This is a genomic window from Anaerobacillus sp. ABA4_114 (genome assembly GCF_056159065.1).
Window position 1 is genome coordinate 3,905,809 of sequence record NZ_JBSWUM010000001.1, and the last position, 57,671, is coordinate 3,963,479.

The window sequence follows — 57,671 nt, forward strand, 5'->3', positions numbered from 1 at the left end:
TTAAGAGACCGCCTGCGCGCGCTTTACGCCCAATAATTCCGGACAACGCTTGCCACCTACGTATTACCGCGGCTGCTGGCACGTAGTTAGCCGTGGCTTTCTGGTTAGGTACCGTCAAGGTACCGCCCTATTCGAACGGTACTTGTTCTTCCCTAACAACAGAGCTTTACGACCCGAAGGCCTTCGTCACTCACGCGGCGTTGCTCCGTCAGACTTTCGTCCATTGCGGAAGATTCCCTACTGCTGCCTCCCGTAGGAGTCTGGGCCGTGTCTCAGTCCCAGTGTGGCCGATCACCCTCTCAGGTCGGCTACGCATCGTGGCCTTGGTAAGCCGTTACCTTACCAACTAGCTAATGCGCCGCGGGCCCATCCTACAGTGTTAGCCAGAGGCCAACTTTCAACGTTGCATCATGCGATGCTACGTATTACCCGGTATTAGCTCCGGTTTCCCGGAGTTATCCCAGTCTGTAGGGCAGGTTGCCCACGTGTTACTCACCCGTCCGCCGCTGAGAAATGGGAGCAAGCTCCCATTTCTCCGCTCGACTTGCATGTATTAGGCACGCCGCCAGCGTTCGTCCTGAGCCAGGATCAAACTCTCCGATAGAAAAGTTCAATCTAGCTTTAAAACAATGTTGTTTCCGTAGAAACAATTTCTTGCATGGCGTTTCGTTCAGTTTTCAAAGATCAATTGTTTCTTTCGTTTGTCGTTTTCAGCGACTCAACTAATATAACATTTCGTCTAAGTCATTGTCAACAACTTTTTTGAGATTGTTATTACAATCTGTTTGCTCCGTTAGAAGCAACGTGATTAATAATACATGACTACCGGAGTAGTGTCAATCCCTTTTTTTAATTAAGTGATGTTGTCTTTGCAACAACGTTTACTACTATATCAGCTAAAATAGAGTGGGTCAATACATAGATTGATATTCTTTTTAAAAAAAAGAGCCAGAGCAAATCGGCTCTGGCTTGTACGGTCTCTCTTATTCAATCAAACGTTTGTTTAACTCGCTGTTTTCTCGTCGATCTTATCGAACATTTTCTCTTTCTCTACCTTTATTGACTCACTCAACTCATCATGCTTTTTCTCGCTATAGTCGAGAAGCGTATCTGAACGCTGAGTAATTTTCTCTTTGAGGAGCTCTACTTCTTCCTTTGTAATCTTTTCTTCAAAGTACAACTCTTGAGCTGCTTTATATAATAGGTCTTCTTCCGTTTGAACGATATCATTAAAGGTTGCTCTGATTTCGTCTACCTCTTTATTCTTTTGAAGATGCTCTTTGTTTACTGCAATATCAGCCTTCGCTGATGCAAGGTCTGCTTGAATTGATTTATGGGCATCGTTCAATAATTGATTGAGAGTGTTATTTAGCTCAACTTTTGAATTAACAGTCTTGTAAACTCCACCGCCTGCTTCTGCCGCATCTTCAAGCTGTCTACGACCTTCAGTATCTACATTGAATCCGATGATGTTTACCGTTACCTCTAAATCAGATTGATGAAGCTTTTCCGCTTCACTCACAGGGTCTCCATCACAGGTTTCCACACCATCACTCACTATATAAACTGTGTTTTTCACACGTTCTCCAGTTTTCCCTTTTAAATCAGACTGAACAGAGCTAATCGCATCCCCTAGTGGAGTCCATCCTGTAGGTTTGAATTGACCCAAAGCTTCGTTGAACGTGTTTTCATCATATGTATCCAAATCATAAAAGACTTCATTACTACTACAAGAGAGTTCCTTATCGCTATCATCATTACTCCCTTTGTGACCGTAAGCTCTCAAGAGTATATTCGCGTCTTCCGGTAAGTTACTAGAAAATCGCTTTAAAGCATCCTTTGCGAGATCCATCTTCGTTCCTCCGCTTACTTGCCCTGCCATACTCCCACTAGAATCCAATAAAATCACAACATTCTCTTCATCAATCTTTTCTTCCTCAGATGTAAGACTTGCAAATTCAGGATTATAATCCTCATACGCCGCGTGAACCTCACTGTAATCGGCATGAAGCATAGAGACTAACCCGTTATATGCCGTCTCCGCATCAGCAGAAGAAGGGATTTCCTTTAAAATGTCATCGGGATTAATGGATTGTTTACCACTACCACTTTTGATTAATGATCCTGGACTTCCTTTTACAATACTCTGTGCATCTGTTGCAGCTTCAGGAAAGTCTGCTTTCTCTTCCTGCTGCTGTTCCTCTTGTTTATTATCTTTATTATTTTGACTAGCACTTTCTTCGTTATTAGAGCAAGCTGCTAGTAGTAGACAAACTAACCCAATTAGAAAAACAGAATATATCTTCAAATGTAAGCACCTCCTATAATGTTAATAAACGAGCTATCTTTAAAAATAACTTTTACCTAAACATACTTAACACGGTGACAATACCTGCAAGGAAAATTGATTTGATGTGACCAACTGCTATTTCTTATAAAAACTCTACAGCTAATCTAAAAACCTTCCACACTCTTCCTCTTATCACCTAAACGTATTAACAAGAGCTATTGCACCAGCAAAAAATAAAACAAGCAATGCAGTTTGAAGTATGCGCACTTTCATACTAACGCCCTCGGCTCTTCTACTAATATGGGCAAAGACACCAACAACTATTGTTGTTCCAAGACCAATTACAGCATATATCAACCAAGGCGGACGTTCCGTCATTTTATAGACACCGCCACCCTGTGATTCTCCCAATGAAAATACTAGTCCAGCTGTGATTCCCAAGATGATTATTACACACACTGACTCAATGACACCCCACACCTTATTCAATTAACATTCACCTATATTCTATTTAAGGGTTTATCTATAACTGCACTGACATTCGGTATAAGGTGAAAAAAATCAAAAAGATTATTGCTGCAATCACACTCTTCTTTGTTATCTTCTTACCTCCGTCACTAGTTAGGTTTATACTAGAAACAACACCTACAAATGCCATAATAATTAAAACAATGATGAAGACCTTCCTATCATTTGAGTCGACAATACCATCCTTCATAAACATCAGTGGATATACAAAAATAAATATCATAGAAATAATCCAGAGTACATTAGAAAGTTTAGATGCTTTTTTCCACTTCAGTTCAAAAACCTCCAACTTGCCGTTGTGCTATTCAAATCACCCATCTCTTAGAATGAAAACTTGAGAATTTCATAATTTAATATTATTTACTACTTCTATAAAACCCCACACCTTATTCATTTAACTTCAACCTTAGTATAAATAACCAAATATCCTAAGGAATTATATATAACTAGAATTCTACTATGACCCTATAAACTTGGAAGGTTACGAGCAATATTATTGCACTTACTACAGATTTGGATTTTATCTTTTTCCCATTTTCACTTGTTAAATTAATTCCAGAAATGACAGACTTCTCACTCCATAATTAAAGATGATTGGGAGATCAGCAAAGATTTATCGGCTTAACTGTGAAGTTGTTGAGATCAATCGATCAGCATAATCTTATTTATAAAAACTCCACTGCTGCTCGATACATAATGAAGAGCAAAAATATTACAATACCGCTGATAACAGTACGAAAAGTGATATTTCTTCCATGGTGTGAAGTGAGGTTAATACTTGATATAACTCCTACAAAAACAAATACACCAATCACCATCAGCAAAAAGATTCTATCATTAAAGTCTAACTTCCCATTTTTTATAAACAATTGAGAGTATATATAAACTATTACCAGCATCACTATGAACAGAACTTTAGAAGCTATGGATAGTTTTTCCACTTCTCAAATTTTCACTCCTATAACCTCAATATCACTTGTATGATAGTTACTCTTTTGAAATCTATCTAATCATATTAAATAATGCTAAGACGCCTACGAAGAAAAGGACCATTAAAATAGTTTTTATAAGACGTACTGAAATATTATCATCTGAATTTTTTCTACTCACATGAGCAAAAACACCTAATAATGCTAAACACCCCACACTAACCACTGCATAAATTAACCACGGCGGGCGTTCATCCAAAGTGTAAACACCCCCACCTTGTGGTTCACCTATTGAGAATACTATTCCTAGTGTACTGCTAAGAACAATAATTGCTGCAATTGCTTCAATATAACCCCATACTTTTTTCATATACCTTTCACCTAAGACCCCAATAACTATTTTTGTACCAAGACTCCTTGCAGTATAGATTAACCAATGAACATTTCATTGTATAACTATAATTGAACTGACATTCGATATAAGGTAAAAATAATCAAAAAGATTATTGCTGCAATCACACTCTTCTTTGTTATCTTCTTACCACCATCACTAGTAAGGTTTATACTAGATACTACCACCACAAAAAACATAACTGCCACTACACCAATCATTACCGTTTTGTCAGTCGCATCTACCTTTCCATCCTCTATAAATACGGCTCCATAAATGAACATAAATAAGATGCCGCCTATCCATAAAAACTTGGAAAGCTTTGAAATCGTGTTCCACTTCATTATTCCCATCTCCTTAGCTATTTGTTTATTTTATTGATTGACGAGTTGGGATTTCAGATTCTTTTTGATTAATATCATTCAATTCTCCATAGTTCTCAAGATAGTGATTGTTATTTTTTGATTGTGTATCAATAGTATCTTTAGATTCTGGGGATAAAACATCTTCTAGGTTGTTTATTTTATTTACGTCAAAATTATTCTTTTGAGGTGTATTAATCTCAGTACTCTTTGGAGCGTGATCCTTTCCAACCCTATCTGTTTCAAATAGATCTTTAAAGAATTTTTTCACTTCGCTTTCACCATACTTGGTTGTAAACTCTTCGTAAAAGCTAGTTGATGATGGGTTGTCTAATAATTCCCTCGCAATATTACTACTAAATATTTTCTTTGAAACTTGTGAAAGAATGCTATATCCAACACCTGTAGCCATTACGCCAGCAGTAAAATTATCTACAAAGGACCAATCCCCTTTTATTCCTTCCACTACATAATTCTCCAAACCGCCTATCCCGGATAAAGGTATACCCAATCCTATAAACTGACCATACTTTCCAGCACTAATTAATCCTCCAGCAAGAATTCCTGCAGGTGCCAATACTCCTCCCATTATGCCACCCGAAATTGTGTCTACTATTAAGCTTTGGATGGAGAATTCTCCAGATATTATGCTATCTACAACTGAGAGAGAAAGACTCACACCAGAACCAATTGCAGCCCCTTCATATACCCTTGCGAGTGTACCAGTTGCACTATATGCTGTTCTAACAGTAGACCAAGCTGCTCCAGACCACGAAACAATATTACTCTTTAACACAGACAGTTTCCCTTTAGACCAAGACCATCCAGCTCTACCTAAACTCAACAACCCTCTCCCAGCAGCAGCCAACGCCCCAGTAGCCTGTCCAATCCCACCAAGCAGGGCACCTCCAGCTGTCCAGCCAAGTGAGCCTAGAAAACTATAGTCGCTGTTTCGATTCATAAGATAATACGCGCCACCGGCGATGCCCGCTCCAATTCCAGCTGCGATCGCAACTGGTGCGCTGATTACGCCAAGAGCGACAGCACCCACGATTCCGGCGCCAACGCCTACAAAGCTCAAGGTTGATTTTACCCAGTTTGGCGTCGCATCCCAGACATTCGATGTGAAGTTTGTAAAAGCGTTCCATGTATTGACCGTGCCATCGACGAAAGCGTCCCACGTGTTCGCTGACCAGTCCGTAAATGAATCCCATGTGTTCGCCGACCAATCTGTGAAGGACGACCACGTGTCTTGTGACCAGTTACTGAAGTCATTCCACGTATCACTCGACCAATCAGTGAACCTATCCCAGCCGCCAGCAATGACATCCCCCATATCCCTGACCGTATCGATAAGTGGGGCTAGAAACTCTCTTCCTTTATTAAAAGCGTCTCCGATACCGTTCCCGATTTCTTCCCACCAATGACTATCTTTCTTACCATCATTACCAGTGGCATCTCCATCACTTTCCGTTTTGTTGAGGTTATCATTGTTATAGTCGAGTTCCCCAACCTCGGCTAAAGCGACGGGAGATACACTCGTAGCAAGCATGAAGAGAAGAATTACGAACGATATCAGTCGTTTAAACGCCACTCTGCACCCTCTCCCCTCAACTTATTTACATGTTATATCGATCCCCACCGGTGTACCGATTCCAGCAGAGGCATCTGCTTTGATGCCGTCGAACTGCGAATCTTCGACCGTCACGTATGAACCTTTGCGTTCTGATTCTACAAAAATGCTGAACGTTTCCTCATCAAATTCAACCCTGACATTTCGATCAGCACCGTTTTTCTTCGCATAGCGATTGGCGGCGTCTTTGATATCAGACATGTTTCCTCTTACAGCGTCGCATGCGATCTCGCTAATTTCGTCTTCTTCATATAAAAAGAGCAGCAGTTCATTCGCATCCAGGTCAACACTGTCACCTTCTTTAAGCCATTTTTCAACTGTTGACCGATACGAATCATCGCTGCCTTCAATTTCATCTTCAAGCCAGTTCCCAATCTCGTCATCTGTTAATTCTTCACTTGAGAAACGTTCTTCAAGTTCTTCTAACCGCTCTTCGAGTTCCTCACGAAGTTCTTTGTCATAAGAGTTCTTCGCCTCTTTTGCTGCGGCTAGTACCGCCGAGTCCGCACTCGTTTGGCTGACGCGTTTTGAGATGAACACATTAAAGAAATCAAAGAAAGCGAAGCTGATAAAAATGGAAACGACGAGTAAGCCTACCATGATCAGCAGCATGCTGTTGCCTTGTTCATTTTTCAGGTAAGAACGTAATGTTGTCATGGCAAACTTCCTTCGTCGTCATCCTCTTCCATCGGCATCGTCGCATCTGCATCAAAATCCAGTTCAATCTGACCAACGAGAGGGATCGAAACGGTCGGTATTCTTGAAACGACCGTTACGGTAACGTCCTCTCCCGATTCAACTGAACTGACGGATTGAATCTGTAAACCGCCTGCTGATCGTTCCGCTACTTGTTGTGCATTCCCACCTACCGATGCCGCTCTCGCACCATCTCTGGCAGCTGACTCTGTGACAACAACCGCATAAGCAACGAGCGCCATCTGCCAGATGATCATAAATGCTACGATCACAAGCGGGAATACAGCTAAAAATTCAATCGTTTGTGACCCTTTCTCATTTTTTAGGTAAGAAGTAAGCTTTCTCATCGCGAATTAAATGTCACTGATCATTTGAGCGATACGATCAACGATAGCAGATGCAATTCCATCTCCATTACCATCTACAGCTGTAGCAACAGCTGCCATTACTGCTAACACGACTAGTCCTAGTGCTACCCACTCAAGAGCCTGTGCACCTTCTTCATTGTTTACGTACTGATTCATCGTTTCCTTAGACTTTATTACGAGTTTGTTTAACATCATAATCTCTCCTTTTAGGTAATTAGTTTTTATTTGAACCTTCTAATTGAAGAAGGTATCAAGACCAAATGCGCCAGGGTTGTAAATCACGTTCAGAGCAAGCAATCCAATGATCAAGATGAACACACCCGGCAATACGAAAAATGTTGTGACTAACGTAATTTGAGGACTTGCCTTCGCTGCTTTTTCCTTCGCTTTAAAGCTTCTGGTCGCGCGAAGGTCATCCGCTTGAATGGCAAATGTTTTAGAAACAGGGACACCTAGAGTAGATCCCTGGATAAGAGAGTTCACAAGCATCTCTAGCTCTCTAGATGAATTTCGATTGATTAGATTTTCATAAGCTGTTTTCCTCGGAACACCGAGATCAATTTCTCGATTAAATCGTTCGATCTCTTCGCTCAGCGGTCCATCGAACTGCCTTGTCACTTGATGGAGCGCGCCATCTAACCCAACACCTGCCTGAAGCGTAACGCTGACGGTATCGAGAAAGTCCGGCATCATCATACTGATCGTTTCTTGTCGCTCACGAGCTTTTAATAATAGCCATAGATTCGGCCCTAAATAGCCCCCGAGCGGCAAAAGTAGAAACATCGCAAAAGCAAGCGGCAGTCCTAGAAGAAGGTAAAGCATTCCAGCGACGATCCCGCACAGTCCTAGGAAAAACCTGAGACCATAAAAGCTCTCTAGCCGGAGCCCCATCGGGTTCCCTGCCTGGATCAGCTGGTTTTCATCCTTCTCTCGATCTGAGAAAAACGCGTATTTAACACCTGTAGGTCCTGCATATTCAGCTGCTTTTATGAGGCGGTCACTCATTTTTCGCCTGAAACTCACTCGCCTCTGTCGAACAGATTCCTCTACCTTCAGTTGATCAACTAGCTTATGTTTCTTGCTGATATACAAATAGATATAAATAAATCCGATGAGTAAAATGAATAGAATGGCAGTAAATAAGAAGCCGGCATATACACTTAGTAATGAACTCATAGGTTACACCCTTATCCTTGAAATCCGTTTAATCAGAATGAAAGCCGCGAACATAATGAGTGAAAATATCGCGAAAAGAAGCAGCCCCCATGTGGTGAATAGAACGTTTAGAAAGCCTTCGATGAACAAGTTCATCATGATCGCCATCATGAAAGGCATGATCACAAGGATGTACGCAATCGAACGCGACTCCGCTGTTGCGGTTTGGATTTCTTTTTGTACGCGTCCTCTTTCTTCGATCGTTCCAGCCATTAAATCTAGCACTTCAGCGAGGTTCCCCCCAACGCGTCGTTGAATCAAGATCGTACTAACGAAGATTGAGATTTCTTTACTTGAATACCTCTCACGAAAACGTCCCATCACTTCTTCAACGTCGTCTCCAAGCTTTATTTGCTGATCCATTATTCTAAACTGAGGACCCGCTGGTTCTGACACCTCTGAACCTACCATTTCGATCCCTTGAGGAATCGTTTGACCAGCTTTAATCGAATTTGACATCATCCTGCATATTTCAGGAAGCTGCTTGTTGAAGCTTTCGTTCAATTTATCTTGCCTCGCGTTTAATAAGAGTCTCGACCCGATCCATACCGAGAAGTAGGCGATCAACAGCGCGATAAGCGGAAGTAAACCTAGTAAGAAAAACCCCACGAACCATATCACGGCAAGAGTAAGTAAATAGATCCCCATATACTCCGACGGCTTCAAGCGAATATTCGCTTGAACAAGCTTCTTTTCCAAATCTCGAGACAATTCCGATTCATCATATTTATCACCGATTAGAATTACGAAACTCTTTCTGTTCTGTTCACCTGTTTCAAACCATTCATCGATCTTCTTTACTGACTGCTTCGCTCGGCGGCTTTCCATCACGTAATAGATAAATAGGAAGAATGAAAGAAACGCAGCGGTAAGCGCTAGGAGAGCGATTGTCATACGATCGCCCCCTCAAGGAACAGCGAATCGGATAGTTCAACACCATATGCTCTAAAACGATTGACTAGTTTTGGTTTATATCCAGTCGCTTCAAAGTGCCCTTTCACCTTGCCATCTGCAGTAACGCCTTCGCGTACGTAGCGGAAGATGTCATGTATTTCGATCTCTCCATCACCTTCAGTAATTTCTGCGATACTCACAACCTTACGTCCACCATCGGGCTGTCTTGACGTTTGCACGATCAAGTCGAGAGCACCAACGAAATAACCACGAATGATCTCAACAGTTATCGGTAGACCAGACATGACAACCATAGCCTCCAAACGACCAAGTGCATCTTTAGGCGAGTTCGCGTGGACGGTTGTAAGAGATCCTTCGTGTCCGGTATTCATAGCCTGAAGCATATCGATCGCTTCAGAACCACGAACCTCCCCAACGATAATGCGATCAGGACGCATGCGCAGAGCATTCTTTACAAGCTGGCGGATGGTGACTTCACCCTTGCCTTCCATGTTAGGAGGCCTCGCCTCTAGCCGAACAAGGTTTTCATACGAAAAGCGAAGTTCTGCCATATCCTCGATCGTTACGACTCGTTCCCCGAGCGGGATCGAATCAGAGAGAACGTTGAGTAACGTCGTCTTCCCGCTGCCTGTTCCTCCTGATACGAGGATGTTCGTCTTTGCCTGTACCGCCGCTTGAAGAAATCGCCCCATTTCATCCGTAAACGTCCCAAAACTCTGAAGGTCTTCAAGAGTGAACGGCGTTTTGTTAAATTTACGAATCGAAATCGATGGACCATCAAGTGAAATGGGCGGGATGACCGCGTTCACACGGCTTCCATCTGGAAGTCTCGCATCTACCATCGGGGAACTTTCATCGATCCGTCTTCCGAGCGGGGCAATGATACGGTCAATGATATGGCGGATATGCTGATCATCTTTAAACTGAATATCTGTCTCCTGCATTTTTCCGCCGCGTTCGATGTACACTTCGTTCGCACCGTTCACCATGATCTCGGTTATGCCATCATCCTGAAGCAATGCTTCTAGAGGTCCATACCCTACGGATTCGTTGATGATCTGTTGAATGATCCTCTCCATTTCCTGACTAGGAATGATTACTTTCTCTTCATCGATCATCTGCTTTACGAGTCGCTCGATCGTTTGTTTTCGTTCAGTTGGGGGAAGGGTCGTAATACTTTCAAGATTCGCTTCCTTGATCAAACGATTTTTGTAGTGCCTCACCCATTTTTCTTCAGGGCTGTTCGTCACTTCCCACTCTTTCGACCGAGGCGTACTTTGATTCGATGCTCGTTGTAACCAAGACATACACTCACCTCCTCTACATCAGCACTTTGTCAACAAAGAGCTTCATATCCTTCGTTGCTTTCGACTGCCCTCGATCATTTTTCTTTTTATAAAATGGCTCTCCCATATTCAGAACCGGTTGTAAGCCGAAGTAATCTGAACGAACCGAAGCAGTCACTTCTTTTGAAAGAAGCCTCGCGATATCTTTTTCCGCTAGCTCACCTTTTGGATGCGTTCGATTTAAAAGCAATGACACAGGATGATTGCGTCCACTCAATTGGAAACGCTCGAATAGATCCATCGCATTTTTAAAAGCCCGAAGCCCCAGGCTATCCGGGGTCAGAATATAATGGATCGCCGTCGACTCTGATAACCCTGTAAAACTAATCGTGCTGATCGCTGAAGGCACATCTAGAATCACATGATCATAGTGAGCTCGGCACGTTCGAATCACCTTCGTGATTAACTCTTCGTTAATCTCTTCTGCCTTAGCTGGATTTGCGGGCCCTGTTAACACATCGATACCCGTCCGTTCATCTCTGATTGATACGTTCTCGATGTGGTGTAACGAGAGCTCTTGAAGGACAGGCTGTAAATCATAATACGACCTTGAAAATTCAAGCCCAAGTGCTGGTTCAACTCCGCCAAACTGCGCGTTTAAATCGATGAGAATAACGCGCTTATCATGGTGAATGCGAAGTGACTGAGCAGTTAAGATCGATAGTAACGTCGTGCCGCTGCCACCCTTTGCACTATAAAAGGCATGAACGATGCCGTTCCCAGAATCGCGATTGAACGATTGCTCCGTTAATTCAAGGCTTTGCTGAATATCGACAATTAGTTGACTCAAACGATCGATCTCATCAGGGAAGACCATTACGTCATAGGCACCAGCCTTCACCCACCGTCTACCTTCATCAAATGAACGATCTTCTGTAATTCCGATTACAAAACTTGAAGTAGGGACCGTAATGGCTTGTAGAGCCTCAAGCTCATCACTATCTACAAAGTAAAATTGAAAGGTTTCAGAGAAAGAAGGTTTCCATTCTTCCTGAGTCACAACATCGACTCCGCTTTCTAAAAGCTCTCTTTTCACCGATTCAATAACATCTTCTTTCTTAGATAAAATTAATGACTTATACGACGAACTCATCTCATCCACCCCGCTTTACTCCTCATCAGCATCATCCTCGGCTGCTTTTTTCTCAGCTTCTTTTTTCTTTTCAGCAGCTTCTTTTGCTTTCGCTTCTTCTTCCTTCTTCTTCTCAGCCGCCGCTTTCTTTGCTTCAGCTTCCTTCTTCGCTTGTTCAGCTTCAGCTGCAATTTGATTCACACGAAGAATACGGATCTGTTTGGCAGCATTTTGAGCATGTATCAGCTTTTCAGCCTGTTCTAGGTCCAGCGATACTCTGATTGCAGGACCAAACGATTCATCATCGTTATCCGTCTGAAGCTCTTCTTGTTGAACGACTGGAACCGTTTCAAGCAAGCGCTCAGTTGTTACACCGCTTTTTGTTTCCATAACGGAATACACATCAACAAGATCACCTTCTGTGATCGCTTGGTCGATCACGACATTAGACGTTGGATTCAACCACACTACCCGATTCTCAGCAGGGATATCCAGCTTCTTCCTCACGACGTTTTTTGTAAGGATATCGCCATCGTTTAAGTTCACGACCGCAATGGCTTCTTCTAGGTCCTTCTCATCCTGTATGAATGAGGATACCTGACTGCTTCTCGGCATCTCGACCCACTCGATATCACTTTCCTCAAGAGAGGTATAGGAACGGATATCAGATCCTGCCGCTGCGACTTTCACCGTTTCACCGAGCGACTCTTGAGCCATTCGAATTTGGTTTAAAATAAAGCCAGCCGCGACGACGGCAAGTATAAAAGCAAGTGTAAGAAAGATAAGTGCTTTTCTTTTTGCATCAATCATTTGATTCACCCCAACGATTCGTAATAGGAATACGAGCGATATGAATAAATGGAATGTTAACTGGAAGATGGGGCTTCGCGATCTCGATCTCATGGTCTGCTCTCAGTGAGTCAGACACTCCTTTTTTCACAACCCAATACTCTGAGTCAGCCGAAGTAGAGGCGGCTTCTAATAATCCTGATAGACTCCCAGATTCTTCTACAGTTAGTGCTTCGTTTTTCCAAACAGCTCGTTTGTAGATGTCTTTCTTCGGTGCTCGATATGTACGAAGCATCCTTCCATTCGAGAAAACGGCTGGTTTTTGAGAGATGACCGTTCCCGATACAGATCGAACCTGCCACTCAACCCAACGCAGAACTTCCTGTTTCGTTGGATTGGTTAAAGCTTGCACCTTTTCAACGAGCATGTAGAGCAGCGCTCGGTTATCGGGAGCTGGAATCGTGATCACAGACCTTTCATTCATGAGCCAGTTTGATAACTTACTAAGTTCATCCGCTGGTTGGACATGAGGATCATAGAAATAAATGATCCGACTACCTGATGGGAATCGATCGATGAAGTAAGAAATCTCTTCTTCTAGCTGCCAATTGGCAATCGGAACCTTCTTTGATCGTAGGAATTTTGCATCATCCTTTTCGAGAAAGTTTTCTAAACCATCAGCACCCTTAATATTGATCGGTTTCATACGTATGTTATCGCTTTGGAGTGATTGAAGCCCTAGTGATTCATCAAGTACGATTTTCATATAATCTCCCTACTCCTAATTTTTTTCACATTGCTATATTCGCATAAAAGTGTAAAATTTTGTGTGCGAATCGACCATAAAATGGATTTTCCAGAAAAAGACGAAAAAAGTCACCGATAATGCTCTGATCGATCCAAAGTTTTTATAACTTTATACCCAAGAGAAAGAACACCTTAACCCTAAATATTGGAAAATAAATATAAAAAAAAACAGACAGCGGTTTGCTGTCTGTTTTCTATTAAACTCTTAATCTATGCTAAGAATGCAAAATACGCAACGAACACAAAGAACAACACATACATGATCGGATGGATGTTCTTTCCTTCACCTTTTACTAGCATGGTGATTGGATACATAACGAATCCGAGTGCAATTCCAGTTGCGATACTGTACGTCAACGGCATTGCGATGATCGTTAAGAATGCTGGCACAGCGATTTCAAAACGATTCCACTCGATTTTACCAAGAACACTGACCATTAGAACCCCTACGATAATTAGAACAGGAGCCGTAACGGCGGGTGTTACAACAGCTAATAATGGTGAGAAGAATAATGCGAGAAGAAACAGTCCAGCCGTTACGACCGAAGTGAAACCAGTTCGTCCACCTGCTGCTACACCTGATGAAGACTCGATGTATGCTGTTGTCGTTGATGTTCCTAGTACAGCACCAAGTACCGTTGCAGATGAATCAGCGAACAACGCTTTTCCTGCACGAGGAAGCTTATTGTCTTTCATAATTCCTGCTTGCGTCGCAACTGCGATCAATGTTCCAGCTGTATCGAAAAAATCGACGAACAAGAATGTAAGAACAACAACTAGCATGTCGATCGATACCAAGTCACCAAGATGACCAAGTGCTACACCAAACGTTGGCTCAAGACTCGGAATACTTCCTACGACACTATCCGGAACTGGTACCTGATTAAAGATCATTCCTACGATCGCTGTGATCACCATTCCGTAAAAGATTCCGCCGTTTACGTTTCGAACCATGAGGATGACCGTGATGATAAGGCCGAATACCGCTAGTAGCGTTGAACCAGATAACAGATTTCCTAACTGAACGAGCGTTGAATCGTTATTCTCAACGATTCCTGCACTCTTCAGTCCGATAAACGCGATAAATAGTCCGATCCCGCTCGCTGCTGCGTATTTTAATTCCATCGGGATAGCGTTGATAATCATTTCTCGAATTTTAAAAATCGTAATGATGATAAAAATAAGTCCTGAAACTAAAACACCTGCAAGTGCCGTTTCCCAAGGTACTCCCATTACCGTTACAACGGAATAGGTGAAGAATGCGTTCAATCCCATTCCAGGTGCTAATGCAATTGGATAGCCAGCGAGGAGACCCATGATCAGCGTACCGAGTGAAGCAGCTAACGCCGTCGCTGCGAAAACGGCTCCTTGATCCATTCCAGCATCCGCTAGGATAGATGGGTTAACAAACAGAATGTATGCCATCGAAAGAAAGGTTGTTAAACCGGCAATCGATTCCTTTTTGTACGTTGTGTTGTGCTCTTGAAAGCGAAAAAATCGCTCCATCTTACTTCCCCCTTATTTCAACATCCGTCGTAAAAATAAAAAAAGCTCCGGGTTCTCTACCCGGAGCGGACTAATAGGAAAAGAAAGATCGCAAACCGTTATGCTTCAAGAGCCAAACGGTTCACTTCTCTCACTGTTTCCTTCGTAGTCAGGTTATTTACGGTAACCTGGTAGAGACTTTCGGGCCTTATTCCCGATGTTATACGATGGATTGTCGTTCTTTTATTTACTTTTGCAGTATATCAATTACAACTTTACGCGTCAACAGTAAATACGAACATTTTCAATATTTATTTATCTTTCGTTCGTGTTTACTCCCACTCGATTGTAGCAGGCGGCTTGGACGTAATATCATACACTACGCGGTTTACGTGGTCGACTTCATTCACAATACGAGTTGAAATGATTTCAAGAACCTCGAACGGAATGCGCGCCCAATCGGATGTCATGCCATCGATCGATGTTACGGCACGTACGCCAACTGTGTAGTCATATGTTCTCGCATCACCCATGACGCCGACACTACGGAAGTCAGGAAGCGCGGTGAAGTACTGCCAGATTTCACGATCAAGGCCGGCTTTTTTGATTTCTTCACGAAGAATCGCATCAGATTCACGGACGACCTTCAGCTTTTCTTCTGTTACTTCACCGATTACGCGGATACCAAGACCTGGTCCTGGGAACGGCTGTCTCCACACGATTTCATCCGGCAGGCCAAGCTCTGTACCCACTTTACGAACTTCATCCTTAAATAGCATGTTTAACGGTTCGATCAAGTCGAGCTTCATATCTTCTGGGAGACCACCTACGTTATGGTGGGATTTAATCGTCTGTGCCGTTGCTGTTCCACTTTCAACGATATCCGTGTATAGCGTACCTTGTGCAAGGAAAGACATATTCTCAAGCTTCTCAGATTCTTCTTCAAACACGTAAATAAATTCGTTCCCGATGATCTTACGCTTCTTCTCTGGATCTGTTACGCCCTTAAGCTTAGATAGGAAGCGGTCAGAAGCATCGATCTTGATCAGATTCATTTCGAATCCTTCTCCGAACGTCTTCATCACACTATCCGCTTCGTTTTTACGAAGAAGACCATGATCGACGAACATACACGTTAGCTGGTCACCGATCGCTTTATGAACGAGGGCCGCAACGACTGAAGAATCTACGCCACCACTTAGTGCGCAAAGAACTTTTTTGTCGCCAACAGATTCGCGGATCGTCTCGATCTGTTCATCGATGAAGTTTTCCATCGACCAGTTTCCTTCACATTCACACACTTTGTAAACAAAGTTCTTCAATAGTTCGTTCCCATGCTCCGTGTGACGAACTTCTGGATGGAACTGTACCCCATAAAGGTGACGAGAAGAATCGCTCATTGCAGCGACAGGACAAGATGGGTTCGTTGCTGCGACATCGAATCCTTCTGGTGGTGCTTTTACAAGATCACCATGACTCATCCATACGGATTGCTTTTCTGGAAGGCCATCATATAAAGGCGATTGGTGCGTGATGTCGAGCATCGCTTTCCCGTATTCACGGTGTTTCGCTGCTTCTACGCTTCCACCAAAATGGTGCGTCATAAGCTGCATACCATAACAAATGCCAAGAACCGGAATGCCAAGCTCAAAAATTTCTTCATCACAGCGAGGTGCTCCTTCACCATACACACTGTTTGGACCGCCGGAGAAAATGATCCCTTTTGGATTGATCTTCTTTACCTCTTCAGCAGTAATGGTGTTTGGATGTAATTCACTGAATACACCGAGGTCACGAATACGTCTTGCGATTAGCTGATTGTACTGTCCTCCAAAGTCGAGTACAATAATGGATTCCTGTTCTTCTAACATCTAATTCCCTCACTTCTATTTAGTCTTCAGTAGTTTTGTCTCGTCTAGCTTTAACTACTCTAATAAAAAAATTGCCCTGTACTATAAAAAAAGCCAGAACTCTGCCATGGTACAAAGGCAGAATCCTGGCTTTAACTAGGAATATCTGCCTTCATAGTCAGATCATTTACGGTGATCCGGTAGAGACTTCTGGGCCATATTCCCAGGGATATACGAAGGTGACTCTTATTCTCGCTAAAACTATGGATTCATTCTATCAACCGTCTATCAAGCGGTCAAGATTGCATCTTTTTAATTAAATTTTCCCATAATTCCTTCATTTCGTTCCAACTAGATTCTGAAGGTTTCCCGCGATAATGACTTTCCTCATAACGTCTCGTTAAAACCTTCATGTCTTGTGTGCCGAGTTGATGGTCGACTTTCACAGCATACTCGCGTAACGTCTGATCTTCTCCGCGTTTAATTCCATGAAGTTCGAGTAACCATAGAAGCCTAAAGTACGCTTCAGAGAGCGCTTTGTTATCATGACGCTTATGGTATTTACGAAGGAAAAAGCGTTTGATCCACTTCTTGTAATTTTTAAACGCATAGACTATGAACGCTGCAAGCACCATGACTAAGCCGATCGTATGCCAGATCGTCCAGTTCCATGATAATGAGAAACCTTCTGAAGATGATTGCTGTTCATTTTGCTCTGTTTGGTTCTGAGTTTCCTCTTCTTCTGGTGTAGTCGGTTCAGGAGCTTCTGCTTCAGCACCGCCTTCAGCATCATAATCAGAAACAAAGTCAGCTAAGCTTGTAAAACCACGGGTTGGTTCGAACGGTACCCAGCCTACACCTGGAAAGTACGCTTCTACCCAAGAGTGCGCGTTATTATTTGTGACCTGATACTCGCCGTAATCGCCATCTGTGCTCACGTACTCACCTTCAGTGAAACCTTTTACCCAGCGTGCCGGAATATCAAGACTTCTCAACAGGACTGCCATGGAACTTGAGAAATTATCGCAGTAACCTTGTTTACTTTCAAAAAGAAATTGATCAACATAGTCTTCATCTTGATCAGGAATCGATACATCTCTCGTTTCATAAACAAATCCATTACCAACAAAGTAATTCTCGATCGCTCTCGCTTTATCGTATGGATTATCTTCTTCTGCTACGATCTGTTCAGCAAGTTCCGAAACACGCTCTGGCAGTGATTCAGGTAACTGAAGATACTGATTTTGAACCGATTCTGGATACTCTTCAGGTGCTTCTCTAAGCAACTTCTCTGAAAAGGTCGGACTTTCATAGGACATTGCGTAGTTATCGAGCACGAAAGGCTCTGCCAGTTTTTGAGTGAACACTTTTCCTGAAACGACGTTCGTTAATAGCTGCACATCATCGGGTACGTCGATATCAGTTACTTGTCCAGGGTGAATGATGAAGTCATACTCCTCTTCCCCACTCATCGATAGCCTTGCATCTAAGGCTTCAACTTCAACGCTTTCTTCGTACAAAAGGTCAGTTCGCCCTTCAAAAATTCTTCGATCAGGGAGAGAAACGTCCCAACCTTTCCCCGTATACACGTCTTTCGTCTCTACTCGATAGTAGCCTCTTTCCTCTGTTTTTGCAGTGAAAACCGGCGTATCATCTTCAATAAACGGACCGCCAAGTCTCGAATCATCTTCATCGTAGCCAATCTTACTAATGCCATTTCCTTTCGCATCGCTACCCTCTTCATAAGACGTTGTCTTCTTAATGAACGGTACAGGGTCTGGCCACTGTGGTTCAGCCTTCGGTGCTAGATAGCCAAACACGGAAGAAAACGCAATGATTACAACAAGAGGCATAAGCCAGAACACTGGAAATCTGCCTTTAGAAAACGTCACGCCCTCTTGCTCTTGAATTCGTAGAATCTGGAGCAAGCCTAATAATACAAAACCAATGATCAAGATGCGAATGATCGCAACATCAGCGTTATAAGCCGTGAACGTATCGATCACAGATATATAAACAATTGTAACGACGAGGAAGAGAAAGATTCTCCTCGTTTGAATCAGCCAGTACTGCATGAGGTAGCTGATCAGCCATAACAAAATAAAAAACAACAGTGTCCTGAACAGGTTGGATAATTCACCCCAACTTGCATCGAACATTAAACCGATATTTTTGCCAAGGTCTGAGAGTAAGTAGTCAAACCACATCATCTCAAAAAAGCTTCCAGGGAAGAAAAGCGAATGAAGCGCATAGATCATCGCGACTCCCTTAATCGGAAACGATAGCCAAAATGGTATTTGAAAATAGGACATCAAAAACAAAAAGGCTGTGAATAGGATAAATACTTCCGTTTCCCCGGTATCTGAAATGACAGAAAGAGGCCTCAGCCACTCCCAGAATAAGAGGAAACCTAGACCGTAAAGGAGAAGGGAATAAATCCAGTCTAATTTCTGATCAGTTTGTTGCACGTTTCCCACCTACCTTTAGTTCCTCATTGAAAACCTCGCCTGATATCGCATGAACTTTTACTCCGAATTGAATGAGCTTGTTCAGTTCTGCTTGCTCAGCGAGTTTGATATTTTCTGTCACATAAAAGAATTCCACCTGTACTTTTCTTGATACAAGCTCTTTTAACGTAGAAAGAAAGACGGCATCAAGAGAAGGACTCACGATAAAAACACCCGTTCCTGCCGGGAAATGGTGCGCTTCTCTTTTAATAACGGTATCGAAGGAAGACGTTCCGTTCGGACTTACTCTAGCAAGATGGTGAAAGATTCTTCTACGCTGGGCCTTGCCCCCATTCACACTCAAGACGGTGTGATCTCTTCCTGAGGAAACGACGCCTATCATCGCATTCTGCTTTAACGCAGCATGCGTGATCGAAGCAGCAAGTCGAACCCCCTTCTCAAAAAGGGGCGAATAATCACGTCCGTAGTGTTTTTCCTCGCGATCTAGAAACAGCATGAAGTCACGACTCACCTGTTGTTCGAACTGTTTTGTCAATAACTTCGTGCTTTTCGCAGTTGACTTCCAATCGATCCATGACAACTTGTCACCTGGCACATAATCTCGTACGCTTACCGCTGTTGAATAATCAAAGTCTGCTTTTCTAGGAGATGGCCTCGTCCCAGAAAGCTGCTGGCGATAAGGCGTCCATGTAATAGATTGATAGCTTGGAAGAACATATACAGATTGCTCGACTTTCAGCTTCTTTTCATGCTGAACAAAACCGAACATATCGCCCGCCTTACACCGCAACGAGTGAAAGTGATATTCACCTCTTGGGATCGGATTAATGTGATAAGAATACGTCAATTCTTTTTTAAACATAGGGAAAAGAAGCACTAATGAACCTCTTTGATACCGAGACGACTGTTCTGAAGCAAGCGGGAATAAACGCTCAGGCAAGAGATCCTCTACGATCAAATAAAAGAGAGGAAAACGATTGGCGCGCGTGACGTTAATCGTCACTTTCAGCTCCTGCCCATCTACCAATTCCATCTTATTAATCTCTCTCGTCATCTTGATTCCATCCAGTGGATAGAAAAGCAGTGCGAGAGAATAAATGACGAAAGGGACAAACGCATAAAAGAGAAACCAGCTAACAAACCCGCCCTGGAACATCGCATATGAAAAGGTGATCAGTAAGAGGAGAAGTAAAAAGAAGAATTTCAATACCCGATTTTGTGAAAGCTTCTCTCTCATTTCACTTTCTCTTCTCGGATGAGAGGTACTTTTACTCGTTGAACGATCTCTCGTATAATTTGCTCAGACTCCTGCCCTTCAAACGCTGCTTCTGATTTTAACAGCACACGGTGTGACAAAACGTAAGGTGCTAAGTATTTGATATCGTCTGGAACCACATAATCACGATTCCGCATGAACGCATACGCCTGCGCCGCTTTCATCAATGATAGGGACCCTCGAGGGCTCGCTCCTAAATAAATGGATGTATTATGCCTCGTGCGGCTCACAATGTCGATGATGTACTGTTTAACAGATTGCTCGACGAACACTTCTCTCACTTTCTTCTGCATGTCGATCAACTCAGCGATCTCAAGAGCTGATTCGATCATATCGATCGGATGACCGTGCTCCGTTCTGTTCAGCACCTCGAGCTCTTCTTCAGGCGTTGGATAGCCCATCTTCAATTTTAATAAGAAACGATCGAGCTGAGCTTCAGGTAGTGGATACGTGCCTTCATACTCGATTGGATTTTGTGTTGCCATAACGAAGAATGGCTGCGGAAGAATGTGCGTTTCTCCATCGACCGTTACACTCCCTTCTTCCATTCCTTCTAACAGCGCAGACTGTGTCTTAGGAGAGGTACGGTTGATTTCATCCGCTAGAATAATGTTTCCTAGAAGTGGTCCTTTTCGAAATTCGAACATCATTTCTCTTTGATTAAAGACGGAGACTCCCGTTAGATCAGATGGCAGTAGATCCGGGGTGAACTGAATACGATTAAAACCCGCCCCCACCGACTTCGCGAGTGCTCGCACCATCATCGTCTTTCCTACACCTGGAACATCTTCAAGAAGGACATGGCTGCCTGCTAGTAGTGCAACAAGACTTAGTTCCGTAACCTCCCTTTTTCCTACCATGACATTTTCGATATTTTCTATGACTTTTTTCACAGATGGTTGGTACGTATCGTACTGGTACTCTGAGCTCATGAACGATTCCTCCATTAACCTTTTACAAGGTAGTTGTATTCGATATAGGTATCTTTACCTATTAAACATAATGTCTAAGTACTCATATCCTTATTGTAACAAAAATAGGAAACAACACGTTAGTAAGTTACTATGTTTTCACACAATTACAAAAAATAAAGGGGGTACTCATTTCATAGTGCATTCGTTTCACTTAACTTGTGAAAGGGAATTCTAATAAAGGTAAATCTACACTGTGAAGGGGGATGTTTATGTCTGTTGTACTGAAAAGAATCTATGAAGAAGACCAGCCAGGCGGCTATCGTGTATTGGTCGATCGAGTCTGGCCGAGAGGGATATCGAAAGAAGATGCGAACCTCGATGAGTGGATGAAGGATATCGCACCTAGCTCTTCACTACGGAAGTGGTTCAACCATGACCCTAATAAGTTCGAATCGTTCAAAGCATCCTACCGGAAAGAAATAACGGAAAGCTCAGAAGCTACATCTAACCTTTCTAATTTGAAAGAATTAGCTTCTGACAGAAGAGTAGTATTGCTTTATGGTGCAAAAGACAAAGAGAACAACCATGCCGTTGTGTTGAAGGACATGATTGAAGAGTAGCTCCCGGAAGCTAAAGCAAAATGCGAAAAGGCTACGGTCATTCCGTAGCCTTCAGTCCTTTCTTATTCTACCTACGTTTTAATCAGTCTTTTTTAAACCACTCAGGCTGATGAAAGCCCTGAAACTCTTCTTCTATGACTTTTCGAAATTCATCAGATTTTACTGCTTCTTCAATATCCTTCACATACTGCGCATCTTTATCTGCCGTATTCACAACGACCTGATTGATGATGTTCTCAGGCAGCTTATCTTTTACAATCGCATCGTTTAGATCCATTCCTGCCGCGATTGCAAAGTTACCGTTCACTGCAGATACATCGACTGAATCGAGCGTTCTTGGAAGCTGTGCTGCTTCAACAGGCTTAAAGACAAGGTCTTTCGGGTTCTTCGTGATGTCTTTTACTGAAGCTTTTAGAGGATCAACATCGTCATCAAATTCGATGACGCCATTATCACGTAGAACTGTTAGACCACGTGCAAGGTTCGTTGGATCATTAGCGATTGCTACCGTACTCCCCTTTTCGATCTCATCTAGTGAATCATACTTGTTCGAGTAGATTCCGATCGGAGCAGTGGGCACTCTGATCACACCGCTTAAGTCCATATTGTTTTCTTTCGCAAATGCCTTCATATATACTTCATGCTGATACAAGTTGGCATCGATCGACCCGCTTTTTAAGGCTAGGTTCGGCTGAACATAATCATTAAATTCCTTGATCGTAACCGAGTACCCTTTTTCCTCAAGATAAGGTTTCACACCCTTTTCTAGCATATCGCTATACGGAATCGTTCCTCCGAGTATCAATTCTTTCTTTTCTAACTTGCTCGCTTCACTACTCTTGTCCCCACATGCCGATAAAACCCCGACTACTAGTAAGAGAATGATCATCAAGACCGTATTTTTCTTCATATAAAAGCCTCCATCCATTATTTCTTATCTACTGTTTTCGCAATAAAATCACCAAAGTACTGTACGAGCTGAACGATGACGATCAATAGAATGACGGTCGTGAACATGACCGTATCATCATAACGGTAGTATCCGTAGCGAATCGCAAGATCCCCGATTCCTCCACCGCCGATCGTTCCCGCCATCGCCGAGTAGCCGATCAAACTGATCGCCGTTATTGTGAGCCCTGTGATCAATCCAGGCTTCGCCTCTGGCAGGACGATGTGTTTAATAATCATCCACGGTGAAGCACCCGCGGCTACGGCTGCTTCAATCACACCTTTGTCGATCTCACGAGCAGCCGATTCTACGATTCTTGCATAAAACGGAATCGCAGCAACGGAGAGGGAAACAGAAGCTGCCATAGGTCCAATCGTTGTTCCCAACAAAAGGCTCGTTACCGGAAGCAAGAATACGAGCAAGATGATGAAGGGAACGGAACGAATCAAGTTGATAATGATGCCGACCGCTTGCTTCACATATTTATTTTCTAAAAACAACCCTCGATCTGTGATAAATAGGATGACCCCTAACGGGAGACCAATGAAAACGGCAAACAACAAAGCGATTCCAACCATAATCAACGTTTCAAAAAATGCGACGTTCAGTTCAGGCAAGAGCTCGATAATGTGGTCCATCGTTGATCACCTCCACGTTGTTTACTCGCTTCTCTAAGTAAGCGATCGCTCGAGACACTTCAGCATCCTCTCCACTCACATCCATGATGAACACACCGAGCGGCGTTTCCTGGATGTATTCGACTTTTCCATGCAAAATGTTGCCTTTCACATTAAACCTCTGCAGCATATCGGAAACGACCGAATCCGTTGCTAGATCGCGGAGAAACATGAGCTTCACTAGCTTCCCTTGTACATGTTCGATCAACGAATCAGGAAGATGGAACTCTAGTACGTTCTGAATGAACGTTTTTGTTAATGCATCTTTCGGATTTGAAAAAATATCGAACGTCGTGCCCGACTCCACGACTCTTCCCTCACGCATGACCGCACAGCGATGACAGATCTCCTTCACCACTTCCATTTCATGCGTGATAATGACGATCGTAATCCCAAGTTTTTGATTGATGTCTTTCAGCAATGAAAGAATGGATTTTGTCGTGTTAGGATCTAGCGCTGACGTCGCCTCGTCACACAGCAACACCTTCGGATCATTTGCTAAAGCCCGCGCGATACTCACCCTTTGCTTCTGACCACCGCTCAACTGTGACGGGTATTTCCCCTTCTGATCAGAAAGGTCGACTACGCTCAATAAATGATCGACCTTTTCACCGATCTGCTTTTTACTAACTCCGGCAGCGAGAAGGGCAAATGCGACGTTCTCATAGACTGTTTTTGAAGCAACCAAATAGAATCCTTGAAAAATCATTCCGATCGATTGCCTTGCTTTTCGAAGCTCTTTATTCGATAGCGATAGCAAGTCGATTCCGTCAACGTGAACGGACCCTGTCGTTGGCCTTTCCAAAGCATTAATAAACCGTAAGAGCGTACTTTTACCCGCTCCGCTATACCCAACGATTCCGTAGATCTCTCCCTTTTCTACACGAAGAGAAACGTTATCGACAGCAACGATCTTGTCCTTCTTTCCATACTCTTTCGTAATCTCTCTTAGTTCGATCATTGCACGACTTCCTTACGATAAGCATAGTTTTTTCCTGGATGGTCGTCTGGCAGTCTTGCGTCTTTGTTGAAGAGCTTTTCACGCAGCGTACCTTCTTGATAATCCTTTTTATAAAGACCACGCTTCTGTAGTTCTGGTACGACTAATTCTACGAAAGCTTCCAAGTCTCCAGGCGTTACGAGGTGGTTCAAATTAAATCCGTCTACTCCTGAAGCTTCGAATTGAAATTGAATCGCATCCGCTACATCAGAAGGGTTACCAACGATCACGCTGTTGCGGTCGATCGATTCAAAGCGATTCAACACCTCTCTTACCGTCAGCTTTTTCGGCGCATCCTTCGTCAACGTTGCCGCTTTATACTGTCCACCTTCTGTTGATTTCTTATATTCAAACGGCTCATCAAGGTCCATCTCTTCAAACTCTGCTACATCATAGCCACTCGCACCGTATTGAGCCTTTGCTGCATCAGCACTCCATAGCTTGTTGTACGCCTCAAACTTCGCCTCCGCTTCCTCTGTCGTTTCACCTACGATCACACTTAAAAACGAGAAAATTTTCACGTGATCCGGATTTCTTCCATGCTTGACGGCACGCTCACGAATATCATCGGCATAGTAGTGGATTCGCTCAGGAGTCGGTCCTCCGACAAACACGCACTCCGCATGCTTTGATGCGAATTCTCGCCCTTTCTCTGATGTCCCAGCTTGATAGATCACAGGCGTTCGCTGTGGAGACGGTTCACTAAGATGCGGTCCTTCAACACTGAAATAGTGACCTTCATGATTGATTTCATGAACTTTGTCGGGCTCAACAAGCGTATCAGCTACTCGATCTTCAACCACAGCACCATCCTCCCAGCTGCTTTCCCACAATTTGTAGGACACGTCCATATACTCATGAGCGATATCATAACGCTCATCATGACGAATCATCTTCTCAAGTCCGAAGTTGCGTGCCGCATTCGGTAAATAAGAGGTAACGACGTTCCAGGCAACTCGCCCTTTTGTTAGATGATCGAGCGTCGAAAATCTGCGCGCATTTCCAAAAGGTGCTTCGTACGTCGTGCTGACCGTAACAGCGAAGGAAAGGTGCTCGGTCACACTCGCCATCGCAGGGACAAGAAGTGCGGGATCATTGATTGGCACTTGCAATCCATCACGGATTGAAGGATCCTTACTCTTTTGGTACACATCATAAACACCAAGAACATCTGCAAAGAAGACCGCATCGAACTTCCCTTTCTCTAATGTCTTAGCAAGGTCGATCCAGTAGTCTAAGTCTTTGTATCTCTGATGACGCTGACTTTCTGGATGCTTCCATAGCCCATGTGAATTGTGCATCGAACTGTTCATGTCGAACGCATTCAAAATGATTTGTTTACTCATCTCTTTGAACCTCCACTCTTTTTTGAAACATAAAAAGGCCTCTTCATAAGAAAAGAAGAGGCCGTGAAAAAGCAACTGTCTTTTCTTATCCTTCAAGCATCGCTTGCTGGAATTGGCACAGTACTCAACCGAGTCTGTTGCCGAGGCTTCAAAGGGCCAGTCCCTCCACCTCTCTTGATAAGAAAGTTTGTTTTATTGAATTTAACGATGAATATACAGCACCGATCGATTCCCTGTCAACAAAAAAATCAAAAAATTATTTCTTTTCTAATTACTTGTTGACATTGCGTTTATTTGTCCGTATTCTATTCTTTAACGCACTACCGCATGCATTTATCTAGAGTCAGGGGAGGAATCTGGTCCAACGATCCTGCAGCAACCGCTTATCTTAAGCAAGGTGCTCATTCCAGCAGACTTTTTGTCTGAAAGATGAAGCTTGTATGGTTCGAATGTTAATGAGCCTAAGTCTACTTTCAGCTGAAAGTAGACTTTTTTTGTATAGAGAAAAAGGAGGATACCGATGCCATTTGCAACTGAAAAGCAGCCTGATTTGAAGGAAGAACTCACTGAACTCGTTGAACTTTTTAAAAGTAGATCTGCAAAATATGATGAAGAAGAAAGGTTTCCTTACGAGAACTTCGAAGATTTAAAGGCGAGGAACTTTTTATCACTCACTGTACCAAAAGAATATGGAGGCTCCGGTCTTAACTTGTACGAGTTCTTGAAAGTTCAAGAACAGCTCGCATCAGGTGATGGTCCGACGGCACTGTCCCTCGGCTGGCAGCTTGGAGTCATCTTAGAAATCGCTGAATCGCGAGCCTGGGATGAAGCGGTTTTCGAAAAAGTGTGCCACTTGATCGTAAACGAAAAAGCACTACTCAACCTTGCGCAAACTGAAAAAGCAACCGGCAGCCCTTCACGCGGCGGGATTCCTCAAACGACTGCTACAAAAACGCCGGAGGGCTGGATCATCAATGGACGAAAATCCTTTACGTCGATGGCCGTGGCGCTTGATTACTCCATCGTCACAGCTGACGTTGATCAAACCGGTAAGAAAGGGTTTGTCCTGATTGATCATAAGCTTGAAGGCGTACAAATTGAGGAAACGTGGGACAGTATCTCCATGAAAGGGACAAAGAGTGATGATCTCGTGCTACATAACGTCCACGTTAAACCTGAGGATCTATTGGTAATTGAGGAGAACCACAAAGCCTCTCCGAAAGGATGGTACCTGCAGATTCCAGCCGTTTACCTTGGCATCGCCTCTTCAGCCATGGACTACACGGTCGAATTCGCCTCCTCCTTCTCCCCTTCAACACTTCCTGGTCCGATCAAAGACGTGCCAGAAGTAAGGAGAAAGATCGGCGAGATGCAGTTAGAGCTATTCAACGCGCGAGAAGTTCTTTATGCTGTCGCAAAGAGATGGAGTGAAAACCCTGAAGAGCGTCCGCATATGGGAGCGGACTTAGCAGCAGTGAAGCATATCGTAACAAATAGTGCGAACCGAGTCGTAGATTTAGCGATGCGCGTGGTCGGTGCTAGAAGCCTGTCTGCCAGCAACCCATTACAGCGCCATTTCCGAAACGTACGAGCAGGGCTTCATAACCCGCCGACAGACGATGCAATCGTGTATAGTCTTGCGAAAAGCGTGTTTGCTGACTGAGTATGTGTAAGAAAATTGTGATGACACTAGTTTAGGAGAGTGAAAACAATGAGCAATGTTGTACTTATTTACGGAGGAAACTCCCTTCAATCGAGACTAAAAGGAATCAAGGACTATGCAGAAAGTTATTTAAAGGAGCAGTCGATCTCCTATGAATCAATCAATGTAATCGACTTACCCGCTACCGATTTAATTACCGCTAACTTTAGCAGCGCTGCGATTTTGGAAGCGAATGAAAAAGTAGAAAAAGCAGATGCCGTTATTATTTTATCGCCTGTTTATAAAGCTGCTTATACAGGGATATTGAAGACGTACCTCGATCTTCTTCCTCAAAAAGGATTGAAAGGAAAAGCCGTTCTTCCATTGATGATCGGTGGATCGTTCGGGCATCTCCTTGCGATCGATTATGCGCTTAAGCCTGTACTCTCTTCTCTTGGAGCGACGAATCTCCTTAGCGGTGCGTATGTGATCGACCAGCATGTTCAGCGTGGTGAGGGGAATGAGTTTATTTTGGATGAAGAGGCGAAGGAGCGGTTGAAGGGGAATTTGGAGACGTTGGTGGAGGAGTTGGCATAATAGGTAAGAAGCCTCAAATATTGAAAAAGCCCTCTCTCTGAGCAGGGCTTTTTCAATCTAGCTATTAACGTTTAACTATTCAGATTGGTAAACGACATTTCCTGTACTTCTCTCAACAACTTTGGTATTAGCCCATTTTTTTGCACTCTCAATTGCTGCTTGTTTACCCCAGAAATTTTCTAAATGTCCTTTACTAGAATGAATAACATCATAACGAGGCGCCCCGTGTTCAAAGTTCCATACTTCGTTATCATAAGTAGTAGAATCATCTACAATACTGGTATTCGCCCAGCGTTCAGCATAATCGATAGCTGCATTTAAAATTGCAAATTCCTCGAGTACACCCATTGAGTTATGATAAACCTTGTAACGATTTGAATCTAAATCTGGAAATGACCAATGTTGTACCCCATCATTATCAACAACAACTGTGTTCTTCCATTTTTCTGCATAGTCGATTGCTACACTCTTAACAGCAAACACTTCCAAAACATTCTTTTGTGAATGATAGACTTTATACTTCGGATTTAACCCTTCAAAGCGCCATACTTCTTCATCCGTATCACTGTTTACCACTACTGTATTCTTCCATTTCTCAGCGTAATTAATCGCATCTGTTTTATTCACAAAGCTCTTAAGCACTCCTTGAGAAGTATGAACGACATCATATTTGTATTCGAAAGAAACGCCAAGGTAATCACGCGGATCTTTCGCATTTGTTCTAGATCCGTTCCAAGTTCCTTCATGAATTTCAAAATGCAAATGCTGACCAGTCGAATTCCCAGTGTTACCCATATACCCTATGAGCTCATTTTGTGTTACTGACTCTCCAACAGAAAACTTTCTTGAACTTAAATGCGCATAAAGTGTTTCATAGGTTTGTCCATTAATATTGTGGCGAATAATTATGTAGTTTCCATATGAGCCACGATATACAGATTCTACTACTGTTCCAGAAGCAGAGGCTAGAATCGGTATTGTCCCCGCTTTAGCAATATCCATTCCTGAATGATATGACCCATTGCGATCACCAAAATTTGATGTGATATAGTTTTCCGGATTTGCAAAATCAACTGGCCAAGCAAAGGTTGCGCTAGCATTCGTTTTACTTGGTGTAAGGGAAAAGACACTAAAAGTTAACACCAAAATCAATGAAAAACTTAATAACTTTTTCATTTTACTCCTCCTTTTACAATTTAGGTTTGTAAAACATTCCTTTCTATTTTGAAATATCTTACAACTAAACTTTATCATGAGTACAAAGGAAGGAGTATTGGGAAATACACTGTTCTTATGCTTAGATCCGCTCTAATAATTTCTTTAAATTTCCCAACTTATAATCAATAGGATTCGACTGTAAAGTAGCGAATAAAAATATAAATCCAACTTATGTTTTTAATATAAAACAAAAAGAACCCTCTTTCAGTAGAGGGTCTAGCTTAATATGGCTATACTTTTTTGATTCCATTAGCTCGTGTCCAATTGCTTGCTCGATTTCTTCACTGAACTGTTGAAGTTCCTTTCGGATGCTTTCTCGACCTAAATTTGAAAGGTCCATATGACTCTCCGAGTGATTACCAATTTCATGCCCTTCTTCCGCAACCCGGCGAGCGATCTTTGGATAATAATCCCCTGACTACCAAGCATAAAGAAGGTGGCTTTGGCGCCGTGTTTTTCAAGGATATCCAGTACTTTTGGCGTTACGGTTTGGTGTGGTCCATCATCAAAAGTTAATGCAATGTATTTTCCATCCTCATCTAATTGGACCTGATCAGGTTACGTGCCCTTTTCTTGAAGTCCCTTTCTTCCATCGTGCTATAAAATGATCCTTTCTTCTCCTTAATCCATTGGTGGATCGATTGATTGACCTTTTGACTATTGGTTTGCAAGTCACTGATTGACGTTGTATAAGTTTCTGATTCTGTCGTACGTGTTTGGAGGTTAAGACCTGGGTATTTACTCATGTCTTCTTGATCGACTTCTACTTTTACTTCTGCCTTGCTCGGAAAGAATTGTGTTACGCCTCCCCATACAGCTGCAATGAGCAAAAGAAAGAGAAGAACCCAAGCTGGCCACTTCAAACGTCTACGATGTTTCATATATCATTTCCGCCTTTTATTAGAAATTTAAACACTAGTTAGTATAACTTGTATTTAATCCATAAAAAAAATGATTGAATCTTTACGCAAATGAAAGTCTTAACCGGTTAAATCTTTTTCGAAGAAATGTTTTTTAATAAAAGAAAGAGTCTCCCAGAAGTATAAAACTAATGAGAGACTCTCTTATCTCGACACGAATTTTGAGTAATCCAATCAAAATCCAGTCAATATTCAGTTTCAAATCCCATTGGTGGATTTGAGGACAGCTTACATCATGCCGCCCATTCCACCCATACCGCCCATGCCGCTCATGTCAGGCATGCCGCCGCCTTCGTTTTCCTCAGGCTTGTCAGCGATAACTGCTTCAGTTGTAAGAAGCATAGCAGATACAGATGCAGCGTTTTGTAGAGCTGAACGTGTAACTTTTGTAGGGTCAACGATACCAGCGTCTACCATGTTTACCCACTCACCAGTAAGAGCGTTGAAGCCGATACCGATCTTCTCGCCTTTCAGGCGCTCAACAACAACGGATCCTTCAAGACCAGCGTTGTGAGAGATCTGACGGATTGGCTCTTCTAGTGCGCGAAGAACGATCTTCACACCAGTTGCTTCGTCACCAGTTGCTTCAACAGCTTGAACTGCCTTCACAACGTTAACGAGCGCAGTACCACCACCGGATACGATACCTTCTTCAACTGCTGCGCGAGTTGAGTTAAGAGCATCCTCGATGCGTAGTTTACGTTCTTTCAATTCTGTTTCAGTTGCAGCACCAACTTTGATGACAGCTACGCCGCCAGCAAGTTTAGCAAGACGCTCCTGAAGTTTTTCTTTATCGAACTCAGAAGTTGTTTCTTCTAGCTGAGCTTTGATTTGGTTAACGCGAGCAGCGATCTTATCAGTTTCGCCAGAGCCTTCAACGATTGTTGTGTTTTCTTTCGTTACAACAACTTTAGAAGCGCGGCCAAGCTGCGTGATGTTTGCTTGCTTAAGATCTAGACCAAGATCTTCAGTGATCACTTCAGCACCAGTTAGTGTACCGATGTCTTCAAGCATAGCTTTACGACGGTCACCGAAACCAGGAGCTTTAACAGCTACTGCGTTGAACGTTCCGCGAAGCTTGTTCACAACAAGCGTTGCAAGAGCTTCACCTTCAACGTCTTCAGCGATCATAAGGAGTGGTTTACCTTGTTGTACGACTTGCTCAAGCACTGGAAGTACGTCTTGGATGCTTGCGATCTTCTTATCAGTGATAAGGATATATGGATCTTCTAGAACAGCTTCCATTTTATCGGAGTCTGTTACCATGTAAGGAGATGCATATCCGCGGTCGAACTGCATACCTTCTACTACTTCAAGCTCAGTAGCGAATCCTTTTGATTCTTCAACAGTGATAACGCCGTCGTTTCCAACGCGCTCCATTGCTTCAGCGATCAATTGACCTACTTCTTCGTCAGCAGCAGAGATAGACGCAACTTGTGCGATTGACTCTTTACCTTCGATTGGCTTAGAAATTTTCTTAAGCTCATCAACAGCAGCTTTTGTTGCTTTTTCGATTCCTTTACGGATAACCATTGGGTTAGCACCAGAAGCAACGTTTTTAAGTCCTTCACGAACCATTGCTTGTGCAAGAACCGTTGCAGTTGTTGTACCGTCACCAGCAACGTCATTCGTCTTGCTTGCTACTTCTGCTACAAGCTTAGCACCCATGTTTTCGAATGCATCTTCAAGTTCAATTTCTTTCGCGATCGTTACACCGTCATTTGTGATAAGAGGAGAACCGAACTTCTTCTCTAGTACCACGTTACGTCCTTTTGGACCGAGTGTAACTTTTACTGCGTTTGCAAGAGAATCAACACCGCGAAGCATTGAGCGACGGGCTTCTTCACTAAACTTAATATCTTTAGCCATTTGTTACCCTCCAATTTATGTAGTTCTTATTTTATTTGAGTGGTTGTATTACTTGCTTACAACTGCAAGAATATCGTTTTCACGAAGAATTAAATATTCTTTACCGTCATATTTCACTTCAGTACCAGCATACTTACTGTAAATAACTGCATCGCCTTCTGAAACTTCAAGAGCTACACGCTCGCCAGAATCAGTTAACACACCGCTACCTACAGATACAATGCGACCTTCTTGAGGCTTTTCTTTTGCAGAATCAGGAAGTACGATTCCACTAGACGTTTTTTCTTCTAATTGAATTGGTTCTACTACTACGCGATCACCTAAAGGCTTTAACAACTCAAACACCCTCCTCAGTGGATATTAATGGTTTGTATTGTTTCTGTTAGCACTCAACATAGGCGAGTGCTAACACATGTATATAATAAAATATTTCGCTATTCTTTTGCAAGTAGTAAAGTTGATTTTTTTAACAGAAAATTTGCATTCCTTTATTTATCAACTTCTTCCAAATAAAAGATAAGACTTACGTACTAGTTATCAGAACATTCCCTCTTCAGATTCGTCACTGTTTCGAAACTCTTCTAAAGGGCATTCCCATTCCTAAATGTGTTAAACTAATACAAGTATGCAAAATGCCTTTATCTAGGCATGCAAACCACTAAAAGGAGTTATGCTTCTTGGCAAAACACTATTGGACTATCTTAATTACTTATATTGTTATGCAGCTTTCCGGATATCCGGGTGCAAAACTATTTCAATCCCTAGATGTTCCGAACCCAGTCGTAAGCTACTCGGTTGTGAGCTTTTTTACAGCACTCATCATCATGCTGTTTCTACTCCGCTCAACTCCTGACGAGCCGTTTGAACGTTCTACCCGCGTATCAGCAGGGAAAGCGGTAAGCTGGAGCATTCTTGGTATCTTCATGGCTTACTTTGCTCAAATTATCGCAGCGATGATCGAAGTCAATTTATTCGGAATCGAACCTGGATCAGAAAATACAGAGATGCTGATGGATGTTGCGAAGGCATCACCGATCTTCATCCTTGTAATAGCGATCATTGGCCCAATTCTTGAAGAGATCGTCTTTAGAAAAGTGATTTTCGGGGCACTCTATACACGGTTTAACTTTTGGATCGCTGGAATCGCGAGTTCGGTTATCTTTGCAGCCATCCATTTGGATTTCGACCACATCCTTGTTTATACTGCGATGGGACTTACGTTCGCGTTTCTATATGTAAAAACGAAGCGGTTGATCGTACCGATTGTCGCTCATATGACGATGAATACGATTGTTGTCTTAATTAACATCTTCTTTGCAGATGATCTAGCAGAACTACAGAAGAAAGCGGAACAAATGCAATCATTTATTGGAGGAGTACTTACATGAGATTTTCACCAACTCTAATGGGGTTTTTCTACGCAGGGCTCGGTTCGATCTTCACGTACCTTGCGATTCAAAGCGCCCGTTCTGATGCAGATATGTGGAGCCTTTGGACGATACTACTGATGGTGCTCGCCACAGTTGATTTCGCTTACTCCATTCGCTTCTTTTTACTTAAAAAGAAAATCAATCAACTGAAGAAAAAAGATCAAAACAAAAAGCGATAGGGCTATCCTATCGCTTTTGTTATGCTTCCTGTTCCGAATCCTGCTCTTCCAATTGACGCTTCGCCTCTGCTTGTAGTCTCTTTCTATAACCATAGCGAGACACAAGAATGCTGAATTCATATAGTAAAAACAGTGGTACCGAAACCATGAGGTGTGAAATAATTTCAGGCGGTGTGATCATTCCCGCTATGACGAGGAGTCCAAAATACGCGTATCTCCTAATCTGTACAAGCATGGCAGGATTTAAAATTCCGAGTCTTGTAAAGAAAAGAACGATCACAGGCAGCTGAAACACAAAGCCAAATGGTAACGTTAACTGAAACAAGAAAGTGAAGTATTGATTTGCGCCGTACATTTCCTGAATGTTGAGGCTTTCTGCCAAATTCCCGACAAAGTCGATGACAAAAGGAAACAGGACGAAATATGAAAATGAAACTCCTCCAAGAAAGAGGAGAAAGACTGCTGGGATATACGATAACGTTACTTTCCGTTCATTATCATAAAGTCCTGGCGAAACAAAAGCCCATAGCTGATAGAGAGCGATGGGCGATGTCATAATGAAAGCAACCAGGAACGCAAAGCTGAAATAAACCTTTAACGGGTCTGTTAATGTAAAAGCGTTCATCGGAATCCCCTGTGCTTCAGGAGCATTCTGGAGAAAGACGATGACCGGCTTTGCGATGAATAGTCCCGCAATAAAGGAGAGAATTAAGACGACGACTGTGATGATGATTCGTTTTCTTAATTCTTCTATGTGATCATAGATGGATTGTTTTTGTTCATCCATTCCCTATCCGTCCTAACCGATTACTGTTCGTTTTTTTTCTTATCGTTCGTATCATCGTCGTCATCTGCTAGACCTTTTGTTGCGTTCTTGAACTCACGAAGTGTGTTACCTGCTGCTTTACCAAGCTCAGGTAGTTTCTTAGGTCCAAAAATGATCAAAGCAACAACTGCAACTAGAGCGATACTTGCGCCACCCATTCCCATGCGTGTCACCTCCTTAAGATTGTAAGTTTATACAGGATAATGCTTCATAAAATACACGAGAGCCTGCAGTTCAACAGCCAGATCAATATGGTGCACTCGAATATGATCTGGTACGGTCAAACGTGCTGGCGTAAAGTTCAGAATCCCTTTAATTCCAGCCTCGTCCATCTGATCTGCAATCGACTGAGCAGCATGAACGGGTACTGTAAGGATAACGACTGAGATGTCGTTCTTCTTCACCTGTTCTTTAAACTGATCGATATGGTAAACCGGAATACCACCAATTTCTTGGTTTACTTTTGCAGCATCCGCATCAAATGCCAGTTCGATCTTCGTATTGTTATTCTTAATGAAATTGTAGTGCAGAAACGCTGTCCCAAGGTTACCTACTCCTACTAGAGCTACCCTGGTCGTTTCATCTTGATCTAGGGTCTTACTAAAGAAAGATAACAGATAATGAACATTATACCCATACCCTTTTTTACCAAGAGCACCGAAATAACTAAAATCTCTTCGTATGGTAGCAGAATCTACCTTTATCGCATCGCTCAATTCAGCAGAACTTACCCGCTGTTTACCAGATGCACTAAGATTTTTTAAATAGCGATAATAGAGCGGCAGTCGTTTTGCTGTCGCTTGCGGAATTTTTGTTTGATCAATATCCATAAACACCCTCCACATTGACCTCCGCGCTCAATCTATGGTTGTCCTACTCGCGCTTGTAATCCCCGCTTTTTCCCCCTGTTTTTGTAAGGAGATAGGTTTCCCCGATAACGATGCCTTTATCCAGCGCTTTGCACATATCGTACACGGTTAATGCCGCCGCTGATGCTGCCGTCAGCGCTTCCATTTCTACTCCGGTACTTCCTTTTGTTTTCACATGAGCTTCAATCGTAAGCTCATAAAAGGAAGCGCTCACTTCCCAGTCGAAATGAAGGTCAACGCCAGAAAGCGCTATCGGATGACACATAGGGATGAGATCAGACGTTTTTTTTGCTGCCATAATCCCGGCAATTTGGGCGACTTGAAGCACATCGCCTTTCTTCATATTTCCGTCTTTGATACCAGTATAAATTTCTTCACTAACCTTCACGCTCGTTTTGGCAACCGCTGTACGAGCAGTCGGAGTTTTCTCTGTAATATCGACCATCTGTGCGCGGCCTTCTTTATTAAAATGAGTAAATGAACTCATGGCTGCCCCTTTCTTCTATAGATGATAGAAGGTTAAATGGAATGCTGCTACTTGTGACTATACACCATTTCTATCCTTTTTGCTGTTTTTTAACAAGAATTTTTATTACCATTTAATGAACATTCCTGTAGTTGCCCACCTTGTCCTCACTACGATAAACTTAAAGGAACGTAATCGAATGGTAGATCAAGCAAATCGCTCGATTCAACATACAACGAGAAGAGAGAAATTCGAGGTGAACAAACAATGATCGCACTACAAGTAAATGGCGTATCAAAATCATTTGGTGCTGACCCTATTTTATCTAATATTAAGCTAGAAGTACAATCGAGAGACCGTGTGGCACTCGTTGGTCGAAACGGTGCCGGAAAGTCTACTCTTCTAAAACTCATCACAGGGCAGCTCTCCTATGATTCAGGAGATATCATCAAACCGAAAGATGTACGGATTGGATACATGGCTCAGGACACGGGCCTCGAATCGAACCTATCGATCTGGGATGAAATGCTTAGCGTCTTTGAAGAACTACGTCGTATGGAAAAAGAACTTCGACGGTACGAAGAGAAGATGGGTGACCCATCTATCTATGAAAATGAGCAGGAATACCAGCGTATCATGAAAGAATATGACCAGCTTCAGGTCGCTTTCAAAGACAAAGGCGGCTACAAATACGAAGCGGATATTCGTACGGTCCTTCACGGGCTTAACTTCAAAGATTTCGATTATAAAACACCGATTTCTAGTCTAAGTGGAGGGCAAAAGACGCGCCTGGCGCTCGGTAAACTCTTACTTACAAAACCTGAGCTACTCATTCTGGATGAGCCGACAAACCATCTTGATATCCAAACACTCACATGGCTCGAGGGTTATTTAACAGGCTACACAGGTGCCATCCTCATCGTTTCTCACGACCGCTATTTTCTCGATAAAATCGTGAACAAGGTATATGAGATCTCAAGAAACCGTGCAGAACGATTCGAAGGAAATTATAGCTTCTATTTAGAAGAGAAAGATCGGCGCTATGAGCAGCAGCTTAAAGAGTTTGAGAAGCAGCAAAAGGAAATCGCAAAACTAGAAGACTTTGTTCAGAAAAACATCGTCCGCGCCTCTACGACAAAGCGTGCTCAAAGTAGAAGAAAGCAGCTTGAAAAGATGGAGCGGATCGATAAGCCAAAAGGCGATGAGAAATCAGCCAACATTTCGTTTAGGATCGACAAGCAAACAGGTAACGATGTACTGAGTGTGCGAGAGTTATCGATCGGCTACCCGGATACGGTGATCAACGATCAGCTTACGTTCGACTTGAAACGCCAGGAAAGCGTTGCACTCGTTGGTCCGAACGGAATCGGAAAATCGACGCTGCTGCAGGCGATCGTCTCAGGAAAAACCCTCCTAGGCGGAGATTTAAACTTCGGAAGTAATGTTCAGGTCGGGTTCTATGATCAGGAGCAAACGAATCTCACATCCAATAAAACTGTCCTTAACGAACTATGGGATGACTTCCCATTAACCGATGAAAAGGATATCCGTGCAGTATTAGGCCGCTTCCTTTTCAGCGGCGATGATGTATTGAAGATTGTATCCGAACTAAGCGGTGGAGAAAAAGGTAGACTCGCGCTCTCTAAGCTGATGATGCAAAAGTCAAACCTCCTTATACTCGACGAACCGACGAACCACCTTGATTTAGATAGTAAAGAAATTTTAGAAGAAGCGCTCATCCAGTTCCCTGGAACGATCTTGTTCGTTTCACACGATCGGTACTTCATCAATCGAATCGCCACTCGTGTCCTTGAGTTATCCACTGAAGGTGTCACATCATACCTCGGTGACTATGATTACTATGTAGAAAAGAAAGAGGAACTCGCTGAACTCGCCGCTCTTGAACAGCAGGAACAATCGAGTGCGCCCGAAGTTTCTGGAAAATCTAGTTTTCAACAAGATAAAGAAGCAAAACGCCAGGAAAGACAAATCTTAAGGCGGATCGACGAAATTGAAAAAGAAATTGATTCGGCAGAAGCTAGAATCGACGAAATAGAAGCAGAACTCTGTATTCCTGAAGTGTTTGAAGATCATGAGAAGGTGATGGTCTTAAATGAAGAGCTCGATAAATTAAGAACGAGAACAGAAGAACTCATGGAAGAATGGGGAGAACTTCAAGAAGCGTAAACAGTCCACAGTGGACTGTTTTTTCTTTAGATATAAAATTTTCCGACATATTCACACAATCCACATACTTATACACAGAATGTGTGTTTATTTAACGAGATATTTCTAATTTATCAACATTATCCACAGTTAAATGAATTGTTATCCACAAATCTTTACCCACAGCAGAAATCCCCTTCGTTTCAGATATAGGACAATATGTCCACAATATTCACTGCTTGTGGATAATTAGAAACAAAAAAACCGGGACTAGATTCCCAGTTCTAATCCCGGATTTGCATTAAGGTGTAAGGAAGAACGCTTCCCTTTTCGATAGGAAATGGTACCTGCTGCAGCAATCATCGCCGCATTATCTGTACAATAATGAAGAGGTGGAATGATTAGCTCGATCTCTGAATCCTTAAAGGCTTCTTTTAATGCCGTTCGAAGACCTTTGTTCGCCGCAACTCCCCCAGCAAGTAGCACTTGTTTCACATCATACTCTTCAGCCGCTCGCTTCGTTTTCGTTACGAGGACATCGACTACGGCTGCTTGAAAGCTTGCCGCTAGATCTTCAGGCTTGATCTCCTCATTACGCTGCTTTGCGTTATGAACGGTGTTGATTACGGCAGATTTCAATCCACTAAAGCTGAAATCATAAGACCCTTTCTCAAGCCATGCACGAGGAAGCGGTACCGACTCCGTGCCTTCTTGTGCAAGACGATCGATATGCGGTCCACCTGGGTATGGCAGCTTCAACGTTCTCGCCACTTTGTCATAGGCTTCTCCTGCAGCGTCATCACGCGTTTCTCCTATCAACGTGAACTCTCCTTCAGATTCCATATAAACAAGCTCTGTATGCCCTCCTGAGACAACGAGAGATAGCAATGGATACTTAAGCTCAGAGACAAGCTGATTCGCATAGATATGCCCGGCGATATGATGGGTTCCAATTAGAGGCTTTTGATGAGCGAACGCTAACGCTTTCGCTGTGTTCACTCCAATTAACAAGGCTCCTACTAATCCTGGTCCTTCCGTAACGGCGATCGCATCGATATCGTCCATCGTCACTTCAGCCTTTCGAAGTGCTTCTTCTAAAATAACCGTCATTTCCTCTACATGATGACGAGATGCGATCTCAGGTACGACACCACCAAAACGCTTATGACTTTCAATTTGCGAAGCCACGACGTTAGAAAGAACTTCTGTTCCGCCTTTAACGATCGAAACCGCTGTTTCATCACAGCTTGTTTCGATTCCTAGTATGATTTCTGATTTATTTTCCATTTAAATTCACCCACATTACTAGTGCATCCTCCTGGTTATCTGAATAATAACCTTTGCGGATGCCTCCTTCTACAAAACCTAGTTTCTTATATAAATTCTGTGCAACTGTATTCGACACTCTAACTTCAAGCGTCATGGTCAACGCTCCCCGCGATTTCGCAAAACGAATCGCTTTACTCATCAACGCTTCGCCTAACTTCATTCCTCTATAGTCTGGATGCAGGGCGATGTTCGTAATATGGGCTTCATCAATAATCACCCATACGCCGCAGTATCCAGCGATTTCTTCACCGACTTCGAGTAAAAGGTAAGTAGCAAACTGATTCACAACCACTTCATTGTAAAAAGCAGACCGACTCCACGGCGTTGGAAACGTTGCTTTCTCAATCTCCATGACAGCTTCAATATCTTCCACAGTCATCGAACGAAACGATATCGTCTTTTCCATTACGAATCCCCTACTTTTCCTGCGAAGCGAGCCATTTAGCTTCCGCCTCTGCCATCCTTACGTAATTCGGTTTAAACGCGTGTACATCCTCAACCGGTTCCTTCTTCGCTCCTAGCACAGCAAGCTCGGATGGACGAGCATTGGTACTACTAATAGGGGCAAAGATCGCTTTATCGCCAAGTATACTTTCAATCGTTTCTTTGTGATTCGATAGATCATTGCTAATGAATAGGAATTGATCATGGCTTTCTTTATTTACTTTAAGCCACTCTTCAAACAATACGATCTGATCGTCACTCTTTCTTACAGGATGTGGCATGCCTTTCTCAAATACCCCATTATAGACTTGTCCTCTTCTCGCATCGAAGAATGGCACGATAGCTCCGTCGAAATAGCGTCCACTTTGGGCGAGAACTTCGAGACTCGATACGCCTACAAGTGGTATGTTTAACGTCCAAGCTAACGTTTTAGCAATACTCACGCCAATGCGAAGTCCAGTATACGAGCCGGGCCCTTCAGCAACGACGATACGATCGAGCTCATTCGGCTTTACCCCGACCTCTTCTAATAACTCTTCGATCGCTGGCATCAGTCGAATCGAGTGATTCTTCTTTAAGTTTGTAATCAGTTCGCCTACGATAATATCATCTACCATCACAGCGACACCCATTACATAGTTAGATGAATCAATGGCTAGTACTCTCATCTTGCAACTCCTTACAAACAGATTCATAAAAGTCCCCGAAAGGTCTTAATATCAATCTGCGTTCTGATTCTCTTTGATGATAGATTTCGATACGTAATAGTTCTTTTGGCAGCATATCTTGTATGAATTTCGCCCATTCTACTACAGTGACACCTTCGCCTTCAAAATATTCACTAAATCCTAGATCCTCATCGCTTTCTTCTAATCGATACGCATCCATATGATAGAGAGGAATATTCCCCTCGTATTCCTTAATGATGGTAAACGTAGGGCTATTTACTATTTTCTTTACACCGAGACCTTTTCCAATTCCCTTTGTAAAAGTTGTCTTGCCTGCACCTAGATCTCCCTCTAACGTTAATACGCTACCTGGCTTAAGCTTTTCACCAAGCTTAATGCCGAGCTCTATGGTTTCTTCTGGAGATTTCATGATGAAAGCATATGCACTCATGGTCATCACCTATTCCTCAGACGAGAAGTGATTGTATCCCTTCTTGTCCAAATTATATTTGTTTTCCTTATTCACTAAATGAACAGAACCATCGCCTTCTGCGACATATCCTATCTTGTAGATTGGTTCGTTCTGATTCGTAAACAACTGCTCGATCTTATCCCATTCACTTTCTGACACTGTTCCGATCAACACAAAATCTTCTCCACCGTATAACATCCAGTCTAACCGCTGTTCTGAAGAATAAGCATCAAACCCTTCAGGACGTGGAAGATATTGTTCTTCTAGCACAATGGAAACGTTGCTCGCTTCAGCAATTTCATGTGCTTCACTAGCAATTCCATCACTTACATCGTTCAATGCTACCCGACACCCACTCTTCGACAGAAGCCTTCCTGCTTTCACATGAGGATAAGGCGTTTGATGGGCCGTTATATAAGATTGCGTATTAGGGTTTTCAAGTTCCGTTTCCTTGAGTAGATACGAAAGTCCTGCAGCTGATCCGCCGACCGCACCGGTAAGAAACACCACATCTCCGGCTACAGCATTCTTCCTCAAAAGTTTTCTTTCTCGTTCTACTTTTCCAATAGCCGTAACGGAAATGGTTAAGGCATCTCTACTCGAAACCGTATCTCCACCGATCATGTCCATCTCAAACTCATTGCCAATCGCATGCAGACCACGGTAAACCTGCTCGAGTTCTTCATCTGACCACCCTGTTTTAGGGATTGAGATAGACACTAAATAAAAGAGAGGAACTCCGCCCATCGCTGCAATATCACTAATATTTACCGCAAGAGCTTTACTTCCGATCTGTTCCGGCGTCATCGTATCCCTCGTGAAATGAACACCTTCCACCATCGTATCGACACAAGCAATCTCATCCCACTCTGAAGCCACACGATAAAGGGCTGCGTCATCCCCGATCCCTTCTATCAATTCTTCACGTTTTGTATAAGCTGGTTTAATTGATCGTATAAACTCAAATTCATCTTTCAACCAAACTCATCTCACTTTCCATTTTATAAAAAAACCTTAGGAATTTCATCCTAAGGCTCTCCTTCTAACAGTTTATCTTAATTTCAAGAAAAATCACATCCAATATGAAAAATCAGATGTGCAGTCGGTTTTTAAATTCAGTTTTTTTTTCTTTATAAAATAAAAAAAAGCGATTCGCTCGCTCTATGAAAATACTAAAATGGCGGTCCCGACGGGAATCGAACCCGCGATCTCCTGCGTGACAGGCAGGCATGTTAACCGCTACACCACGGGACCACTTATATGTTCACTTACGTTAGTTACAGAAAACTGTAATTAAGTGTTTAGGTTGCCCCTAAAGGGACTTCGATAAAATTTTAACACGGAAGATTAATCGACGTAGTTAAAATTTTGGTTGCACTCTATCGAGTACTCCGATTGAATTCTAGCAAGGAAGTCAACTCGACGTAGTTAGAATTCGAAAATTTTGGTTGCGGGGGCAGGATTTGAACCTGCGACCTTCGGGTTATGAGCCCGACGAGCTACCGAACTGCTCCACCCCGCGACGATAGTATAAAATTGATGATTATGATGCGCATAGTTAATAACGTTATCTAACGTCACAAGTAATACTATACCAGATAAAAACAGGTTATGCAAGCATTGAGAGAAAAAGAAAAATCCCCCTTCATTAGAGGGATTTCTCAACTGCTTGCTTAAATGCATCTGTTATGTCGTTTTCATTTTCTATACCTACAGAAATACGGACAAGCTGCTTTGTGATACCGAGCTTTGCTCTAGTTTCATCAGGTACTGTGCGATGCGATGTGGCAATTGGATAAGACACTGATGTATCCAAACCGGCTAACGTTGGTACGATTTTCACCCAACCGAGTGATTTGAAGAACGTATCAACATTAACGTTATCTTCTAATTCAATCGATACGACAGCTCCATTTCCTCTCTCAGAAACATAGCGTGGATAGTAGACACTCTTTATTCCCTCTACCCGTTTAAGCTCATTAGCAAGGAACTGTGCATTCTTCACATGACGATCCATTCTGACACTTAACGTTTTCAGTCCTCTACATCCTAACCATGCTTCAAATGGGCTTAGATTAGCTCCGAGATTAATGACCTTTGCTTTCGCTTTAGCAATAAGGTTCTCTTTCCCCACAACAACACCAGCAGTTACATCGCTATGTCCACCTATGTACTTTGTAGCACTATGCACGACAAGATCGATTCCCATCGTATACGGTTGGAGTAGAAATGGCGTCGCAAACGTATTATCAACCATCGTTACAAGGTTATGCTTTTTCCCTAGGCTAGCAAGTTGATGCAAATCTTCTACTCTTAGAAGCGGATTCGTAACCGATTCTGTATATAGGAGCTTCGTATTCGATTGTATCGCACTTTCAACTGCTTCAACGTCTGCATAATCTACAAACGATACATCTATACCGAAATCTTTTAGTTCACTCTCAAACAACGAGTAAGTACCACCATACAAGTCATCGCATGCGACGATGTGGTCTCCAGCTTTTACAGCAGCTAGCACACCAGCAAGAATAGCTGACAACCCTGATGAAGTTGCTACCCCTTTCGGCGCCCCTTCAAGGTCTGCTACACCCATACCGAGATCATCTGTGTTTGGATTACTAACCCTCGTATATAAATAATCTTTCTTCCCTTGATAGAAAGACTCTAAATCTTCTAGGTCCTCAAAAACAAAAGAAGATGTTTGATAGATTGGTTTCGCCTTACTTACAGTTTCAGCTTTTTCCTTGTTAGGAAATCGAACTGCCCTGGTGTCAAAATGAAAACTCATTTACTTTCCCCTCTCTATTCTGAAATTCTTTTTCATTAACCTTAAGTCTTCTAGCGTGATTTATCAAGTAAGGCGGTCGGAATATTCAAAAATAATTTCAGTAGAGGAGATGCGTAAGCAATTTGAAAGAAGAGTTCAGCTATGGAGCATTAAATAGACAAAATCTTATTCAGAAAAAGCGTTGAAACATGGGTTATCAGCGATTTTCATTGATTTATCGGCGGAAATTTCAATATATCGGCGAGTTTGAGGTAAATATCAGCGAAAGGAAGACATATATCGGCGGTTTTACGTTTTTATCAGCGAAGCGTTGTTTGTAACGTTGATTTGTTAAAAGCACATTCAAATAAAACCTTTTGGGGGCGAGCGATCCGGGCGATATCCGCGAAATTTTCATTTTATCCGCGATAATCATGATATATCCGCGCTTTTCGATTTATATTCGCGAAATCGGGGCTTTTATCCGCGATTCAGAGATTATATCCGCGAAACCCCAAATCAAACCCCCTAATAACTCCACCCCACATTCAGACAAAACAAAAAAGCCAGAGCTCAATGCTCTGACTTCTCACTTGCCTAGCGACGTCCTACTCTTGCAGGGGGAGAGCCCCCAACTACCATCGGCGCGCGAGCTTAACTTCCGTGTTCTCATACGGGGCGCGATAAGCGGCGAACTTCTTCGTCAGCTGCGCGATGCTGGATCCTCATAGATCTCCGAATATCTACTCCGGTCCAGCCTCACTTGCTTCCTCGAATTTCTTGCTTCTCCCACCCCTACGAAGCTTTCTAAGATGCCCTTTTCTGTCTTCTCAATGAAGGTACTTACCTTACGGTCTCGCAATACAAACCAATAAAGCATACAAAAAAGCCAGAGCTCAATGCTCTGACTTCTCATTTGCCTAGCGACGTCCTACTCTTGCAGGGGGAGAGCCCCCAACTACCATCGGCGCTGAAGAGCTTAACTTCCGTGTTCGGCATGGGAACGGGTGTGACCTCTTCGCCTTCATCACTAGACTTACAGGATGTAAGTCGTTCGATGTTCACCACAGGACGTGGTGGAACTTAGTCGAACTTCTTTTCATTCCCTGAAAACTAGATAGCACGCAACATCGTATTCCAATTTTTAGGTTAAGCCCTCGATCGATTAGTATTCGTCAGCTCCACGTGTCGCCACGCTTCCACCCCGAACCTATCAACCTCATCATCTCTGAGGGATCTTACCAGCTTGACGCTGTGGGAAATCTCATCTCGAGGGGGGCTTCATGCTTAGATGCTTTCAGCACTTATCCCTTCCACACGTAGCTACCCAGCTATGCTCCTGGCGGAACAACTGGTACACCAGCGGTGTGTCCATCCCGGTCCTCTCGTACTAAGGACAGCTCCTCTCAAATTTCCTGCGCCCGCGACGGATAGGGACCGAACTGTCTCACGACGTTCTGAACCCAGCTCGCGTACCGCTTTAATGGGCGAACAGCCCAACCCTTGGGACCTACTTCAGCCCCAGGATGCGATGAGCCGACATCGAGGTGCCAAACCTCCCCGTCGATGTGGACTCTTGGGGGAGATAAGCCTGTTATCCCCAGGGTAGCTTTTATCCGTTGAGCGATGGCCCTTCCATGCGGAACCACCGGATCACTAAGCCCGACTTTCGTCCCTGCTCGACTTGTAGGTCTCGCAGTCAAGCTCCCTTGTGCCTTTACACTCTGCGAATGATTTCCAACCATTCTGAGGGAACCTTTGGGCGCCTCCGTTACTCTTTAGGAGGCGACCGCCCCAGTCAAACTGCCCACCTGACACTGTCTCCGCACCGGATCACGGTGCTGGGTTAGAATGTCAGTACAGCCAGGGTAGTATCCCACCGACGCCTCCACCGAACCTAGCGGTCCGGCTTCTATGGCTCCTACCTATCCTGTACAAGCTGTACCAAAATCCAATATCAGGCTACAGTAAAGCTCCATGGGGTCTTTCCGTCCTGTCGCGGGTAACCTGCATCTTCACAGGTACTATAATTTCACCGGGTCTCTCGTTGAGACAGTATCCAAGTCGTTGCACCTTTCGTGCGGGTCGGAACTTACCCGACAAGGAATTTCGCTACCTTAGGACCGTTATAGTTACGGCCGCCGTTTACTGGGGCTTCGATTCAGAGCTTCTCCCGTAAGGGATAACCCCTCCTCTTAACCTTCCAGCACCGGGCAGGTGTCAGCCCCTATACATCGCCTTGCGGCTTGGCAGAGACCTGTGTTTTTGCTAAACAGTCGCTTGGATCTTTTCACTGCGGCTCCCCTGGGCTATTCACCCGAGGAAGCACCCCTTCTCCCGAAGTTACGGGGTCATTTTGCCGAGTTCCTTAACGAGAGTTCTCCCGATCGTCTTAGGATTCTCTCCTCGCCTACCTGTGTCGGTTTGCGGTACGGGCACCTCTTTCCTCACTAGAGGCTTTTCTTGGCAGTGTAGAATCAGGGACTTCGGTACTTAAATTCCCTCGCCATCACGACTCAGCCTTCACGGTGAACGGATTTGCCTATTCACCAGCCTAATCGCTTGGACGCGCATGTCCAGCAGCGCGCTCTCCCTATCTTTCTGCGTCCCCCCGTCGTTCAAACGGAAAGGAGGTGGTACAGGAATATCAACCTGTTATCCATCGCCTACGCCTTTCGGCCTCGGCTTAGGTCCCGACTAACCCTGAGCGGACGAGCCTTCCTCAGGAAACCTTGGGCTTTCGACGGACAAGATTCTCACTTGTCTTTCGCTACTCATACCGGCATTCTCACTTCTAAGCGCTCCACCAGTCCTTTCGGTCTGACTTCGCAGCCCTTAGAACGCTCTCCTACCATTGTCGTAAGACAATCCACAGCTTCGGTGATACGTTTAGCCCCGGTACATTTTCGGCGCAGCGTCACTCGACCAGTGAGCTATTACGCACTCTTTAAATGATGGCTGCTTCTAAGCCAACATCCTGGTTGTCTAAGCAACGCCACATCCTTTTCCACTTAACGTATACTTTGGGACCTTAGCTGGTGGTCTGGGCTGTTTCCCTCTCGACTACGGATCTTATCACTCGCAGTCTGACTCCCGCGGATAAATCGTTGGCATTCGGAGTTTGACTGGATTCGGTAATCCGGTAGGGACCCCTAGTCCAATCAGTGCTCTACCTCCAAGATTCTTGCCGCGAGGCTAGCCCTAAAGCTATTTCGGAGAGAACCAGCTATCTCCGGGTTCGATTGGCATTTCACCGCTACCCACACCTCATCCCCGCATTTTTCAACATGCGTGGGTTCGGGCCTCCATTCAGTGTTACCTGAACTTCACCCTGGACATGGGTAGATCACCCGGTTTCGGGTCTACGACCACGTACTCCTTCGCCCTATTCAGACTCGCTTTCGCTGCGGCTCCGCCTTCTCGGCTTAACCTTGCACGGGATCGTAACTCGCCGGTTCATTCTACAAAAGGCACGCTGTCACCCATTAACGGGCTCCAACTAGTTGTAGGCACACGGTTTCAGGTTCTCTTTCACTCCCCTTCCGGGGTGCTTTTCACCTTTCCCTCACGGTACTGGTTCACTATCGGTCACTAGAGAGTATTTAGCCTTGGGAGATGGTCCTCCCGGATTCCGACGGGGTTTCACGTGTCCCGCCGTACTCAGGATCCGTCTCGGAGGGCAGCGGATTTTGACTACAGGATTGTTACCTTCTCTGATGGACCTTTCCAGGTCGCTTCGTCTATCCGTGCCTTTGTAACTCCAATGAGACGTCCTACAACCCCAGAGGGCAAGCCCTCTGGTTTGGGCTGTTTCCGTTTCGCTCGCCGCTACTCAGGAAATCGCGATTGCTTTCTCTTCCTCCGGGTACTGAGATGTTTCAGTTCCCCGGGTATGCCTTTTACTTCCTATGTATTCAGAAGTAAATACCATCCCATTACGGATGGTGGGTTCCCCCATTCGGAAATCTCCGGATCAAAGCGTACTTACTGCTCCCCGAAGCATATCGGTGTTCGTCCCGTCCTTCATCGGCTTCTAGTGCCAAGGCATCCACCGTGCGCCCTTAGTAGCTTAACCTTAGATGTTCGTTAGAAACGAGTGTTCTAACGTCATCGATGCACATCGTTAGATGTGACTAACTAAGTTATAACGCAAAAAATAATAATTATTGGATGTCGTTGTTTGTGCTATCTAGTTTTCAAGGAACATGAAAGAATACAATCATTCTTTCAAAACTAAACGAAACGCTCATGCAAGTTTGGCAACCAATGTTGCCTCGTAATTCTCCATAGAAAGGAGGTGATCCAGCCGCACCTTCCGATACGGCTACCTTGTTACGACTTCACCCCAATCATTTGTCCCACCTTCGGCGGCTGGCTCCAAAAGGTTACCTCACCGACTTCGGGTGTTACAAACTCTCGTGGTGTGACGGGCGGTGTGTACAAGGCCCGGGAACGTATTCACCGCGGCATGCTGATCCGCGATTACTAGCAATTCCGGCTTCATGCAGGCGAGTTGCAGCCTGCAATCCGAACTGAGAACGGCTTTATGGGATTCGCTTCACCTCGCGGTGTTGCTGCCCTTTGTACCGTCCATTGTAGCACGTGTGTAGCCCAGGTCATAAGGGGCATGATGATTTGACGTCGTCCCCACCTTCCTCCGGTTTGTCACCGGCAGTCACCTTAGAGTACCCAACTGAATGCTGGCAACTAAGATCAAGGGTTGCGCTCGTTGCGGGACTTAACCCAACATCTCACGACACGAGCTGACGACAACCATGCACCACCTGTCACTCTGTCCCCCGAAGGGGAACGTCCTATCTCTAGGAGTGGCAGAGGATGTCAAGACCTGGTAAGGTTCTTCGCGTTGCTTCGAATTAAACCACATGCTCCACTGCTTGTGCGGGCCCCCGTCAATTCCTTTGAGTTTCAACCTTGCGGTCGTACTCCCCAGGCGGAGTGCTTAATGTGTTAACTTCAGCACTGAGGGTGGAACCCCCCAACACCTAGCACTCATCGTTTACGGCGTGGACTACCAGGGTATCTAATCCTGTTTGCTCCCCACGCTTTCGCGCCTCAGCGTCAGTTACAGACCAGAGAGCCGCCTTCGCCACTGGTGTTCCTCCACATATCTACGCATTTCACCGCTACACGTGGAATTCCACTCTCCTCTTCTGCACTCAAGTCCCCCAGTTTCCAATGGCCCTCCACGGTTGAGCCGTGGGCTTTCACATCAGACTTAAGAGACCGCCTGCGCGCGCTTTACGCCCAATAATTCCGGACAACGCTTGCCACCTACGTATTACCGCGGCTGCTGGCACGTAGTTAGCCGTGGCTTTCTGGTTAGGTACCGTCAAGGTACCGCCCTATTCGAACGGTACTTGTTCTTCCCTAACAACAGAGCTTTACGACCCGAAGGCCTTCGTCACTCACGCGGCGTTGCTCCGTCAGACTTTCGTCCATTGCGGAAGATTCCCTACTGCTGCCTCCCGTAGGAGTCTGGGCCGTGTCTCAGTCCCAGTGTGGCCGATCACCCTCTCAGGTCGGCTACGCATCGTGGCCTTGGTAAGCCGTTACCTTACCAACTAGCTAATGCGCCGCGGGCCCATCCTACAGTGTTAGCCAAAGGCCAACTTTCAACGTTGCATCATGCGATGCTATGTATTACCCGGTATTAGCTCCGGTTTCCCGGAGTTATCCCAGTCTGTAGGGCAGGTTGCCCACGTGTTACTCACCCGTCCGCCGCTGAGAAATGGGAGCAAGCTCCCATTTCTCCGCTCGACTTGCATGTATTAGGCACGCCGCCAGCGTTCGTCCTGAGCCAGGATCAAACTCTCCGATAGAAAAGTTCAATCTAGCTTTAAAACAATGTTGTTTCCGTAGAAACAATATCTTGCATGGCGTTTCGTTCAGTTTTCAAAGATCGATTTGTTTCTTTCAATGTCGTTTTCAGCGACTTTACTAATGTATCACATCTTACGAAGTCGCGTCAACACCTTTTTTTAAGAAAGATGGTGGGCCTGAGTGGACTCGAACCACCGACCTCACGCTTATCAGGCGTGCGCTCTAACCAGCTGAGCTACAGGCCCATCTTTATGGAGCGGGTGATGGGAATCGAACCCACGACATCAGCTTGGAAGGCTGAGGTTTTACCACTAAACTACACCCGCATTTCTAGATGGTCGGGAAGACAGGATTTGAACCTGCGACCCCTTGGTCCCAAACCAAGTGCTCTGCCAAGCTGAGCTACTTCCCGACTATGTTATTAAAAATGGCGCGCCCGAGAGGAGTCGAACCCCTAACCTTCTGATCCGTAGTCAGACGCTCTATCCAATTGAGCTACGGGCGCATTATATAGTTGGTGCGGTTGAGAGGACTCGAACCTCCACGGGGTCTCCCCCACTAGCCCCTCAAGCTAGCGCGTCTGCCATTCCGCCACAACCGCGAAAACGTATTTCTTTTTTTGAATTGGTGCGGGTGAAGGGACTCGAACCCCCACGTCGTAAGACACTAGATCCTAAGTCTAGCGCGTCTGCCAATTCCGCCACACCCGCATGAAACATGGTGAGCCATGAAGGACTCGAACCTTCGACCCTCTGATTAAAAGTCAGATGCTCTACCAACTGAGCTAATGGCTCGATAATGGCTGGGCTAGCTGGATTCGAACCAGCGCATGACGGAATCAAAATCCGTTGCCTTACCGCTTGGCTATAGCCCAATATCGATGTGAAAATAAATGGCGGTCCCGACGGGAATCGAACCCGCGATCTCCTGCGTGACAGGCAGGCATGTTAACCGCTACACCACGGGACCTTATCATGCTATTGTTTTTATTGTTCGTTGTTCGAATAAAAATGGTGACCCGTACGGGATTCGAACCCGTGTTACCGCCGTGAAAGGGCGGTGTCTTAACCGCTTGACCAACGGGCCATAAAAATGGCGGAGAAGGAGGGATTTGAACCCTCGCGCCGCTCACGCGACCTACACCCTTAGCAGGGGCGCCCCTTCAGCCACTTGGGTACTTCTCCGTTTGGCTCCACAGGTAGGATTCGAACCTACGACCGATCGGTTAACAGCCGATAGCTCTACCACTGAGCTACTGTGGAATAATATGTTGTTTGTTATTGCCGTCGTTATCGGCGACATTTAATATAATAACCCATCCAGAAAGCAAAGTCAACACATTCTCAAAAGTTTTTTTGGCTGTTTTTGAGAAGCTAATGATGCGTTTCGGACAAGTCTCTCAAAGAGACTATATTAATTTAACACATAGCTTTTACACCGTCAATAATTAATTAGAAGAAGTTAATAAGAGTTTCCCCCTGCATTTCCCACAGACAAACCTCGCCGTATCTATTCTCCTTTTTCGTTTGTAGGAGGTCTTGCAATTCGAACATTGATAGATGTGTTTGATTTTCTCCGTACGTCTTTGTCCAGGAACAGCCTGACAGTATCTCGAGCCGCCCACACGATTCAGGAGTGCTTTGAAATCTCGATCCTTATGTTTGTATCCTTTCCCTTGAAGATGAAGGTGGTAATGACAGAGCTCATGCTTGATGATACCGATCAGCTCATCAAAACCGTACTCCTCATAATGCTTAGGGTTGAATTCGAGATTATGAGATCTTAATAAATACCGACCGCCCGTTGTTCGTAAACGTGGATTAAACGTTGCTTCGTGAAGGAAAGGCAATCCGAATGATTCAAGTGATGTTTTTTCTACCATTAGCTGCAGGCTTTTGTTATCCATAAACGCCCCTCCTGTGATTCGAACACTTACAAGCAGTATTTCATAAACTAATTTACAGCATCTTATCAAATGTGTCACGAGATTAAAAGGAGGAGATCCTGATGCCTGTCTGGTTTAAGAGACAGCTTCAACAGGCCTATCTACAGAAAGACCGCTACCAAATCAAATTGTTAAATCAGTGCTGGTTTTTCTACAAAAGAAAACACCGCCCCTAAGGGCAGTGCTTATGATGGTTGCAACATTGTAAGAGCAATTCTTTCCTTTTGAAGATCGACACTGTCTACCCAGACAGTCACAACCTGACCAACGCGCACGATATCCATCGGATTTTTAACGTAGCGGTTTGATAACTTTGAGATGTGCACGAGTCCATCTTGTTTGACACCGATGTCGACGAACGCGCCAAAATCAACGACATTCCGTACCGTACCTTCTAACTCCATTCCTTTTTCAAGGTCTTCCATTTTTAAGACGTCCGTTTTCAGTAGTGGTTTTGCAAGTTCATCACGAGGATCTCTTCCAGGCTTTTGAAGTGATTTAATGATGTCTTTTAAAGTAGGCTCACCAATTTCAAGAGCCTGTGCCGTTTCTTTAATCGAAAGGGTGGAAAGTGCTTGAACAAGTTTATCTGAACCAATGTCATTTGGGTCACACCCGATTTGGACAAGCAATGCTTTCGTCACATCATAGCTTTCAGGATGAATCTCTGTTTGATCAAGTGGTTGCTTTCCTTCCATTATTCGTAGGAAACCAATACACTGCTCATAGGTTTTCGCTCCAAGCCTCGGAACCTTCTTCAACTGAACGCGACTTGTGAACTTCCCTTCTTCCTCTCTTCTTTTCACAATATTACTTGCGACCGATTTAGAAAGTCCGGCAACATATTGGAGGAGAGACACAGAAGCAGTGTTCACGTTCACGCCTACCTGGTTTACTGCTGTTTCTACTACGAACGTCAGTTGATCATTCAGCTTCTTTTGTGAAACATCGTGTTGGTATTGGCCAACACCTACTGACTTGGGATCAATTTTCACTAGTTCCGCTAGTGGATCTTGAACGCGCCTTGCGATCGAAACAGCTGAGCGCTCTTCTACCTGAAGGGAAGGAAACTCCTCTCTTGCAAGATCTGATGCAGAGTACACACTCGCTCCAGCTTCATTGGCGATTAAGTACACGACTTCATCATCTACTTCTTTAATAACCTCTGCAACGAACTGCTCCGACTCTCTTGAGGCCGTACCATTTCCAATTGCGATCATCTCAATATCGAATTCTTTAATCAGCTTTTTGACGATTTCTTTCGATTTTTCAACCTCTGATCGAGGTGGAGTTGGATAAATAACAGAAACATGGAGCATTTTCCCTGTATCATCAACGACTGCGAGTTTACAACCTGTTCGATAAGCAGGATCTAATCCAAGTACTCGCTTTCCTTTTAGAGGCGGCTGAAGTAATAGATGCTTTAAGTTTTCTGAGAAGATATGTATCGCTTGGTCTTCTGCCACTTCTGTAAGTTCCTTACGAATTTCTCTTTCTACGGAAGGCTGAATCAAACGTTTATACGCATCTTCAATCGTTTCTTCTAATATAGGAACACTTTCGCTCCCTTGACGAATTAGTTTTTTGCGTAGGTATTCAAAGATCGTGTCAGTAGGTGAAGCGACCGAAGCCTTTATGATACCTTCTTTCTCTCCTCTGTTGATGGCGAGCACACGGTGAGGAACAATCTTTGCGATTCCTTCCTGGTACTCGTAGTACATTTCAAAGATTTTCTTAGGGTCATCTTCCTCAGACTTCACTTTTGTTTGAAGCGTCCCGTTTTGAAATGTTTTCGCTCTGATCCACTTTCTCGCTTCCGCATCATCAGAAATCCATTCTGCGATGATGTCTTTTGCACCCTGAAACGCATCTTCTATTGTCGCCACTTCATTTTCCTCAGAGATAAACGTTGCAGCTTTTTCTTCTGGATTACCTTTTCCATCATTTAATAACCATTCCGCTAAAGGCTCTAATCCTTTTTCTTTTGCAACTGTAGCTCGTGTACGCTTCTTTTGTTTGTACGGACGATAAAGGTCTTCGACTTCCTGAAGTTTTGCTGCTTTTACTAACTTACCTTTCAACTCATCTGTTAGCTTGCCTTGTTCTTCAATAAGACGAATGACTTCTTCTTTTCGGTTTTCGAGGTTTTGGAGATATGTCCAAGACTCTTGAATCTCTCTTAACTCAACCTCATCAAGACCACCTGTGAGTTCTTTTCTGTATCTCGCAATGAACGGAACAGTGTTTCCATCATCTAAAAGTGTGATGACCTGACGTACACGCTCCTCTGATATTTTCAGCTTTTGTCCTACTTTATTAAAAAGTTCCGGTTGTTTTTCTGCGGTAATTCCCAAATCCATTCCTCCTTATTAAAAACATAGTAGTATAAGTTTACAGGAATAGACCCTTTGATAAAAGTCTATCCAAAATAAAAAAGCCTTCCATCGTTACGGAAGAACTTTTATTTAGACAGGTTTGCCTACGAGTAATGTCACGTCATCATTCGTAGGGGGTAATGCATTCGTTAAGTGGCGGAAGGACTCTTCCACTGTGTCAAACTTCGCAATCATCGCATGGTTTCTTGAACTGATTTGAACGCCATCAGAAAACGTAACGAACGAAGAACCTTTTGGGTATTCTATTGTTTGGACTTTCACTTTTTGAAGCTTTCCTGAAAGATAGCCTGAATAGGATATCGGGCGAATAACGCGACCATCAGGGTGGAAAACAATCAAGTTGATGTTACCGATGCCGCTGAACTCCATTTGTCGTGTTTGAAGATTCAACTTAAATACTGATAACACACATCCTCTTTTTCCTCTCATCTCTTCATTCGCGAGCTTCATCAATGTCTCTACATCTTTATCCTGATGTTCTTTAACGACGTTAATAGCGGCGAGCGACGAATCTCTTGCTAGATCGCCGCTTCCAAGTCCATCAGCTACTGCACAGATGAAATGCTCTTCCGTTTCTTCCACGAAGTAGCTATCTCCGCACATCTGATTGCCATCTTTTGGCTTTTGATATGCTGCAACAGTCAACTGGTCAAATTCGTGTTGTTCAAACATATCTAAAAGGCCTCCGTAGGTTCAATACGAATTGCCTGCCTCAGCTTTTCTAGAGCCCTACGCTGTAATCGAGAAACATGCATTTGGGAGATGCCTAATTTTTCGCCGGTTTCTTTCTGGCTCATGTTCTCGAAATACGTACAGTTTAATATTTCTTGCTCTCGCTCGCTCAATACAGCAAACGCCTTTTTAAGAACCATTTGCTGGTCAACAAGATCAAAGCCTTGCTCTTGATCTCCAACCAAATCGAGGAGTGTAACTGTACTGCCTTCTTGATCTGCCTCGATCGAACTGTCAACAGACAATGCTTGGTAGCTTTTGCCCATTTCCATCGTTTCAAGTACTTCTTCTTCAGATACATTTAGGTATTCAGCCAACTCATCTACTTTTGGCGAACGTTGCAATTCGTTTGTAAGGTCCTCTACAGCTTTCTTAATGCGCGGGCCAAGCTCTTTAATTCTTCTCGGAACATGTACACTCCAAGTTTTGTCACGAATGAATCGCTTGATCTCCCCAACGATTGTTGGGACTGCGAACGACTCAAAACTTCTTCCGAAAGAAGGATCAAAACGTCGAAGTGCTGCTAGCAATCCGATCATGCCCACTTGAGATAGATCGTCATGAATGCTTTTCCCTTTTGAGAACTTTCGTGCCAGTGATTGAACTAAATCTTCGTACCGTTCGACTAATTTAAGCTGAACCTCTTCATTCGTCGGGTCATTTTGATATTGTTCAATCCATTCGTATACTTCATTTTTGTTGTCTTTATTTTGGGGTTGATGAGATTGTGCTGGCATCTACTTCCACCCCATCTCTGTGGAGGAACTTCGTCATCATGACAACAACCCCATCCTCTCCACTGATTTCCACTTTGTCCATCAGCGATTCTATAAGAAAGAGCCCTAATCCTCCTTCACTGAGTTGGTCAATGGATTTCTCACTATCAACAGGTCCGAGCTTCTCTGAGACCTTAGAGTAATCAAAACTTTGTCCACGATCTAGAACCATCATTTCAAGTCGGTCTTCGTAAATTCCATAACCGATCGTGATCTGTCCTTTTTCGTCTTCTTTATAAGCGTGATTAACAGCATTCGTACATGCTTCTGATAACGCAATTTTGATATCTTCGATTTCATCATAAGAGTAGCCCATTCGGTTCGCGATACCCGATACTGTTAATCGAGCTACACCTACGAACTCAGCCTGAGCTGGTATTTTCATTTCAACAAAATCAGAAATATTGATCACTTTGATCCCCCCTTTACGTCTTCGATATCAATCACTTCATCAAGCCCTGTGATTTCAAAAAGACGCTGAACTCTAGATGTCATACCACGAAGTTTCAGAGTACTACCGTGTTCTTTGGAGGATTTAAGTGCACCGACGAAAACGCCAAGCCCTGTACTGTCCATATAATTAACATCACCAAGGTGAACGAGTGTTTCATGACTTTCCTTGCCTGTTAACGGAAGCAAAGCTTCTCGCAGTTGGGGTGCAGTATATGCATCAACTTCTCCTGCAATATATAAATGATGTGTATTTCCTTGATCTTCTTGTTTGATCTGCAAATTCATAACATTTCCCCCTTATAGGTCGTTACATAATGATATTTTCACGAAATGAATACTAATGTCTTATTCCACGTCTGAGAGAAATCTAAACCTTTCTTCTCAAAATTAACAATGTAAAATCATCTCGTAGTTCAAATTCTTGCAGTCGCTCAAGTTCTTTGTAAACAGAATCCACGATTTCTTGCGCAGAGAGGTGAATGTATTTCCGTATCATAGCAACGATTTCATCGCGTTCGATGAATCCTTGGCTCGACCGACATTCCGTTACACCATCCGAGAGCATGATAACCATATCGTTCCCATTTAGTACTCGCTGATATTCTCGATAAGAGGTTTTCTTTGAAACCCCTAGCACAAGACCTTTTGTGAAGAGTTCCTCAAATTGATCTTTTTCCGAGTCGTAAAAAAAGCCCGGTTCATGACCGGCGCCTGCATAATAAAATGAATGAACCCTGGAATCATACAAACCATAAAACATTGTGATGAACATATTGGGATCAACATTTTGTTCGACGACGCGGTTTAAATTCTCTAGTACTGCACCAGGCTGCATCCGCTGCTCAGGGGCACTGTCCATCGCGTATTTAATCATACTCATACAGAGTGCAGCAGGAATCCCCTTGCCTATAATGTCTGCGATCGCAACACTTACACAATCGTTCTCATCCTGCACAAAGTGATAATAATCTCCGTTCATCTTTTTGGCAGGCTTGCTGATCGCTCCGATATCCAGGCTGTCTACTTCTGGTTTTTTTCCAGCCAGAAGGGTCTGCTGCATGTTAGCAGCAACTTCAATTTCTGATTCAAGTTGCTGCTGTCTATTTCGAAGACTTTGATGTTCACGATAGGCAAAACCGTAGCCAATCATCATTTCCAGGAGAAAATCATACGAGTTCTTAAGAGGCTCAGGCAAATCAGGAAAGAGCTCTTCAAGGACGCTAACATGAAGACTTACCGCTTCTTCAGGAGAAATTTGCTGTTCAATCATCTTTCTGCTGAACTGCTGTCCTTTATAGAGCGTCTGTTCTGATTGTTCTTCTAAATAGTTTTCTAATATAGATTTGTATTTTTCATACTGAAGATCTCGGTCATCCATTCTTGCCTATCCTCCTTACCGGAGCCATTTTATTGCTGTAATGTTAGTACCTTCATTTTCTTTTGAATCGATCGTAAATTCATCCATCAGTCGCTTCACACCAGGAAGACCTGCTCCGAGACCTCCAGAAGTGGTGAAACCATCTTCCATTACTCTTCTAATATCTTTAATACCAGGACCAGAATCAGCAGCAACAATTTTTAAACCTATCTTGCTTCCAGTCTCGGTCCGCTCAATCAATACTTCACCTTTACCGGCATAGAGATAAATGTTACGGGCGAGTTCTGAGATTGCAGTAGTGATTCTAGCTTGATCCACTGTACCGAACCCCAGTTCTTTAGCAATGTTTCTACCCGACTGTC

At 43.7% G+C, this 57,671-nt stretch carries 54 protein-coding genes, 14 tRNA genes, 4 rRNA genes and 4 riboswitches (2 of these 76 only partly in view); of the genes, 7 read left to right on the forward strand and 65 right to left on the reverse strand.

Going from position 1 to position 57,671, the window contains the following annotated elements:
• The 20 genes from ACXAEY_RS20210 to ACXAEY_RS20305 form a co-directional block, all read right to left on the reverse strand.
• Positions 1–604 (reverse strand): 16S ribosomal RNA (locus tag ACXAEY_RS20210) (it extends 946 nt beyond the left edge of the window).
• A 399-nt stretch (positions 605–1,003) separates the two neighbouring features.
• The gene (locus ACXAEY_RS20215; RefSeq protein WP_474814490.1) at positions 1,004–2,308 is read right to left on the reverse strand and encodes a VWA domain-containing protein; all 1,305 of its coding nucleotides are present in this window, start codon (positions 2,306–2,308) and stop codon (positions 1,004–1,006) included.
• A gap of 174 nt (positions 2,309–2,482) precedes the next feature.
• On the reverse strand, positions 2,483–2,779 hold the full coding sequence (locus ACXAEY_RS20220) for a hypothetical protein (RefSeq protein ID WP_474814492.1): 297 nt from the start codon (positions 2,777–2,779) through the stop codon (positions 2,483–2,485).
• A 1,041-nt stretch (positions 2,780–3,820) separates the two neighbouring features.
• On the reverse strand, positions 3,821–4,117 hold the full coding sequence (locus ACXAEY_RS20225) for a hypothetical protein (RefSeq protein WP_474814494.1): 297 nt from the start codon (positions 4,115–4,117) through the stop codon (positions 3,821–3,823).
• A gap of 86 nt (positions 4,118–4,203) precedes the next feature.
• Entirely contained in the window at positions 4,204–4,482 is a 279-nt protein-coding gene (locus ACXAEY_RS20230; protein WP_474814496.1) for a hypothetical protein, read from the reverse strand.
• Between the two features lie 25 nt (positions 4,483–4,507).
• Positions 4,508–6,094 carry a hypothetical protein gene (locus ACXAEY_RS20235; RefSeq protein WP_474814497.1) on the reverse strand — a complete coding sequence of 529 codons (1,587 nt, stop codon included), beginning with the start codon at positions 6,092–6,094 and terminating at the stop codon, positions 4,508–4,510.
• Between the two features lie 21 nt (positions 6,095–6,115).
• The gene (locus ACXAEY_RS20240; protein WP_474814498.1) at positions 6,116–6,790 is read right to left on the reverse strand and encodes a pilus assembly protein TadG-related protein; all 675 of its coding nucleotides are present in this window, start codon (positions 6,788–6,790) and stop codon (positions 6,116–6,118) included.
• Positions 6,787–7,176 (reverse strand): TadE/TadG family type IV pilus assembly protein, encoded by a 390-nt coding sequence (locus tag ACXAEY_RS20245; protein ID WP_270182998.1) that lies wholly within the window; start codon positions 7,174–7,176, stop codon positions 6,787–6,789. The genes ACXAEY_RS20240 and ACXAEY_RS20245 overlap by 4 nt, the downstream gene beginning before the upstream one ends.
• A 6-nt stretch (positions 7,177–7,182) precedes the next feature.
• Positions 7,183–7,389, reverse strand: a complete 207-nt coding sequence (locus tag ACXAEY_RS20250) for a hypothetical protein (RefSeq protein ID WP_474814499.1) — start codon at positions 7,387–7,389, stop codon at positions 7,183–7,185.
• 42 nt (positions 7,390–7,431) lie between these two features.
• Complete coding sequence (locus ACXAEY_RS20255) at positions 7,432–8,373, reverse strand: type II secretion system F family protein (protein ID WP_270182996.1); 942 nt, start codon at positions 8,371–8,373, stop codon at positions 7,432–7,434.
• 3 nt (positions 8,374–8,376) lie between these two features.
• Positions 8,377–9,306, reverse strand: coding sequence for a type II secretion system F family protein (locus tag ACXAEY_RS20260; protein WP_474814501.1), 930 nt, complete (start codon positions 9,304–9,306; stop codon positions 8,377–8,379).
• Complete coding sequence (locus tag ACXAEY_RS20265; protein WP_474814504.1) at positions 9,303–10,634, reverse strand: CpaF family protein; 1,332 nt, start codon at positions 10,632–10,634, stop codon at positions 9,303–9,305. Before ACXAEY_RS20265 ends, ACXAEY_RS20260 begins: the two co-directional genes overlap by 4 nt.
• Before the next feature lie 13 nt (positions 10,635–10,647).
• Positions 10,648–11,766 (reverse strand): CpaE/TadZ family protein, encoded by a 1,119-nt coding sequence (locus tag ACXAEY_RS20270; RefSeq protein ID WP_270183004.1) that lies wholly within the window; start codon positions 11,764–11,766, stop codon positions 10,648–10,650.
• 15 nt (positions 11,767–11,781) lie between these two features.
• Positions 11,782–12,555 carry a CpaB family protein gene (locus ACXAEY_RS20275; protein ID WP_474814506.1) on the reverse strand — a complete coding sequence of 258 codons (774 nt, stop codon included), beginning with the start codon at positions 12,553–12,555 and terminating at the stop codon, positions 11,782–11,784.
• Positions 12,548–13,300 carry a hypothetical protein gene (locus ACXAEY_RS20280; protein WP_474814508.1) on the reverse strand — a complete coding sequence of 251 codons (753 nt, stop codon included), beginning with the start codon at positions 13,298–13,300 and terminating at the stop codon, positions 12,548–12,550. The genes ACXAEY_RS20275 and ACXAEY_RS20280 overlap by 8 nt, the downstream gene beginning before the upstream one ends.
• A gap of 251 nt (positions 13,301–13,551) precedes the next feature.
• The gene (locus ACXAEY_RS20285) at positions 13,552–14,847 is read right to left on the reverse strand and encodes an NCS2 family permease (RefSeq protein WP_474814510.1); all 1,296 of its coding nucleotides are present in this window, start codon (positions 14,845–14,847) and stop codon (positions 13,552–13,554) included.
• Positions 14,848–14,972: 125 nt separating this feature from the next.
• Positions 14,973–15,074: riboswitch (purine riboswitch) on the reverse strand.
• A gap of 84 nt (positions 15,075–15,158) precedes the next feature.
• The gene (guaA, locus tag ACXAEY_RS20290; protein WP_270182990.1) at positions 15,159–16,697 is read right to left on the reverse strand and encodes a glutamine-hydrolyzing GMP synthase; all 1,539 of its coding nucleotides are present in this window, start codon (positions 16,695–16,697) and stop codon (positions 15,159–15,161) included.
• 134 nt (positions 16,698–16,831) lie between these two features.
• Positions 16,832–16,933, reverse strand: a riboswitch (purine riboswitch).
• Positions 16,934–16,972: 39 nt separating this feature from the next.
• Positions 16,973–19,144, reverse strand: a complete 2,172-nt coding sequence (locus tag ACXAEY_RS20295) for a transglutaminase TgpA family protein (RefSeq protein WP_270182989.1) — start codon at positions 19,142–19,144, stop codon at positions 16,973–16,975.
• On the reverse strand, positions 19,131–20,381 hold the full coding sequence (locus ACXAEY_RS20300; protein WP_474814513.1) for a DUF58 domain-containing protein: 1,251 nt from the start codon (positions 20,379–20,381) through the stop codon (positions 19,131–19,133). The genes ACXAEY_RS20295 and ACXAEY_RS20300 overlap by 14 nt, the downstream gene beginning before the upstream one ends.
• Complete coding sequence (locus ACXAEY_RS20305) at positions 20,378–21,352, reverse strand: AAA family ATPase (RefSeq protein WP_270182987.1); 975 nt, start codon at positions 21,350–21,352, stop codon at positions 20,378–20,380. The genes ACXAEY_RS20300 and ACXAEY_RS20305 overlap by 4 nt, the downstream gene beginning before the upstream one ends.
• A gap of 251 nt (positions 21,353–21,603) precedes the next feature.
• On the opposite strand from ACXAEY_RS20305, the gene ACXAEY_RS20310 reads away from it, so the two are divergent.
• A complete protein-coding gene (locus tag ACXAEY_RS20310; protein ID WP_474814515.1) occupies positions 21,604–21,954 on the forward strand; it encodes a DUF488 domain-containing protein in 351 nt (116 codons plus the stop codon).
• 82 nt (positions 21,955–22,036) lie between these two features.
• Here ACXAEY_RS20310 and ACXAEY_RS20315 read toward each other — a convergent pair whose 3' ends face one another.
• Genes ACXAEY_RS20315 through ACXAEY_RS20330 form a run of 4 tightly spaced genes read right to left on the reverse strand, consistent with a single transcriptional unit; the run spans position 22,037 to position 25,926 of the window.
• Complete coding sequence (locus ACXAEY_RS20315; protein ID WP_474814517.1) at positions 22,037–22,864, reverse strand: MetQ/NlpA family ABC transporter substrate-binding protein; 828 nt, start codon at positions 22,862–22,864, stop codon at positions 22,037–22,039.
• Between the two features lie 17 nt (positions 22,865–22,881).
• Positions 22,882–23,541: a methionine ABC transporter permease gene (locus ACXAEY_RS20320; protein WP_474814519.1), complete on the reverse strand. Its 660-nt coding sequence runs from the start codon at positions 23,539–23,541 to the stop codon at positions 22,882–22,884.
• Complete coding sequence (locus ACXAEY_RS20325; RefSeq protein ID WP_474814520.1) at positions 23,513–24,541, reverse strand: methionine ABC transporter ATP-binding protein; 1,029 nt, start codon at positions 24,539–24,541, stop codon at positions 23,513–23,515. The genes ACXAEY_RS20320 and ACXAEY_RS20325 overlap by 29 nt, the downstream gene beginning before the upstream one ends.
• On the reverse strand, positions 24,538–25,926 hold the full coding sequence (locus ACXAEY_RS20330; protein WP_474814522.1) for an LLM class flavin-dependent oxidoreductase: 1,389 nt from the start codon (positions 25,924–25,926) through the stop codon (positions 24,538–24,540). Before ACXAEY_RS20330 ends, ACXAEY_RS20325 begins: the two co-directional genes overlap by 4 nt.
• Before the next feature lie 82 nt (positions 25,927–26,008).
• Positions 26,009–26,110: riboswitch (SAM riboswitch) on the reverse strand.
• Between the two features lie 146 nt (positions 26,111–26,256).
• Positions 26,257–26,362: riboswitch (SAM riboswitch) on the forward strand.
• Between the two features lie 84 nt (positions 26,363–26,446).
• Here ACXAEY_RS20330 and ACXAEY_RS20335 point away from each other — a divergent pair.
• Together ACXAEY_RS20335 and ssuE are read left to right on the forward strand one after the other, a co-directional pair.
• Entirely contained in the window at positions 26,447–27,589 is a 1,143-nt protein-coding gene (locus ACXAEY_RS20335) for an acyl-CoA dehydrogenase family protein (protein WP_474814524.1), read from the forward strand.
• Positions 27,590–27,637: 48 nt separating this feature from the next.
• Positions 27,638–28,165 carry an NADPH-dependent FMN reductase gene (gene ssuE / locus ACXAEY_RS20340; protein WP_474814526.1) on the forward strand — a complete coding sequence of 176 codons (528 nt, stop codon included), beginning with the start codon at positions 27,638–27,640 and terminating at the stop codon, positions 28,163–28,165.
• A 75-nt stretch (positions 28,166–28,240) separates the two neighbouring features.
• Here the strand turns inward: ssuE and ACXAEY_RS20345 are convergent, their stop codons facing one another.
• The 6 genes from ACXAEY_RS20345 to groES all read right to left on the reverse strand — a co-directional run bounded on the left by ACXAEY_RS20345 (position 28,241) and on the right by groES (position 32,508).
• Positions 28,241–29,341, reverse strand: coding sequence for a M23 family metallopeptidase (locus ACXAEY_RS20345; protein ID WP_474814528.1), 1,101 nt, complete (start codon positions 29,339–29,341; stop codon positions 28,241–28,243).
• Between the two features lie 211 nt (positions 29,342–29,552).
• Entirely contained in the window at positions 29,553–29,780 is a 228-nt protein-coding gene (locus ACXAEY_RS20350; RefSeq protein ID WP_474814909.1) for a polysaccharide deacetylase family protein, read from the reverse strand.
• Complete coding sequence (locus tag ACXAEY_RS20355) at positions 29,705–29,905, reverse strand: polysaccharide deacetylase family protein (RefSeq protein ID WP_474814911.1); 201 nt, start codon at positions 29,903–29,905, stop codon at positions 29,705–29,707. Before ACXAEY_RS20355 ends, ACXAEY_RS20350 begins: the two co-directional genes overlap by 76 nt.
• 17 nt (positions 29,906–29,922) lie before the next feature.
• Complete coding sequence (locus ACXAEY_RS20360; protein WP_474814531.1) at positions 29,923–30,264, reverse strand: hypothetical protein; 342 nt, start codon at positions 30,262–30,264, stop codon at positions 29,923–29,925.
• Positions 30,265–30,531: 267 nt separating this feature from the next.
• On the reverse strand, positions 30,532–32,172 hold the full coding sequence (gene groL, locus ACXAEY_RS20365; RefSeq protein ID WP_270182980.1) for a chaperonin GroEL: 1,641 nt from the start codon (positions 32,170–32,172) through the stop codon (positions 30,532–30,534).
• 48 nt (positions 32,173–32,220) lie between these two features.
• Entirely contained in the window at positions 32,221–32,508 is a 288-nt protein-coding gene (gene groES / locus ACXAEY_RS20370) for a co-chaperone GroES (protein WP_270182979.1), read from the reverse strand.
• Between the two features lie 341 nt (positions 32,509–32,849).
• Here groES and ACXAEY_RS20375 point away from each other — a divergent pair, with 341 nt between their 5' ends.
• On the forward strand, positions 32,850–33,560 hold the full coding sequence (locus tag ACXAEY_RS20375) for a CPBP family intramembrane glutamic endopeptidase (protein WP_270182978.1): 711 nt from the start codon (positions 32,850–32,852) through the stop codon (positions 33,558–33,560).
• Complete coding sequence (locus ACXAEY_RS20380; protein WP_270182977.1) at positions 33,557–33,781, forward strand: YdiK family protein; 225 nt, start codon at positions 33,557–33,559, stop codon at positions 33,779–33,781. Before ACXAEY_RS20375 ends, ACXAEY_RS20380 begins: the two co-directional genes overlap by 4 nt.
• Before the next feature lie 19 nt (positions 33,782–33,800).
• On the opposite strand, the gene tatC is transcribed toward ACXAEY_RS20380, so the two are convergent.
• The 4 genes from tatC to moaC are packed head-to-tail and all read right to left on the reverse strand — an operon-like array spanning position 33,801 to position 35,963.
• Entirely contained in the window at positions 33,801–34,568 is a 768-nt protein-coding gene (gene tatC, locus ACXAEY_RS20385) for a twin-arginine translocase subunit TatC (RefSeq protein ID WP_270182976.1), read from the reverse strand.
• A gap of 20 nt (positions 34,569–34,588) precedes the next feature.
• Complete coding sequence (locus tag ACXAEY_RS20390; protein WP_224885557.1) at positions 34,589–34,771, reverse strand: twin-arginine translocase TatA/TatE family subunit; 183 nt, start codon at positions 34,769–34,771, stop codon at positions 34,589–34,591.
• 27 nt (positions 34,772–34,798) lie between these two features.
• Positions 34,799–35,437 (reverse strand): redox-sensing transcriptional repressor Rex, encoded by a 639-nt coding sequence (locus ACXAEY_RS20395; protein ID WP_474814535.1) that lies wholly within the window; start codon positions 35,435–35,437, stop codon positions 34,799–34,801.
• 43 nt (positions 35,438–35,480) lie between these two features.
• Positions 35,481–35,963 (reverse strand): cyclic pyranopterin monophosphate synthase MoaC, encoded by a 483-nt coding sequence (moaC, locus tag ACXAEY_RS20400; protein WP_270182974.1) that lies wholly within the window; start codon positions 35,961–35,963, stop codon positions 35,481–35,483.
• Between the two features lie 246 nt (positions 35,964–36,209).
• On the opposite strand from moaC, the gene ACXAEY_RS20405 reads away from it, so the two are divergent.
• The gene (locus ACXAEY_RS20405) at positions 36,210–38,129 is read left to right on the forward strand and encodes an ABC-F family ATP-binding cassette domain-containing protein (protein WP_474814537.1); all 1,920 of its coding nucleotides are present in this window, start codon (positions 36,210–36,212) and stop codon (positions 38,127–38,129) included.
• A 249-nt stretch (positions 38,130–38,378) separates the two neighbouring features.
• On the opposite strand, the gene tsaD is transcribed toward ACXAEY_RS20405, so the two are convergent.
• The 24 genes from tsaD to ACXAEY_RS20525 form a co-directional block, all read right to left on the reverse strand.
• Positions 38,379–39,395, reverse strand: a complete 1,017-nt coding sequence (tsaD, locus tag ACXAEY_RS20410; RefSeq protein WP_270182972.1) for a tRNA (adenosine(37)-N6)-threonylcarbamoyltransferase complex transferase subunit TsaD — start codon at positions 39,393–39,395, stop codon at positions 38,379–38,381.
• Positions 39,385–39,843, reverse strand: coding sequence for a ribosomal protein S18-alanine N-acetyltransferase (gene rimI / locus ACXAEY_RS20415; protein ID WP_270182971.1), 459 nt, complete (start codon positions 39,841–39,843; stop codon positions 39,385–39,387). Before rimI ends, tsaD begins: the two co-directional genes overlap by 11 nt.
• Before the next feature lie 10 nt (positions 39,844–39,853).
• Positions 39,854–40,549: a tRNA (adenosine(37)-N6)-threonylcarbamoyltransferase complex dimerization subunit type 1 TsaB gene (tsaB, locus tag ACXAEY_RS20420; RefSeq protein ID WP_270182970.1), complete on the reverse strand. Its 696-nt coding sequence runs from the start codon at positions 40,547–40,549 to the stop codon at positions 39,854–39,856.
• Positions 40,530–41,000: a tRNA (adenosine(37)-N6)-threonylcarbamoyltransferase complex ATPase subunit type 1 TsaE gene (gene tsaE / locus ACXAEY_RS20425; RefSeq protein WP_270182969.1), complete on the reverse strand. Its 471-nt coding sequence runs from the start codon at positions 40,998–41,000 to the stop codon at positions 40,530–40,532. The genes tsaB and tsaE overlap by 20 nt, the downstream gene beginning before the upstream one ends.
• 9 nt (positions 41,001–41,009) lie before the next feature.
• Complete coding sequence (gene thiL / locus ACXAEY_RS20430; protein ID WP_474814541.1) at positions 41,010–41,999, reverse strand: thiamine-phosphate kinase; 990 nt, start codon at positions 41,997–41,999, stop codon at positions 41,010–41,012.
• Between the two features lie 200 nt (positions 42,000–42,199).
• Positions 42,200–42,275 (reverse strand) — tRNA-Asp (locus ACXAEY_RS20435).
• A gap of 191 nt (positions 42,276–42,466) precedes the next feature.
• A tRNA-Met gene (locus ACXAEY_RS20440) sits at positions 42,467–42,543 on the reverse strand.
• Positions 42,544–42,669: 126 nt separating this feature from the next.
• Entirely contained in the window at positions 42,670–43,809 is a 1,140-nt protein-coding gene (locus ACXAEY_RS20445) for a trans-sulfuration enzyme family protein (protein WP_474814543.1), read from the reverse strand.
• 897 nt (positions 43,810–44,706) lie between these two features.
• Positions 44,707–44,823, reverse strand: a 5S ribosomal RNA gene (gene rrf / locus ACXAEY_RS20450).
• Positions 44,824–44,933: 110 nt separating this feature from the next.
• Positions 44,934–47,863 (reverse strand): 23S ribosomal RNA (locus ACXAEY_RS20455).
• Positions 47,864–48,078: 215 nt separating this feature from the next.
• Positions 48,079–49,628: ribosomal RNA gene (locus ACXAEY_RS20460) — 16S ribosomal RNA — on the reverse strand.
• Together the 16S, 23S and 5S rRNA genes with 12 tRNA genes alongside form the textbook arrangement of a ribosomal RNA operon.
• Positions 49,629–49,797: 169 nt before the next feature.
• Positions 49,798–49,874, reverse strand: a tRNA-Ile gene (locus ACXAEY_RS20465).
• A gap of 7 nt (positions 49,875–49,881) precedes the next feature.
• Positions 49,882–49,955: transfer RNA gene (locus ACXAEY_RS20470), tRNA-Gly, on the reverse strand.
• Positions 49,956–49,964: 9 nt separating this feature from the next.
• Positions 49,965–50,041, reverse strand: a tRNA-Pro gene (locus tag ACXAEY_RS20475).
• A gap of 16 nt (positions 50,042–50,057) precedes the next feature.
• Positions 50,058–50,134, reverse strand: a tRNA-Arg gene (locus ACXAEY_RS20480).
• Between the two features lie 10 nt (positions 50,135–50,144).
• Positions 50,145–50,230, reverse strand: a tRNA-Leu gene (locus ACXAEY_RS20485).
• Positions 50,231–50,254: 24 nt separating this feature from the next.
• Positions 50,255–50,339: transfer RNA gene (locus tag ACXAEY_RS20490), tRNA-Leu, on the reverse strand.
• Between the two features lie 8 nt (positions 50,340–50,347).
• Positions 50,348–50,423, reverse strand: a tRNA-Lys gene (locus ACXAEY_RS20495).
• Positions 50,424–50,428: 5 nt separating this feature from the next.
• A tRNA-Gln gene (locus ACXAEY_RS20500) sits at positions 50,429–50,503 on the reverse strand.
• Between the two features lie 19 nt (positions 50,504–50,522).
• A tRNA-Asp gene (locus tag ACXAEY_RS20505) sits at positions 50,523–50,598 on the reverse strand.
• A 42-nt stretch (positions 50,599–50,640) separates the two neighbouring features.
• Positions 50,641–50,715, reverse strand: a tRNA-Glu gene (locus ACXAEY_RS20510).
• A 7-nt stretch (positions 50,716–50,722) separates the two neighbouring features.
• Positions 50,723–50,813, reverse strand: a tRNA-Ser gene (locus ACXAEY_RS20515).
• A 3-nt stretch (positions 50,814–50,816) separates the two neighbouring features.
• Positions 50,817–50,891 (reverse strand) — tRNA-Asn (locus ACXAEY_RS20520).
• 185 nt (positions 50,892–51,076) lie between these two features.
• Complete coding sequence (locus ACXAEY_RS20525; protein ID WP_270182822.1) at positions 51,077–51,535, reverse strand: SprT family protein; 459 nt, start codon at positions 51,533–51,535, stop codon at positions 51,077–51,079.
• Between the two features lie 101 nt (positions 51,536–51,636).
• Here ACXAEY_RS20525 and cmpA point away from each other — a divergent pair, with 101 nt between their 5' ends.
• The gene (gene cmpA, locus ACXAEY_RS20530) at positions 51,637–51,750 is read left to right on the forward strand and encodes a cortex morphogenetic protein CmpA (RefSeq protein WP_270182823.1); all 114 of its coding nucleotides are present in this window, start codon (positions 51,637–51,639) and stop codon (positions 51,748–51,750) included.
• Positions 51,751–51,759: 9 nt separating this feature from the next.
• Here the strand turns inward: cmpA and ACXAEY_RS20535 are convergent, their stop codons facing one another.
• The 7 genes from ACXAEY_RS20535 to ACXAEY_RS20565 all read right to left on the reverse strand — a co-directional run.
• Positions 51,760–53,934, reverse strand: coding sequence for a Tex family protein (locus ACXAEY_RS20535; RefSeq protein WP_474814545.1), 2,175 nt, complete (start codon positions 53,932–53,934; stop codon positions 51,760–51,762).
• Positions 53,935–54,039: 105 nt separating this feature from the next.
• Positions 54,040–54,642, reverse strand: a complete 603-nt coding sequence (locus ACXAEY_RS20540) for a SpoIIE family protein phosphatase (protein ID WP_270182825.1) — start codon at positions 54,640–54,642, stop codon at positions 54,040–54,042.
• Between the two features lie 2 nt (positions 54,643–54,644).
• A complete protein-coding gene (gene sigB, locus ACXAEY_RS20545; RefSeq protein ID WP_270182826.1) occupies positions 54,645–55,439 on the reverse strand; it encodes an RNA polymerase sigma factor SigB in 795 nt (264 codons plus the stop codon).
• Positions 55,408–55,863, reverse strand: a complete 456-nt coding sequence (gene rsbW, locus ACXAEY_RS20550) for an anti-sigma B factor RsbW (RefSeq protein WP_442865232.1) — start codon at positions 55,861–55,863, stop codon at positions 55,408–55,410. The genes sigB and rsbW overlap by 32 nt, the downstream gene beginning before the upstream one ends.
• Positions 55,864–55,886: 23 nt before the next feature.
• Positions 55,887–56,216, reverse strand: a complete 330-nt coding sequence (locus ACXAEY_RS20555) for an STAS domain-containing protein (RefSeq protein ID WP_270182827.1) — start codon at positions 56,214–56,216, stop codon at positions 55,887–55,889.
• A gap of 82 nt (positions 56,217–56,298) precedes the next feature.
• A complete protein-coding gene (locus tag ACXAEY_RS20560) occupies positions 56,299–57,309 on the reverse strand; it encodes a SpoIIE family protein phosphatase (RefSeq protein ID WP_474814548.1) in 1,011 nt (336 codons plus the stop codon).
• A gap of 15 nt (positions 57,310–57,324) precedes the next feature.
• On the reverse strand, positions 57,325–57,671 hold the 3' portion of the coding sequence (locus ACXAEY_RS20565) for an anti-sigma regulatory factor (RefSeq protein WP_474814550.1). It continues 55 nt past the right edge of the window; the window shows 347 of its 402 coding nt (coding positions 56–402); the start codon falls outside the window, past its right edge; it ends in the stop codon at positions 57,325–57,327.

Excerpts from the sequence above, each read along its gene's own strand:
- ACXAEY_RS20225 (WP_474814494.1), bottom strand. The coding sequence starts at position 4,117 with ATGAAAAAAGTATGGGGTTATATTGAAGCAATTGCAGCAATTATTGTT.
- ACXAEY_RS20230 (WP_474814496.1), bottom strand. The coding sequence starts at position 4,482 with ATGAAGTGGAACACGATTTCAAAGCTTTCCAAGTTTTTATGGATAGGC.
- ACXAEY_RS20240 (WP_474814498.1), bottom strand. The coding sequence starts at position 6,790 with ATGACAACATTACGTTCTTACCTGAAAAATGAACAAGGCAACAGCATG.
- ACXAEY_RS20245 (WP_270182998.1), bottom strand. The coding sequence starts at position 7,176 with ATGAGAAAGCTTACTTCTTACCTAAAAAATGAGAAAGGGTCACAAACG.
- ACXAEY_RS20250 (WP_474814499.1), bottom strand. The coding sequence starts at position 7,389 with ATGTTAAACAAACTCGTAATAAAGTCTAAGGAAACGATGAATCAGTAC.
- ACXAEY_RS20255 (WP_270182996.1), bottom strand. The coding sequence starts at position 8,373 with ATGAGTTCATTACTAAGTGTATATGCCGGCTTCTTATTTACTGCCATT.
- ACXAEY_RS20260 (WP_474814501.1), bottom strand. The coding sequence starts at position 9,306 with ATGACAATCGCTCTCCTAGCGCTTACCGCTGCGTTTCTTTCATTCTTC.
- ACXAEY_RS20265 (WP_474814504.1), bottom strand. The coding sequence starts at position 10,634 with ATGTCTTGGTTACAACGAGCATCGAATCAAAGTACGCCTCGGTCGAAA.
- ACXAEY_RS20270 (WP_270183004.1), bottom strand. The coding sequence starts at position 11,766 with ATGAGTTCGTCGTATAAGTCATTAATTTTATCTAAGAAAGAAGATGTT.
- ACXAEY_RS20275 (WP_474814506.1), bottom strand. The coding sequence starts at position 12,555 with ATGATTGATGCAAAAAGAAAAGCACTTATCTTTCTTACACTTGCTTTT.
- ACXAEY_RS20280 (WP_474814508.1), bottom strand. The coding sequence starts at position 13,300 with ATGAAAATCGTACTTGATGAATCACTAGGGCTTCAATCACTCCAAAGC.
- ACXAEY_RS20285 (WP_474814510.1), bottom strand. The coding sequence starts at position 14,847 with ATGGAGCGATTTTTTCGCTTTCAAGAGCACAACACAACGTACAAAAAG.
- guaA (WP_270182990.1), bottom strand. The coding sequence starts at position 16,697 with ATGTTAGAAGAACAGGAATCCATTATTGTACTCGACTTTGGAGGACAG.
- ACXAEY_RS20300 (WP_474814513.1), bottom strand. The coding sequence starts at position 20,381 with ATGAGAGAGAAGCTTTCACAAAATCGGGTATTGAAATTCTTCTTTTTA.
- ACXAEY_RS20305 (WP_270182987.1), bottom strand. The coding sequence starts at position 21,352 with ATGAGCTCAGAGTACCAGTACGATACGTACCAACCATCTGTGAAAAAA.
- ACXAEY_RS20310 (WP_474814515.1), top strand. The coding sequence starts at position 21,604 with ATGTCTGTTGTACTGAAAAGAATCTATGAAGAAGACCAGCCAGGCGGC.
- ACXAEY_RS20315 (WP_474814517.1), bottom strand. The coding sequence starts at position 22,864 with ATGAAGAAAAATACGGTCTTGATGATCATTCTCTTACTAGTAGTCGGG.
- ACXAEY_RS20320 (WP_474814519.1), bottom strand. The coding sequence starts at position 23,541 with ATGGACCACATTATCGAGCTCTTGCCTGAACTGAACGTCGCATTTTTT.
- ACXAEY_RS20325 (WP_474814520.1), bottom strand. The coding sequence starts at position 24,541 with ATGATCGAACTAAGAGAGATTACGAAAGAGTATGGAAAGAAGGACAAG.
- ACXAEY_RS20330 (WP_474814522.1), bottom strand. The coding sequence starts at position 25,926 with ATGAGTAAACAAATCATTTTGAATGCGTTCGACATGAACAGTTCGATG.
- ACXAEY_RS20335 (WP_474814524.1), top strand. The coding sequence starts at position 26,447 with ATGCCATTTGCAACTGAAAAGCAGCCTGATTTGAAGGAAGAACTCACT.
- ssuE (WP_474814526.1), top strand. The coding sequence starts at position 27,638 with ATGAGCAATGTTGTACTTATTTACGGAGGAAACTCCCTTCAATCGAGA.
- ACXAEY_RS20345 (WP_474814528.1), bottom strand. The coding sequence starts at position 29,341 with ATGAAAAAGTTATTAAGTTTTTCATTGATTTTGGTGTTAACTTTTAGT.
- ACXAEY_RS20360 (WP_474814531.1), bottom strand. The coding sequence starts at position 30,264 with ATGAAACATCGTAGACGTTTGAAGTGGCCAGCTTGGGTTCTTCTCTTT.
- groL (WP_270182980.1), bottom strand. The coding sequence starts at position 32,172 with ATGGCTAAAGATATTAAGTTTAGTGAAGAAGCCCGTCGCTCAATGCTT.
- ACXAEY_RS20380 (WP_270182977.1), top strand. The coding sequence starts at position 33,557 with ATGAGATTTTCACCAACTCTAATGGGGTTTTTCTACGCAGGGCTCGGT.
- tatC (WP_270182976.1), bottom strand. The coding sequence starts at position 34,568 with ATGGATGAACAAAAACAATCCATCTATGATCACATAGAAGAATTAAGA.
- ACXAEY_RS20390 (WP_224885557.1), bottom strand. The coding sequence starts at position 34,771 with ATGGGAATGGGTGGCGCAAGTATCGCTCTAGTTGCAGTTGTTGCTTTG.
- ACXAEY_RS20395 (WP_474814535.1), bottom strand. The coding sequence starts at position 35,437 with ATGGATATTGATCAAACAAAAATTCCGCAAGCGACAGCAAAACGACTG.
- moaC (WP_270182974.1), bottom strand. The coding sequence starts at position 35,963 with ATGAGTTCATTTACTCATTTTAATAAAGAAGGCCGCGCACAGATGGTC.
- ACXAEY_RS20405 (WP_474814537.1), top strand. The coding sequence starts at position 36,210 with ATGATCGCACTACAAGTAAATGGCGTATCAAAATCATTTGGTGCTGAC.
- tsaD (WP_270182972.1), bottom strand. The coding sequence starts at position 39,395 with ATGGAAAATAAATCAGAAATCATACTAGGAATCGAAACAAGCTGTGAT.
- rimI (WP_270182971.1), bottom strand. The coding sequence starts at position 39,843 with ATGGAAAAGACGATATCGTTTCGTTCGATGACTGTGGAAGATATTGAA.
- tsaB (WP_270182970.1), bottom strand. The coding sequence starts at position 40,549 with ATGAGAGTACTAGCCATTGATTCATCTAACTATGTAATGGGTGTCGCT.
- tsaE (WP_270182969.1), bottom strand. The coding sequence starts at position 41,000 with ATGAGTGCATATGCTTTCATCATGAAATCTCCAGAAGAAACCATAGAG.
- ACXAEY_RS20445 (WP_474814543.1), bottom strand. The coding sequence starts at position 43,809 with ATGAGTTTTCATTTTGACACCAGGGCAGTTCGATTTCCTAACAAGGAA.
- ACXAEY_RS20525 (WP_270182822.1), bottom strand. The coding sequence starts at position 51,535 with ATGGATAACAAAAGCCTGCAGCTAATGGTAGAAAAAACATCACTTGAA.
- cmpA (WP_270182823.1), top strand. The coding sequence starts at position 51,637 with ATGCCTGTCTGGTTTAAGAGACAGCTTCAACAGGCCTATCTACAGAAA.
- ACXAEY_RS20535 (WP_474814545.1), bottom strand. The coding sequence starts at position 53,934 with ATGGATTTGGGAATTACCGCAGAAAAACAACCGGAACTTTTTAATAAA.
- ACXAEY_RS20540 (WP_270182825.1), bottom strand. The coding sequence starts at position 54,642 with ATGTTTGAACAACACGAATTTGACCAGTTGACTGTTGCAGCATATCAA.
- sigB (WP_270182826.1), bottom strand. The coding sequence starts at position 55,439 with ATGCCAGCACAATCTCATCAACCCCAAAATAAAGACAACAAAAATGAA.
- rsbW (WP_442865232.1), bottom strand. The coding sequence starts at position 55,863 with ATGAAAATACCAGCTCAGGCTGAGTTCGTAGGTGTAGCTCGATTAACA.
- ACXAEY_RS20555 (WP_270182827.1), bottom strand. The coding sequence starts at position 56,216 with ATGAATTTGCAGATCAAACAAGAAGATCAAGGAAATACACATCATTTA.
- ACXAEY_RS20560 (WP_474814548.1), bottom strand. The coding sequence starts at position 57,309 with ATGGATGACCGAGATCTTCAGTATGAAAAATACAAATCTATATTAGAA.